At 70.6% G+C, this 54721-nt stretch carries 54 protein-coding genes and 1 tRNA gene (2 of these 55 only partly in view); 34 read left to right on the top strand and 21 right to left on the bottom strand.

Going from position 1 to position 54721, the window contains the following annotated elements; all coding sequences use genetic code 11:
• Positions 1 to 582, top strand: partial view of a hypothetical protein gene (locus tag ACFFGE_RS09620; protein ID WP_376836133.1) — the 3' portion only. It extends 549 nt beyond the left edge of the window; the window shows 582 of its 1131 coding nt (coding positions 550–1131); its start codon lies beyond the left edge, outside the window; the stop codon is at positions 580 to 582.
• Between the two features lie 15 nt (positions 583 to 597).
• On the opposite strand, the gene ahcY is transcribed toward ACFFGE_RS09620, so the two are convergent.
• Entirely contained in the window at positions 598 to 1989 is a 1392-nt protein-coding gene (gene ahcY / locus ACFFGE_RS09615; protein ID WP_376836132.1) for an adenosylhomocysteinase, read from the bottom strand.
• 170 nt (positions 1990 to 2159) lie between these two features.
• Between ahcY and ACFFGE_RS09610 the strand changes: the two genes are divergently transcribed.
• The 8 genes from ACFFGE_RS09610 (at position 2160) to hisS (ending at position 10674) form a co-directional block, all read left to right on the top strand.
• Positions 2160 to 3833, top strand: coding sequence for a glycoside hydrolase family 43 protein (locus tag ACFFGE_RS09610; RefSeq protein WP_376836131.1), 1674 nt, complete (start codon positions 2160 to 2162; stop codon positions 3831 to 3833).
• A 55-nt stretch (positions 3834 to 3888) separates the two neighbouring features.
• The gene (locus tag ACFFGE_RS09605; RefSeq protein ID WP_376836130.1) at positions 3889 to 4803 is read left to right on the top strand and encodes a glycerophosphodiester phosphodiesterase family protein; all 915 of its coding nucleotides are present in this window, start codon (positions 3889 to 3891) and stop codon (positions 4801 to 4803) included.
• 42 nt (positions 4804 to 4845) lie between these two features.
• Complete coding sequence (gene bioB / locus ACFFGE_RS09600) at positions 4846 to 5844, top strand: biotin synthase BioB (RefSeq protein ID WP_376836129.1); 999 nt, start codon at positions 4846 to 4848, stop codon at positions 5842 to 5844.
• A 34-nt stretch (positions 5845 to 5878) separates the two neighbouring features.
• The gene (locus tag ACFFGE_RS09595; RefSeq protein WP_376836127.1) at positions 5879 to 6259 is read left to right on the top strand and encodes a Tat pathway signal protein; all 381 of its coding nucleotides are present in this window, start codon (positions 5879 to 5881) and stop codon (positions 6257 to 6259) included.
• Positions 6260 to 6351: 92 nt separating this feature from the next.
• On the top strand, positions 6352 to 7230 hold the full coding sequence (locus tag ACFFGE_RS09590; protein ID WP_376836125.1) for a 3-hydroxybutyryl-CoA dehydrogenase: 879 nt from the start codon (positions 6352 to 6354) through the stop codon (positions 7228 to 7230).
• Positions 7227 to 7790: a phthalate transporter gene (locus ACFFGE_RS09585; RefSeq protein ID WP_376836124.1), complete on the top strand. Its 564-nt coding sequence runs from the start codon at positions 7227 to 7229 to the stop codon at positions 7788 to 7790. Before ACFFGE_RS09590 ends, ACFFGE_RS09585 begins: the two co-directional genes overlap by 4 nt.
• 72 nt (positions 7791 to 7862) lie before the next feature.
• The gene (locus ACFFGE_RS09580; protein WP_376836122.1) at positions 7863 to 9119 is read left to right on the top strand and encodes a DUF418 domain-containing protein; all 1257 of its coding nucleotides are present in this window, start codon (positions 7863 to 7865) and stop codon (positions 9117 to 9119) included.
• An 85-nt stretch (positions 9120 to 9204) separates the two neighbouring features.
• On the top strand, positions 9205 to 10674 hold the full coding sequence (gene hisS / locus ACFFGE_RS09575) for a histidine--tRNA ligase (RefSeq protein WP_376836121.1): 1470 nt from the start codon (positions 9205 to 9207) through the stop codon (positions 10672 to 10674).
• Positions 10675 to 10988: 314 nt separating this feature from the next.
• Here hisS and ACFFGE_RS09570 read toward each other — a convergent pair whose 3' ends face one another.
• Positions 10989 to 13118: a M13 family metallopeptidase gene (locus tag ACFFGE_RS09570; protein WP_376836120.1), complete on the bottom strand. Its 2130-nt coding sequence runs from the start codon at positions 13116 to 13118 to the stop codon at positions 10989 to 10991.
• Between the two features lie 133 nt (positions 13119 to 13251).
• On the opposite strand from ACFFGE_RS09570, the gene ACFFGE_RS09565 reads away from it, so the two are divergent.
• Entirely contained in the window at positions 13252 to 15078 is a 1827-nt protein-coding gene (locus ACFFGE_RS09565) for a cation:proton antiporter domain-containing protein (RefSeq protein WP_376836119.1), read from the top strand.
• Positions 15079 to 15193: 115 nt separating this feature from the next.
• Positions 15194 to 15844, top strand: a complete 651-nt coding sequence (locus ACFFGE_RS09560; RefSeq protein WP_376836118.1) for a TetR family transcriptional regulator — start codon at positions 15194 to 15196, stop codon at positions 15842 to 15844.
• Positions 15845 to 15865: 21 nt separating this feature from the next.
• Here ACFFGE_RS09560 and ACFFGE_RS09555 read toward each other — a convergent pair whose 3' ends face one another.
• Complete coding sequence (locus ACFFGE_RS09555) at positions 15866 to 16987, bottom strand: Rieske 2Fe-2S domain-containing protein (RefSeq protein WP_376836117.1); 1122 nt, start codon at positions 16985 to 16987, stop codon at positions 15866 to 15868.
• A gap of 106 nt (positions 16988 to 17093) precedes the next feature.
• Between ACFFGE_RS09555 and ACFFGE_RS09550 the strand changes: the two genes are divergently transcribed.
• Positions 17094 to 18035 carry an alpha/beta fold hydrolase gene (locus ACFFGE_RS09550; protein ID WP_376836116.1) on the top strand — a complete coding sequence of 314 codons (942 nt, stop codon included), beginning with the start codon at positions 17094 to 17096 and terminating at the stop codon, positions 18033 to 18035.
• Positions 18036 to 18151: 116 nt separating this feature from the next.
• A complete protein-coding gene (locus ACFFGE_RS09545; protein WP_376836115.1) occupies positions 18152 to 20209 on the top strand; it encodes a transglycosylase domain-containing protein in 2058 nt (685 codons plus the stop codon).
• A gap of 8 nt (positions 20210 to 20217) precedes the next feature.
• On the opposite strand, the gene ACFFGE_RS09540 is transcribed toward ACFFGE_RS09545, so the two are convergent.
• The 3 genes from ACFFGE_RS09540 to ACFFGE_RS09530 all read right to left on the bottom strand — a co-directional run bounded on the left by ACFFGE_RS09540 (position 20218) and on the right by ACFFGE_RS09530 (position 22918).
• Positions 20218 to 20955 (bottom strand): M48 family metallopeptidase, encoded by a 738-nt coding sequence (locus ACFFGE_RS09540; RefSeq protein WP_376836114.1) that lies wholly within the window; start codon positions 20953 to 20955, stop codon positions 20218 to 20220.
• The gene (locus ACFFGE_RS09535) at positions 20921 to 22201 is read right to left on the bottom strand and encodes a polyhydroxyalkanoate depolymerase (RefSeq protein WP_376836113.1); all 1281 of its coding nucleotides are present in this window, start codon (positions 22199 to 22201) and stop codon (positions 20921 to 20923) included. Before ACFFGE_RS09535 ends, ACFFGE_RS09540 begins: the two co-directional genes overlap by 35 nt.
• 99 nt (positions 22202 to 22300) lie before the next feature.
• Positions 22301 to 22918, bottom strand: a complete 618-nt coding sequence (locus ACFFGE_RS09530; protein WP_376836111.1) for an SCO family protein — start codon at positions 22916 to 22918, stop codon at positions 22301 to 22303.
• Between the two features lie 56 nt (positions 22919 to 22974).
• On the opposite strand from ACFFGE_RS09530, the gene ACFFGE_RS09525 reads away from it, so the two are divergent.
• Complete coding sequence (locus ACFFGE_RS09525) at positions 22975 to 24459, top strand: ActS/PrrB/RegB family redox-sensitive histidine kinase (RefSeq protein WP_376836110.1); 1485 nt, start codon at positions 22975 to 22977, stop codon at positions 24457 to 24459.
• A 46-nt stretch (positions 24460 to 24505) separates the two neighbouring features.
• The gene (locus ACFFGE_RS09520; RefSeq protein WP_376836109.1) at positions 24506 to 25063 is read left to right on the top strand and encodes an ActR/PrrA/RegA family redox response regulator transcription factor; all 558 of its coding nucleotides are present in this window, start codon (positions 24506 to 24508) and stop codon (positions 25061 to 25063) included.
• Positions 25064 to 25073: 10 nt separating this feature from the next.
• Here ACFFGE_RS09520 and mmcB read toward each other — a convergent pair whose 3' ends face one another.
• From mmcB to thpR, 3 genes are read right to left on the bottom strand one after another with little or no spacing between them, the layout of a single operon-like run.
• A complete protein-coding gene (mmcB, locus tag ACFFGE_RS09515) occupies positions 25074 to 25520 on the bottom strand; it encodes a DNA repair putative endonuclease MmcB (protein ID WP_376836108.1) in 447 nt (148 codons plus the stop codon).
• 31 nt (positions 25521 to 25551) lie between these two features.
• Positions 25552 to 26127, bottom strand: coding sequence for a GNAT family N-acetyltransferase (locus tag ACFFGE_RS09510; RefSeq protein WP_376836107.1), 576 nt, complete (start codon positions 26125 to 26127; stop codon positions 25552 to 25554).
• A complete protein-coding gene (thpR, locus tag ACFFGE_RS09505) occupies positions 26124 to 26657 on the bottom strand; it encodes an RNA 2',3'-cyclic phosphodiesterase (protein ID WP_376836106.1) in 534 nt (177 codons plus the stop codon). Before thpR ends, ACFFGE_RS09510 begins: the two co-directional genes overlap by 4 nt.
• Before the next feature lie 134 nt (positions 26658 to 26791).
• Between thpR and ACFFGE_RS09500 the strand changes: the two genes are divergently transcribed.
• Positions 26792 to 27547, top strand: coding sequence for a Bax inhibitor-1/YccA family protein (locus ACFFGE_RS09500; protein ID WP_376836104.1), 756 nt, complete (start codon positions 26792 to 26794; stop codon positions 27545 to 27547).
• 57 nt (positions 27548 to 27604) lie between these two features.
• Here the strand turns inward: ACFFGE_RS09500 and ACFFGE_RS09495 are convergent, their stop codons facing one another.
• From ACFFGE_RS09495 to ACFFGE_RS09485, 3 genes are all read right to left on the bottom strand, one after another.
• Positions 27605 to 27940, bottom strand: coding sequence for a DUF2794 domain-containing protein (locus tag ACFFGE_RS09495; RefSeq protein ID WP_376836103.1), 336 nt, complete (start codon positions 27938 to 27940; stop codon positions 27605 to 27607).
• Between the two features lie 293 nt (positions 27941 to 28233).
• The gene (locus tag ACFFGE_RS09490) at positions 28234 to 29574 is read right to left on the bottom strand and encodes a trypsin-like peptidase domain-containing protein (RefSeq protein ID WP_376836102.1); all 1341 of its coding nucleotides are present in this window, start codon (positions 29572 to 29574) and stop codon (positions 28234 to 28236) included.
• A gap of 88 nt (positions 29575 to 29662) precedes the next feature.
• Entirely contained in the window at positions 29663 to 30862 is a 1200-nt protein-coding gene (locus tag ACFFGE_RS09485) for an acyl-CoA dehydrogenase (protein WP_376836101.1), read from the bottom strand.
• Between the two features lie 128 nt (positions 30863 to 30990).
• Here ACFFGE_RS09485 and ACFFGE_RS09480 point away from each other — a divergent pair, with 128 nt between their 5' ends.
• Entirely contained in the window at positions 30991 to 31257 is a 267-nt protein-coding gene (locus ACFFGE_RS09480; protein WP_376836100.1) for a DUF6356 family protein, read from the top strand.
• A gap of 7 nt (positions 31258 to 31264) precedes the next feature.
• Here the strand turns inward: ACFFGE_RS09480 and rph are convergent, their stop codons facing one another.
• Entirely contained in the window at positions 31265 to 31981 is a 717-nt protein-coding gene (gene rph, locus ACFFGE_RS09475; RefSeq protein WP_376836158.1) for a ribonuclease PH, read from the bottom strand.
• 52 nt (positions 31982 to 32033) lie between these two features.
• On the opposite strand from rph, the gene ACFFGE_RS09470 reads away from it, so the two are divergent.
• From ACFFGE_RS09470 to grpE, 3 genes are read left to right on the top strand one after another with little or no spacing between them, the layout of a single operon-like run.
• Positions 32034 to 32609 (top strand): GNAT family N-acetyltransferase, encoded by a 576-nt coding sequence (locus tag ACFFGE_RS09470; RefSeq protein WP_376836099.1) that lies wholly within the window; start codon positions 32034 to 32036, stop codon positions 32607 to 32609.
• Positions 32606 to 33682, top strand: coding sequence for a heat-inducible transcriptional repressor HrcA (gene hrcA / locus ACFFGE_RS09465; RefSeq protein WP_376836097.1), 1077 nt, complete (start codon positions 32606 to 32608; stop codon positions 33680 to 33682). Before ACFFGE_RS09470 ends, hrcA begins: the two co-directional genes overlap by 4 nt.
• Entirely contained in the window at positions 33679 to 34317 is a 639-nt protein-coding gene (grpE, locus tag ACFFGE_RS09460; RefSeq protein WP_376836095.1) for a nucleotide exchange factor GrpE, read from the top strand. Before hrcA ends, grpE begins: the two co-directional genes overlap by 4 nt.
• A gap of 7 nt (positions 34318 to 34324) precedes the next feature.
• Here grpE and ACFFGE_RS09455 read toward each other — a convergent pair whose 3' ends face one another.
• The 3 genes from ACFFGE_RS09455 to ACFFGE_RS09445 form a co-directional block, all read right to left on the bottom strand.
• Entirely contained in the window at positions 34325 to 36385 is a 2061-nt protein-coding gene (locus ACFFGE_RS09455; protein ID WP_376836094.1) for a S8 family peptidase, read from the bottom strand.
• Between the two features lie 300 nt (positions 36386 to 36685).
• Positions 36686 to 37591, bottom strand: coding sequence for a dienelactone hydrolase family protein (locus tag ACFFGE_RS09450; RefSeq protein WP_376836093.1), 906 nt, complete (start codon positions 37589 to 37591; stop codon positions 36686 to 36688).
• Between the two features lie 75 nt (positions 37592 to 37666).
• Positions 37667 to 38293 carry an alpha-ketoglutarate-dependent dioxygenase AlkB family protein gene (locus tag ACFFGE_RS09445; RefSeq protein WP_376836092.1) on the bottom strand — a complete coding sequence of 209 codons (627 nt, stop codon included), beginning with the start codon at positions 38291 to 38293 and terminating at the stop codon, positions 37667 to 37669.
• Between the two features lie 239 nt (positions 38294 to 38532).
• Between ACFFGE_RS09445 and dnaK the strand changes: the two genes are divergently transcribed.
• From dnaK to dapB, 3 genes are all read left to right on the top strand, one after another.
• The gene (gene dnaK / locus ACFFGE_RS09440) at positions 38533 to 40446 is read left to right on the top strand and encodes a molecular chaperone DnaK (RefSeq protein WP_376836091.1); all 1914 of its coding nucleotides are present in this window, start codon (positions 38533 to 38535) and stop codon (positions 40444 to 40446) included.
• A gap of 151 nt (positions 40447 to 40597) precedes the next feature.
• Positions 40598 to 41785 (top strand): molecular chaperone DnaJ, encoded by a 1188-nt coding sequence (dnaJ, locus tag ACFFGE_RS09435; protein ID WP_376836090.1) that lies wholly within the window; start codon positions 40598 to 40600, stop codon positions 41783 to 41785.
• Positions 41782 to 42528 (top strand): 4-hydroxy-tetrahydrodipicolinate reductase, encoded by a 747-nt coding sequence (dapB, locus tag ACFFGE_RS09430; RefSeq protein ID WP_376836088.1) that lies wholly within the window; start codon positions 41782 to 41784, stop codon positions 42526 to 42528. The genes dnaJ and dapB overlap by 4 nt, the downstream gene beginning before the upstream one ends.
• Positions 42529 to 42651: 123 nt before the next feature.
• On the opposite strand, the gene ACFFGE_RS09425 is transcribed toward dapB, so the two are convergent.
• A complete protein-coding gene (locus ACFFGE_RS09425) occupies positions 42652 to 43074 on the bottom strand; it encodes a YkvA family protein (RefSeq protein WP_376836087.1) in 423 nt (140 codons plus the stop codon).
• 57 nt (positions 43075 to 43131) lie between these two features.
• On the opposite strand from ACFFGE_RS09425, the gene ACFFGE_RS09420 reads away from it, so the two are divergent.
• The 5 genes from ACFFGE_RS09420 to ACFFGE_RS09400 all read left to right on the top strand — a co-directional run bounded on the left by ACFFGE_RS09420 (position 43132) and on the right by ACFFGE_RS09400 (position 46208).
• Positions 43132 to 43914, top strand: a complete 783-nt coding sequence (locus tag ACFFGE_RS09420; protein WP_376836086.1) for an SDR family oxidoreductase — start codon at positions 43132 to 43134, stop codon at positions 43912 to 43914.
• A 190-nt stretch (positions 43915 to 44104) separates the two neighbouring features.
• Positions 44105 to 44179: transfer RNA gene (locus tag ACFFGE_RS09415), tRNA-Gly, on the top strand.
• A gap of 87 nt (positions 44180 to 44266) precedes the next feature.
• Positions 44267 to 45526: an Nramp family divalent metal transporter gene (locus tag ACFFGE_RS09410; RefSeq protein WP_376836085.1), complete on the top strand. Its 1260-nt coding sequence runs from the start codon at positions 44267 to 44269 to the stop codon at positions 45524 to 45526.
• 56 nt (positions 45527 to 45582) lie between these two features.
• Positions 45583 to 45816 (top strand): hypothetical protein, encoded by a 234-nt coding sequence (locus ACFFGE_RS09405; RefSeq protein ID WP_376836084.1) that lies wholly within the window; start codon positions 45583 to 45585, stop codon positions 45814 to 45816.
• Positions 45813 to 46208 (top strand): HIT domain-containing protein, encoded by a 396-nt coding sequence (locus tag ACFFGE_RS09400; RefSeq protein ID WP_376836082.1) that lies wholly within the window; start codon positions 45813 to 45815, stop codon positions 46206 to 46208. The genes ACFFGE_RS09405 and ACFFGE_RS09400 overlap by 4 nt, the downstream gene beginning before the upstream one ends.
• Here ACFFGE_RS09400 and ACFFGE_RS09395 read toward each other — a convergent pair.
• Positions 46205 to 47074: an alpha/beta fold hydrolase gene (locus tag ACFFGE_RS09395; RefSeq protein WP_376836081.1), complete on the bottom strand. Its 870-nt coding sequence runs from the start codon at positions 47072 to 47074 to the stop codon at positions 46205 to 46207. The genes ACFFGE_RS09400 and ACFFGE_RS09395 overlap by 4 nt on opposite strands.
• Positions 47075 to 47212: 138 nt before the next feature.
• Here ACFFGE_RS09395 and ACFFGE_RS09390 point away from each other — a divergent pair, with 138 nt between their 5' ends.
• Positions 47213 to 48553 (top strand): ammonium transporter, encoded by a 1341-nt coding sequence (locus ACFFGE_RS09390; RefSeq protein ID WP_376836080.1) that lies wholly within the window; start codon positions 47213 to 47215, stop codon positions 48551 to 48553.
• Positions 48554 to 48560: 7 nt separating this feature from the next.
• Here the strand turns inward: ACFFGE_RS09390 and ACFFGE_RS09385 are convergent, their stop codons facing one another.
• On the bottom strand, positions 48561 to 49085 hold the full coding sequence (locus ACFFGE_RS09385) for a D-glycero-alpha-D-manno-heptose-1,7-bisphosphate 7-phosphatase (RefSeq protein WP_376836078.1): 525 nt from the start codon (positions 49083 to 49085) through the stop codon (positions 48561 to 48563).
• Between the two features lie 152 nt (positions 49086 to 49237).
• Between ACFFGE_RS09385 and ACFFGE_RS09380 the strand changes: the two genes are divergently transcribed.
• A complete protein-coding gene (locus ACFFGE_RS09380; RefSeq protein ID WP_376836077.1) occupies positions 49238 to 50410 on the top strand; it encodes a DegT/DnrJ/EryC1/StrS family aminotransferase in 1173 nt (390 codons plus the stop codon).
• A 4-nt stretch (positions 50411 to 50414) separates the two neighbouring features.
• Positions 50415 to 51347: a Gfo/Idh/MocA family protein gene (locus ACFFGE_RS09375; RefSeq protein ID WP_376836076.1), complete on the top strand. Its 933-nt coding sequence runs from the start codon at positions 50415 to 50417 to the stop codon at positions 51345 to 51347.
• A gap of 18 nt (positions 51348 to 51365) precedes the next feature.
• Here ACFFGE_RS09375 and ACFFGE_RS09370 read toward each other — a convergent pair whose 3' ends face one another.
• A complete protein-coding gene (locus ACFFGE_RS09370) occupies positions 51366 to 52148 on the bottom strand; it encodes an SDR family oxidoreductase (protein ID WP_376836075.1) in 783 nt (260 codons plus the stop codon).
• Positions 52145 to 52447 (bottom strand): 4a-hydroxytetrahydrobiopterin dehydratase, encoded by a 303-nt coding sequence (locus ACFFGE_RS09365; protein WP_376836074.1) that lies wholly within the window; start codon positions 52445 to 52447, stop codon positions 52145 to 52147. Before ACFFGE_RS09365 ends, ACFFGE_RS09370 begins: the two co-directional genes overlap by 4 nt.
• 149 nt (positions 52448 to 52596) lie before the next feature.
• Between ACFFGE_RS09365 and ACFFGE_RS09360 the strand changes: the two genes are divergently transcribed.
• The 3 genes from ACFFGE_RS09360 to ubiB form a co-directional block, all read left to right on the top strand.
• Positions 52597 to 53286, top strand: a complete 690-nt coding sequence (locus ACFFGE_RS09360; protein WP_376836073.1) for a Crp/Fnr family transcriptional regulator — start codon at positions 52597 to 52599, stop codon at positions 53284 to 53286.
• A gap of 59 nt (positions 53287 to 53345) precedes the next feature.
• Positions 53346 to 54116 carry a class I SAM-dependent methyltransferase gene (locus ACFFGE_RS09355; protein WP_376836072.1) on the top strand — a complete coding sequence of 257 codons (771 nt, stop codon included), beginning with the start codon at positions 53346 to 53348 and terminating at the stop codon, positions 54114 to 54116.
• A gap of 104 nt (positions 54117 to 54220) precedes the next feature.
• A protein-coding gene (ubiB, locus tag ACFFGE_RS09350) for a 2-polyprenylphenol 6-hydroxylase (RefSeq protein ID WP_376836157.1) crosses the window boundary here: on the top strand, positions 54221 to 54721 show its 5' portion. It continues 963 nt past the right edge of the window; the window shows 501 of its 1464 coding nt (coding positions 1–501); it begins with the start codon at positions 54221 to 54223; its stop codon lies off the right edge, out of view.

The following is a 54721-nucleotide window of genomic DNA, read 5'->3' as shown; positions in this document are numbered from 1 at the left end:
GAGAATCCGGTGGCGCGGCTGACCGCCAAGATCCTGTCGAGCCGGCCGGGCGGCGACCTGCAGACGTTGGGCCAGACATTCCGCCTCAGGCCGAGCGAGTACCAGGAGGGCGTCTTCTGCTGGAAGGGCTTCCTCTACTACAAGTGGTCGCTCGCCAGCCTGATCGGCGAGATCGGCCAGGTGTCGGAGTCGGTCCGGACCGTCAAGCCGCGCGGCCGCCCCGATCCGCTGTCGCGCATCACCCTGGAGCGCAGCCGGGCGCGCATCCGCGAGCTGATCGTCGAGACCTGTGACGACGCCTCGGGCATGCTGCGTGTCTACGACACGGCCTATGCCGAGCTGACGCGGCACGGCCGACCCGCCGGTTTCCGCGATTTCCTCCTGGCGGCGCCGGATCTCTTCGCGCAGCTGGGCGAGCGTCTGGGCGCGATCCAGCACATCGTCAGCTTCTGGCGTTATCGCTTCCAGCGCGGCAAAGCCCAGCCCGACGTCGCCGAGCTGATCGATCTGTTCGCCGACTTCGAAACCAGCCTGACGGGTCGCGACCGCGAGCCGGAAGCCCGGACCGCGATCGCCGCCTGACCCGTCGCGGGCCGATCAGTAGCGATAGTGCTCGGGCTTGAAGGGCCCCTGGACCGGCACGTTGATGTAGCTGGCCTGGTCCGGCTTCAGGGTCGTCAGCTTCGCGCCCAGCTTGCCCAGGTGCAGCGCCGCGACCTTTTCGTCGAGGTGCTTGGGCAGGGTGTAGACTTGGTTCCCGTAGGCCGCCCTGTTCGTCCAAAGCTCGATCTGGGCCAGGGTCTGGTTGGTGAAGGACGCGCTCATGACGAAGGACGGGTGGCCCGTGGCGTTGCCCAGGTTCACCAGCCGGCCCTCGGACAGCAGGATGATCTTCTTGCCGTCCGGGAACTCGACGTGGTGGACCTGCGGCTTGATCTCGTCCCACTTGAAGTTCTTCAGGCCCGCCACCTGAATCTCTGAGTCGAAGTGGCCGATGTTGCAGACGATGGCGTTGTTCTTCATCGCCCGCATGTGATCGACGGTGATGACGTCCTTGTTGCCCGTGGCGGTGACGAAGATGTCGGCCCTGTCGGCGACGTCCTCCAGCGTCTGGACCTCATAGCCTTCCATGGCGGCCTGAAGCGCGCAGATCGGGTCGATCTCGGTCACGACCACGCGGGCGCCGCCCTGGCGCAGGCTGGCGGCCGAGCCCTTGCCCACGTCGCCATAGCCGCAGACCACCGCGACCTTGCCCGACAGCATCACGTCGGTGCCGCGACGGATGGCGTCGACCAGGCTCTCGCGGCAGCCGTAAAGGTTGTCGAACTTGGACTTGGTGACGCTGTCGTTGACGTTGATGGCGGGGAAGGGCAGCTCGCCGCGCTCGGCCATCTGGTACAGGCGGTGCACGCCCGTGGTCGTCTCTTCCGACACGCCGCCGATGGCGTCGCGGATGGCCGAATAGAAGCCCGGCTTTTCGGCCAGATAGCGCTTCATGACCTTGTAGAGGGCTTCCTCTTCCTCGTTGGTCGGATTGTCGAGGATGGAGGCGTCGTTCTCGGCCTTGGGACCGAGCACGCACAGCAGGGTGGCGTCGCCGCCGTCATCGAGGATCAGGTTCGGATAGCCCCCGTCGGCCCATTCGAAGATCTTGTGGGCGTAGTCCCAGTACTCTTCCAGGGTCTCGCCCTTGACGGCGAAGACCGGCGTGCCGTTGCGGGCGACGGCGGCCGCGGCGTGGTCCTGGGTCGAGAAGATGTTGCATGAGGCCCAGCGCACCTCGGCGCCGAGCGCTTCCAGCGTCTGGATCAGCACCGCCGTCTGGATGGTCATGTGCAGGCTGCCGGCGATGCGAGCGCCCTTCAGCGGCTGGTCCTTGCCGAACTCGTCGCGCAGCGCCATCAGGCCCGGCATCTCCGTTTCGGCGATCGCGATCTCCTTGTCGCCCCAGTCGGCCAGGCTGATGTCGCGGACGATGTAGTCGGGCATGGGAGCTCCTCGGAATCGAGCGGCGCGGCGGCGCCGGCGGATCGCGCCGCCTATAGACCGGGGCGGCCCGAGGGGCAACAAACCCATAAGGATATCTTTATATGGGGCCCGAAGGGTGGACAGGCCGCCTCAGCGCAATAGTCTGAGTTATTGCCTGACGGGAGGACGAGATGCGCGCCTGGACCCTATCGACAGCCTTGGCCGTCAGCCTGCTGGGCTGCACGGCCGCGGCGCAGGAGGCGGCGTTCGAGAGGTTCCGCTACGCCGGAAGCGACCCGGAGAACTCGGCGCCGCTGGAGCCCGGCCAGTATCGCAATCCGATCCTGCAGGGCTTCCATCCGGACCCGTCGATCACCCGGGCGGGCGACGACTACTATCTCGTGACCTCCACCTTCGCCTACTTCCCGGGCATTCCGGTCTTCCACAGCCGCGACCTGGTCAACTGGACCCAGGTCGGGAACGCCATCGACCGGCCCGACCAGCTGGACTTCGGGACGCTGGGCCTGTCGCGCGGCGTGTTCGCGCCGGCCATCGAACATCACGACGGGACCTTTTGGATCCTGAACACCTGCGTCGATTGCGGCGACAACTTCCTGGTCACCGCGACCGATCCGGCGGGCCCCTGGTCGGACCCGGTCTGGCTGCCCGATCTCGCAGGCGGCATCGATCCCTCGCTGTTCTTCGACTCCGACGGCTCCGCCTGGATCCTGAACAACGGTCCGCCCGAGGGCGAGCCGCGCTACGACGGTCATCGCGCCATCTGGATCCAGCGCTTCGATCCGGTCGCCAAGCGCACCTTCGGTCCCCGCACCGTGCTGGTCGACGGCGGGGTGGAGCCCGAGACCAACCCGATCTGGATCGAGGGGCCGCATCTGATCCGGCGCGGCGAGTGGGTCTATCTGATCTGCGCCGAGGGCGGCACCGCGGAGGGTCACTCCCAGGTGGTCCTGCGCGCCCGCAGCCCCGAGGGCCCGTTCGAGCCCTGGGAGGGCAATCCGATCCTGACGCAGCGGGATCTGCCGCGCGACCGGACCCATCCGATCACGTCGGCCGGACACGCGGATTTCGTCGAGCTGCCGGACGGTTCGTGGTGGGCCACCTTCCTGGCCGTCCGACCGTACGAGGGCGACTTTTACAACACCGGCCGCGAGACCTTCCTGATGCCGGTGGACTGGTCCGGCGAGTGGCCCGTCATCACGCGCCCGGGCGAGGTGATCCCCTATGCGGCCGCAAGGCCCGGCCTGCCCGATGCCGGGCCCGGCCCCGAGCCGACCAGCGGCGCCTTCGAGATCGAGGAGACGTTCGACGCGCCGCTCGGCCCGCAATGGATGATGATGCGCAATCCGCGCGAGACCTGGAGCCGGGTCCAGGAGGGCCGTCTGGTGCTCGCCGCCCGCCCGGTCGGGCTCGGCGACAACGGCAATCCGAGCTTCCTCGCGCGCCGCCAGCAGCACCAGAACGCGGTCGCCGAGACGACCCTCAGCGCTCCGCCGACGCGGCTTGGCGACCGCTTCGGCTTCGCGGCGCTGCAGAGCGACGACTACTGGCACGCCATTTCGGTCGTGAGGACCGCGAGGGGTCCGCGCGTCGAACTAAGGTCGCGGACGGGGGCGGATCAGCCGGCCGACGGGGTGCTGATCGCCGACGCGCCGCTCGAGGCCGAAGGGCCGGTGCGCTTCCGGTTCACGGCTGTGGGCGACCGCTACACCGCCGCCTGGGCGCCCGGAGACGCCGCGTGGCGGACGCTCGCGGACGACATCGACGGCCGCACGCTCAGCACGCGGACGGCCGGCGGCTTCGTCGGAGCGGTGTTCGGGCCCTTCGCCCAGTCGCAGGCCGACTAGAGCTGTTGCGATCCGGCCCCGCGCGTGCTGTTGCGGTCGCACGGAGGCTTGTCCCATGCGCCCATCCCTGATCGCCCTCGCCCTCGCCGCGGGCCTCGCGACCGCCGCCTGCGCCGCCGCGCCGACCTTCCGCGACGAAGAGAGGGGACTGGACGCGCGTTTCGACTGCCTAAGGGATGGCGGCCTGCTGGTCTCCGCGCACCGGGCGGTGTGGGACGAGACCACGCCGGAGAACTCGCTCGCCGCGATCCGCCGGACCGGGCGTGAGATCCCCGGCGCCATGCTCGAGATCGACGTGGCGATGACCGCCGACGGCGCCCTGATCCTGATGCACGACGACGATCTGGAGCGGACCACGACTGGAACCGGCGAAGTCGCGCGGCTGACCCTGGCCGAGGTGCGCCGGGCGCGGCTGGTCGACGGCGCCGGGCGGATCACCTCAGAGCCGGTCCCGACCTTCGCCGAGGCGCTCGCCGCCATCAAGGAGGTCGGCGGCGTGGCGTCGATCGACTTCAAGATCGAGGGGGATCGCGAGCGCCTTTTCCGCGCGGTCGTCGAGGCGGTGCGCGCGGCGGACATGGCCGAGGCCGCCGTCCTGATCGCCCCGAACCTGGAGGACGCCCGGATCCTGCACCGGTTGGCGCCGGAGCTCAGCCTGTCCGTCCCGATCGACGGGGTCGAGGACCTGGCGGGTCTCGACCCGACGAAGGTCCTGGCCTGGACCGGCACGCGCGAGCCTCGGCCCGAGCTGTGGAGGGCCCTGGCCGGGCGCGGCGTGGAGCCGATGTTCGGCACGCTGGGCCGAGAGAGCGTGCGCCGCGACGACCGGTTCGCGGCCGACGGCGATCCGTCTGAGTACGCCGACCTGGTGCACGAGGGCCTGGCCATCGTGGCGACGGACACGCCGGCGGCCGTCCATTCGGGTGCGCCGGAGGCCGTGGCGCGCGCCGGTCGCTGCCTGCGCGGCTGAGCCGGGTTGGCGCGCCCGCCGACGGCGGTTAAGGACGGCGCCATGACAGCCGCAGACCTCGCCACGCCCCGCCACGACTGGACCCTCGCCGAGGTCGAGGCCCTGTTCGACCTGCCGTTCATGGAGTTGGTGTTCCGGGCGGCGAGCGTGCACCGGACCTGGTTCGATCCGTCCGAGGTTCAGGCCTCGCGGCTGCTGTCGATCAAGACCGGCGGCTGCGCCGAGAACTGCGGCTACTGCAGCCAGTCGGCCCATTTCGACACGGGCCTGAAGGCCGAGAAGCTGATGGACGCCCAGGCCGTCATCGCCGAAGCCATGGCGGCCAAGGCCGGAGGGGCCAGCCGCTTCTGCATGGGCGCGGCCTGGCGCGAGCTGAAGGACCGCGACACGCCGAAGCTGGCGGCCATGATCGCGGGCGTGAAGGCGCTGGGGCTGGAGACCTGCGCGACGCTCGGCATGCTGACGGCGGATCAGGCGAGACAGCTGAAGGACGCCGGCCTCGACTACTACAACCACAACCTGGACACCGGTCCGGATTACTACGCCGAGGTGGTGACGACACGGACCTATCAGGACCGGCTGGACACGCTCCGGCACGTGCGGGACGCCGGCATGGCGACCTGCTGCGGCGGCATCGTCGGCATGGGCGAGGCGCGCCGCGACCGGGCCGGGCTGCTGCACGCGCTGGCGACCCTGCCGGCCCATCCCGACAGCCTGCCGGTTAATGCGCTGGTGCCGATCACCGGCACGCCGCTGGGCGACCGGGTGATGGCCGAGGGCGCGATCGACGGGATCGAGTTCGTGCGCACCATCGCCGTGGCCCGGTTGGTGTGCCCGAAATCCATCGTGCGGCTTTCGGCGGGCCGTGAAGGCATGTCGACGGAGCTTCAGGCCCTGTGCTTCCTCGCCGGGGCCAATTCGATCTTCGTCGGCGGCCGTCTGCTGACCACGCCCAACCCCGGCGAGGACGCGGACTCGGACCTCTTCGCGAAGCTGGACCTCAGGCCCATGGCGGCTGCCGATCGGGCTGACGCCGCGTAACCGGATGTTCAGCCCGCCGGGTTAGCCTCCCGGCATGGATCGACGCGCACTTCTGGGATTTTCCAAGCTCGCCCATGTGAAGACGGGCGGCGGTGGAGGCGGCGGCGCGGCGCAAGCCGCCTATGTCCGCTACCCGGCCATGACCGCCTCGGTGGTGCGCCCGGACGGCCGCCGCGGCGTACTGTCGGTCGAGACGGGCGTCGACGCTCCCGCCGCCCTGGCGCAGCGGGCCCAGCAGTCCCAGCCGCGCATCCGCGCCGCCTTCAACCTCGTGATCCAGAGGGTCGCGGCCGAGGCCCTGCCCGGACGTCCGCCGGACGTCCAGCGCCTGTCGCGCGAGATGCAGGCCGAGCTCGACCGGGTGATCGGGCGTCCCGGCGTCCGTGTGCTGCTCGGCACGGTGATGGCGGTCTGAGGCTTGCGGGTCTCCACGGGGTCTTTCGCCCTCGCGAGACGATGGCGTAAGAAGGCGGTCCTTCTCCACCGGGCGAGGTCCGACGTTTTCGAATGAGCGCGATCAGGCGAGTGGCCGTCATCGGCGCGGGCCAGATGGGCATGGGCATCGCCCAGACCGTCGCCCTGGGCGGCTACGAGGTCGGCGTCTACGATTCCGACGCCAGCCGGCCCGTACAGGCGATCGGCGGCGTGGCCGCCAGCCTGGCCCGCAACGTCGCCCGCGGCGGCCTGGATCAGGATCAGGCCGATGCGGCCCTGAAGCGCATCCGGCCGATCACCGCGCTGGAGGAGGCCGCGGGCGCCGATCTGGTGATCGAGGCGGCGACGGAGGACGAGGCGGTCAAGAAGGCCGTGTTCGCCGCCCTGACGCCGCACCTGGGCCCGGACACGCTGCTGTCGTCCAACACCTCCTCGATCTCGATCACGCGCCTGGCGTCCGCGACCGACCGGCCGGAGCGGTTCATCGGCCTGCACTTCATGAAGCCGGCGCCCGTGATGAAGCTGGTGGAGATCGTGCGCGGCATCGCCACCTCCAAGGCCACCTACGAGACCGCCGTCGCCTTCGCCGAGTCCCTCGGCAAGACCACCACCGAGGCCGAGGATTTTCCCGCCTTCATCGTCAACCGCATCCTGGTGCCGATGATCAACGAGGCGATCTACACGCTTTACGAAGGCGTCGGGAACGTCGCCTCCATCGACAAGGCGCTGAAGCTGGGCGCCAACCATCCGATGGGACCGCTGGAGCTCGCCGACTTCATGGGCCTGGACGTCGTCCTCGCCATCATGAACGTGCTGCACGACGGCTTGGCGGACACCAAGTACCGGCCCTGCCCGCTCCTGGTGAAGTACGTCGAAGCCGGCTGGCTGGGCCGCAAGTCGGGTCGGGGCTTCTATGACTATTCCGGCGACGTGCCGGAGCCGACCCGATGAGGACGCCCGAGCGCCTGAGCGAGCTGCCCGGCCGTGGTCGGGTCCGGTGGCGGGACTCCGCGCCGATGTTCGCGATCCTCGCCTGCCTGAGCGGTGCGGCGTGGCCCCCGCTGGTGTTGACCCTGCCGATCTGGCCGCCCGCCAACTGGAGGCTGGGCCCTGAGATGGACTGGCGGCTGATCGTCCTGGCGGTCGGCCTGGCGGCCACCCCGATCGGGCTCTACCTCGTGGCCCGCGAGCGGGATCGGCGCGGTCGCCCCACGGGCCGGCTGGGCATCGTCTGGCGCTTCCTGCTCTATGGCGGCGCCGGCGCGGCGGCGCTGCAGATCGGCGCGACGGTGATCGTCACGGTCATGGGTTGGTTCGAGGCCGGCGGCGTCGCCCAGGCGGCGGGCGCCAGCGAGACCACCATCCTGATCTACGGCGTCGGCGGCCTGCCGATCGCCATCCTGGTGGGGGTCAGCTACGCGCTATGGGCGGGACTGTGCTGCGCCTTTATCGCCTTCGAGCCGCAACCGGAGGTCCGCGACCGGCTGGGTCTGATGGGCGAACAGGCCTGAGCGCCGCCGCCCTTTGACATTTCGGACGGTTCCTCTAGGGTCAAGCTTACTTGACAGGCGAGGGGGGAAGCCATGTCCGCAGCCGAAGATGTGACGCTCGCGCCCGCAGCGGCCGCACGGCCCGCGCCGATCCGGCGCGAGGATCGGATCATCCATCTGGACATCCTGCGCGGTTTCGCCGTGCTGGGCATCCTGGCGGTCAACGCCGCGACCTTCGCCTGGCCTCCGGCGCTGGACTTCGACCCGACCCTGGCGCGTCCCTGGGTCGAGAACGCCGCCAACGTCACCGGCGAATGGGTGGTCGACGTCTTCTTCCAGGACAAGTTCAGGAGCCTGTTCTCCATGCTGTTCGGCGTCTCGATCTTCCTGATCGGGGGCGAGCGGCACGACGAGGCGAAGGCCCCGGTCCTGCACCGCCGGCTGATGTGGCTGGGCCTGTTCGGGCTGATCCACGGGGCCGCGATCTGGATGGGCGACATCCTGCTGCACTACGCCTACTGCGGGCTGATCGCGATGCTGGGCCGGTCCTGGTCGGCCAGGCGGTTGATCCTCATCGGCGGCGGCCTGAATCTCGTTTTCGCGCTGATCTCGGCGCTGGGGCTTTGGGCGCAGGCCGCCTTCGCCGGGCAGGGCGACTCCGGCCAGAACCCGTTCGCGGCGACGCCCGAGGACATCCAGGCACTGATCGCGGCCTATCAGTCCGGCTTCCCGGCCGCCCAGATCGAGAACTTCAAGAGCTGGCTCCTGCTGGAGACGCTCAGCCTGTTCCTGGCGCCGATCACCATCGCCCTGATGTGGCTGGGGCTCGGGTTGTTCAAGGCCGGGTTCCTGGTCGGCCGCGCGCCGGCGTGGGTCTATCTGATCCTCGTGGCCCTGGCCGCCGGCAACCTGGCCTTCTTCGCCCCCAACGCCTGGCTGGACGCCAACGCGGAGGCCGGGACCTATCCGTCCGGCGGCATGGCCGGGATCGGGGCCAGCTTCGCCTGGGTGATCACCCTCGGCTACGCCAGCGCGCTGATCCTCATGACCAAGTTCGGGCTCGGGATCGTCTCACGCCGGTTCGCGCCGGTCGGTCAGATGGCTTTCACCAACTACCTGAGCCAGAGCCTGATCATGGCCAGCCTCTTCTATCTGCCGTGGGGGCCGATGTGGTTCGGCGACGAGCGGTTCGCGCCGGGCGGCATGTGGTGGGTCGTCGGCGCGGTCTGGCTGCTCCAGCTGGTCTGGTCGCCGCTCTGGCTGAGCCGCTTCGAGATGGGCCCGCTGGAATGGCTGTGGCGCGGCCTGACGTACGGCCGGCTGCCGCCCCTGCGCCGCCGCCGCGCCTGAGCGGGGGCTGAGCGGCGTCTGAGTCGGATCGGGGCGGCCGAAAGCCCTATTCCCTAAGCCCGACCCCCTCTCTAGAAGGCGCGGCATGTCCGACTCGCCGCCCGCGCCCCGTCCCGAAGCCCGCAGCCCGCGCGGCTTCTCCGATCGTCGCGGCCCTGACGCGCTGGCCGAGCGCCGCATCGTCCAGGCGCTCGCCCCCGTTTACGAGCGCTGGGGCTTCGAGCCGCTGGAGACCGGGGCCTTCGAATACGCCGACGCGCTGGGGAAGTTCCTGCCCGACGCCGACCGGCCGAACGAGGGCGTGTTCGCCCTGCAGGACGACGACGATCAGTGGATGGCGCTGCGCTATGACCTGACGGCGCCGCTGGCCCGTTACGCGGCGCAGAACTGGGAGACCCTGCCCAAGCCGTTCCGGCGCTACGCCTATGGGCCGGTCTGGCGAAACGAGAAGCCCGGCCCCGGCCGCTTCCGGGAGTTCTGGCAGTGCGACGCGGACACGGTCGGGTCGGACCGTCCCGAGGCCGACGCCGAAATCATCGCCATGGCTCTGGAGGGGCTGGACGCGCTGGGGCTCGGCGGCGGCCAGGCGGTGATCAAGATCGCCAGCCGAAAGCTGGTCAACGGCGTTCTGCAGGCGGCCGGGGTCGACGGCCAGGCGCAGACGCTCACCGTACTGCGCGCCATCGACAAGCTGGATCGGCTCGGGACCGAGGGCGTCGCCCTGCTGTTGGGCGAGGGGCGGCTGGACGAGTCCGGCGACTTCACCCGGGGCGCTGGGCTCGGCCGTCCGGGCATCGACGCGGTTCTGTCCTTCCTGTCCGTTCCGGCCGACGGCGAGCGCGGGGCCGTGCTGAGCGCGCTCGACCCGATCGTCGGCGCCACGCCTGCGGGCGCGGAGGGCTTGAGGGACCTGCAGCGGATCGACCAGGCGCTGAAGGCGTTCGGCGTCGGCGCGTCGGCCCGGTTCGACCCGGCCGTCGTGCGGGGCCTGGAGTACTACACCGGCGCGGTCTTCGAATCCGAACTGCTGGCGGACACCCGCGACGACAAGGGCCGGCCGGTGCGGTTCGGCTCCATCGTCGGCGGCGGCCGGTATGACGGACTGGTGGCGCGGTTCACCGGTCAGGAGGTTCCGGCGACCGGCGCCTCCTTCGGCGTGTCGCGGCTGGCGGCGACGCTCAGGGCGGCGGGGCTGGACGGCGCGGCGGCCGCGCGCGGGCCGGTGGTCGTCATCGTCTTCACCGACGAGGACATGGGCGCCTATCTGGCGGCCGCCGCGGAGTTGAGGGCCGCCGGCGTCCGGGCGGAGGTCTACATGGGCCGGGCCGGCATGAAGGCGCAGATGAAGTACGCCGACCGGCGCGGCGCGCCCGCAGCCGTCATTCTGGGCGGCGACGAGATCGCGGCCGGCCAGGTGACGATAAAGGATCTGGACGCGGGCCGGGCCGCCGCGGCCGCCGTGGCGGACCACGAGGCCTGGAAAAGCCAGCGCCCGGGGCAGTTCACCGTCTCGCGCGACCACCTCACGGCCGCGGTCCTCAAGATTCTCGAATAAGCTTCGAGAAAAATGCGGCGTGCTTGTTTCATTATCAACGATCAGTCAGGAAAAGGCCGGATTTCCCTTGGCGGTTGATTGACTTGGGCCGACCGAGCGGCTCAATTGCGACCACTCGGTGACGCGGCTGGAAAGGCCGCCGCGCCGGAGACGTTTCGGGGAGGAAACGTCCGCTCTGACAAGAGCGAGAAGACCCGCCGCGATGTATCCCCCGCGGCGGGTTTTTTCGTGCCCGGATGTCGGCTGTGGCGCCTGGCGGAACGAAAAAGGCCGGGCGCGACGGTCCGGCCTCATCCGTTCCCAGAAGGAACTCGCTACCAGAGGCGGACGCGATCCTCCGGCGCCAGATAGTTGGCGTCATCCGGCTGAACGTCGAAGGCGTCGTACCAGGCGTCGATGTTGCGCAGCGGGCCGATCACCCGGAACTGCGGCGGCGAGTGCGGGTCGGTCGCCACCATGTTCTTCATGGCGTCCTCGCGATAGGCGCCGCGCCAGACCTGGGCCCAGCCGTAAAAGACGCGCTGATCGCCGGTGACGCCGTCCAGCACCGGCGCCGGCTGGCCGTCCAGCGACAGGCGGTAGGCCTCGAGCGCCAGCGTAACGCCCGCCAGGTCGCCGATGTTCTCGCCCATCGTGAGTCCGCCCTGCACGCGGTAACCGGGCAGCGGCTCATACTGGTCGTACTGGGCGCCGAGCCGGGCGGTCCGCGCCTCGAACGCCTGGGCGTCGGCCGGGGTCCACCAGTCGCGCAGCACGCCGTCGCCGTCCGACTTGCGGCCCTGGTCGTCGAAGCCGTGGCCGATCTCATGGCCGATCACCCCGCCGATGCCGCCGTAGTTGACCGCCGGGTCGGCGTTCGGGTCGAAGAACGGCGCCTGCAGGATGGCGGCGGGGAAGACGATCTCGTTCTTCACCGAGCTGTAGTAGGCGTTCACGGTCTGGGGCGTCATGCCCCACTCCTGATCGTCGACCGGCCCGTTCAGGCGGTTGAGGTCGTACTCCCAGCGGAAACGGCCGGCGCGCGCCTGATTGCCGAACAGGTCGTCGGGCCGCACCTCAAGCGCCGAGTAGTCGCGCCACTCGGAGGGATAGCCGATCTTCACCCCGAACTTCTCGAGCTTGTCGAGCGCCTGGAGCTTGGTCTCCTCGCTCATCCACTCCAGGCCGCGGATGCGATTGGCCATCGCCAGGCGCAGGTTGGCGACGAGCTCTTCCATCTGGGCCTTGGATTCGGCCGGGAAGTATTCGGCGACGTAGAGGCGGCCCAAGGCTTCGCCCATGGCGCCTTCCGCGAAGCTGACGCCGCGCTTCTGGCGGCTGCGCTGCTCGGGCTGACCGGCCAGCTCCCGCGAGCGGAAGTCGAAATGGGCGTCGACGAACCGCTTGGACAGGAAGGGCGCGGCGTCGTCGGCGGTGTGGAACGCCTGCCAGGCCTGGAGGGTGGCGACCGGCGTCTCGCCGAAGATCGCCGCGATCTTCGGCATGGCGGTGTCCTGACGGATGACCAGCCGTTCGACCTCGCCCAGGCCCGCCGCGTTCATGTACGAGACGAAGTCGAAGCCGGGGGCGGCCGAGACCAGCTCGGCGGGCGTCATGGGGTTGTAGGTGCGGTCGCGGTTGCGGCTCTCGACCGGCGTCCAGTGCGCCTCCGCGATCCGGGTCTCCAGGTCGACGATCGCCTGGGCCATCGCCTCGGGCTGATCCCAGCCGACCATGGTCAGCAGGGTCTGGACATAGGCCTGGTACGCCGCCTTCTTGTCGGCGTAGCGGTCCGACAGATAGTAGTCGCGGTTCGGCAGGCCCAGCCCGGACTGGCCGACATAGACGGCGTAGCGATCGGGGTTGCGGGCGTCGTCGGAGATGCCGAAGCCGAAGAAGGATCCGCCGAAGCCGCCTTGGCGGGCGCCCATCAGCCGGGCCAGGGCCTCGTGGCTGTCGGCGGCGCGCACCTCGGCGAGCAGGGGCTCGAGCGGCTGGGCGTCCAGCTGTTCGAGCCGCGCCTCGTCCATGTAGCTGCGATAGAGGTTGGCGACCTTGCCCTCGTCGCTGGCGGGATCGGCGGAGGCGGCGGTCAGTTCGGCCATCATGGCCTCGAGCCGGTTGTCCGAGAGCTGGCGAAGCAGGTCGAAGGACCCGAAGCGGGTGCGGTCCGCCGGGATCACCAGCGCGTCCATGTAGCCGCCGTTGGCGTGGCGGAAGAAGTCGTCGCCCGGATCCACCGTGGTGTCACGGCCGGCGAGATCGAAGCCCCAGGCGCCGTAGCGCGGCGCGACCGTGCCGGCGAAGCCCGTCGGCGTCAGGCCCGGAGACACCTGCGGGAACAGGGCCACCATGTCGCAGGCCTCGTCCAGGCAGCCGCCGTCCGCGATGGGGTCGTCATGGGCGAGGGCGGGGCTCGCGCAGAGCAGGGCGGCGGCGGCCGCGCCGACGAGAAGGCGCTTCATCATTGTTTCCTCACGCAAAAACAGTCGTCGGGGACGGACCCTATCGCCCGGTTCCCGGGACGCCGCCTAAAAAATAGTTCATGTTGGCGCGAGGGGGTCGCCAATCGCGGCGAGTCAGGCTGGAAATCGGACCATGCCCGAGCACGGCGGCGACACCTACAAGGACCTGCTGCTCTTTCTCGCCGCGGCCGGCGTCGTCGTGCCGCTGTTCACCCGCCTCAAGGTCAGCCCGGTGCTCGGCTTCCTGGCGGCCGGCGTGCTGCTCGGTCCGTATGGCCTGGGCCGGCTGGCCGAACAGGCGCCCTGGGTGAGCGCCTTCACCATCTCGGACCGCGCCCAGGTTCAGGTGCTGGCGGAACTGGGCGTCGCCTTCCTTCTGTTCACGATCGGGCTGGAGCTGTCGTGGGACCGGCTGAAGGCCATGCGGCGTTTGGTGTTCGGCTTCGGCCTGTCGCAGCTGCTGCTGTGCAGCCTGGTCCTCGCGCTGGGATTTCTCGCCGTGGGCCAGACGCTGGGCGCCGCCGTGGTGGCGGGACTGGCGCTCGGCCTGTCGTCGACGGCGGTGGTCATGCCGGCCCTGGCGGAGCGCAAACGGCTGAAGGGCGCGGTCGGCCGCTCGGCCTTCGCGGTGCTGCTGGCCCAGGACCTCGCGGTCGCTCCCATCCTCATCACCGTCACCCTGATCGCGGCCTTGGTCGGGGCGGGCGAGGCCCCTGGCCCGGCGGCGGTCGGCCGCGCCTTGCTGGCGCTCGCGCCGGCGGCGGTCGGCCTCGCCCTGATCGTGATCCTTGGGCGGCTGGTGATCCGGCCGCTTTTCCGCGGGGTGGCGAAGGCGGAAGGGTCGGAGCTGTTCGTCGCCGCCGCGCTGCTGGTCGTGGTGGGGGCCGGGGCCGCCGCCGAAGCGGCCGGCCTGTCGATGAGCCTGGGGGCCCTCGTGGCCGGCCTGCTGCTGGCCGAAACCGAGTATCGACGCGCGGTGGAGGTGCACATAGAGCCCTTCAAGGGCCTGTTGCTGGGGGTCTTCTTCGTCAGCGTGGGCATCGGACTGGACCTTGACGCGGTCGCCGCCGACCCATGGGGCGTGATCGGTCTGGCGGCCCTGCTGATCGCGGTGAAGGCGGGCCTGATCGCGGGTCTGGCGCGGGCTTGGGGCGTTCCCTGGCGAGCGGCGCTGGAGACAGGGCTCGTTCTGGGGCCGGCGGGTGAATTCGCCTTCGTCATATTGAACACGGGGCTTGTGGAGGGTCTGGCCAGCCCGGGCTTCACCCAGTCGGTGCTGGTCTCGGCGACGCTGAGCCTGTTCTGCATCCCCGTGCTCGCGGCTCTGGGCGAACGCGTCGCCCGGCGGGTGATCCGCAAGGCCCCCGACGAGGAGACGGCGCCGGGACCCGAGGTCGAGGCGGAGGCCTTGCTGGAACGCCGTGTCCTCATCGTCGGCTATGGGCGGGTCGGCCGGATCGTCTCGGAACTGCTCAGCGAGCACGATCAGGGCTGGCTGGCGGTGGACGCTGACCCCGTCACCGTCAGCGCCGCGCGTCGCGAGGGCCTGCCGGTCGTGTTCGGCGACGCCGCGCGTCCTGAAATGCTCAAGCGCCTGGGCGTGGACACCGCCCGGGCCCTCGTCGTCACCATGGACAGTCCGACCAAGACGGACGAGGTCGTCGAGGCGGCGCGGGCGGCGCGGGACGACCTCATCCTGATCGCCCGGGCGCGGGACGACCGTCATGCGGCGCGGCTTTACGCCCTGGGGGTCACGGACGCCGTGCCCGAGACCACGGAGGCCAGCCTGCAGCTGGCGGAGAACACCCTCGTCGACCTGGGCGTGCCGATGGGGCTGGTGCTGGCCACCATCCACGAGCGGCGCGACCGCTTCCGCCAGGCGTTCCAGGCGGCGACCCCGGAGAACCGGCGCGACCGGCCCAGCCGCGCGCTGCGCTCCACGCTGCGTCAGAAGGTCTGACCCTCGTCCACCGAAGATTCGGCCGCAGACCCCATTTTCGTCACCGTTGCGTGATGAAGGCGGCCCTCAACCTAGGTCAGCGCCCCGCCCGGCGCGTTCCGTAGAGTCCCAGTTAATGTCCTCAAGCGTTCTCGAGTCCCGCGAGTCGTCTTCGTCCGAACCCCGTCTCAATCGCCGTCAGGCGGCCAAGGTCCGCACCCGCGGCAAGGTCATGGAGGCCGCCCGCGGCCTGTTCGCCGAGCGCGGCTATGAAGCCGCCACCATCCGCGACATCGCCAGGGGCGCGGGCATGTCCACCGGCGCGGTGTTCGCCAACTTCCAGGACAAGGCCGAGCTGTTCGAGGCCGTGCTGGCCGAGGACATCGCCCGCATCGCCGACGCCGCCTCGGGGGCCCTGACCTCGGGCCGAGATACGGCCCAGCGCCTGCTTAACGGTCTTTCGGCGGCCTACCACGAGACCTACGACCAGTTGCCCCTAGTCCAGGCGATCGCCGCGCGCTCGTGGTTCCAGCCGGCCTCGGCCGAGCAGCGCACCCGCGAGGCGCTGAAGCCGCTGACCGACGCGGTCGAGGGCGTGATCCGGGAGGGCGTCGCCTCGGGCGAGCTGCAGCAGGACGTGGATGTGAAGCTCCTGGCCTCGCTGATCTGGGAGGCCTTCGTCGGCAACTACCGGCGCGCCGCCTACGATCAGTGGTCCGAAGCCCAGCTGAGCGAGCACCTGGGCCTGCAGATCAAGGCGATCCTGGCGGGCGCCCTGGCGCGCTGAGCCCCGGACCGCCGCCGGCCGTCAGCTGCGCCAGCGCAGCGTCGTCGGCTTGACCGGGTTCTCGAAGGGTCGCGCCTCGGCGCGGCTCTTTGACCATTCGCGCTTCAGCTGCTGGTACCATTTGGCCTGGGTGTCGGCGTCGTCGATCCAGATCAGGGCGGGATCGTAGCGCAGGCCCTCGTTCTGAAGGTTCACCATGCCGCCGTCCTGCTTCAGGAAGGCGCGTACGCCCTGGCGCAGGAAAGGCCGGGCCAGGCCGAAGACCCAGTGGTCGGACCAGAAGATCTGGGTGATCCGCGTCCTGGTCTGGTGAATCGGCGTCAGGGAGGTGAGGGCCAGCACCTGGCGCTCGCCCACCTGGATGTGCTCCCAGCGATAGCCCGGCAGGCGGAAGGTGATCTCGGTCGCCGGAGCGCCGCCCAGGATCTTGTAGGCCCGGCTGTTCGACGACGGCGCATGCCGCGCCATCGCGAAGCCGTGCTCGCGCGGCTCGAAGGCCTTGGCCTTCTCGTGCATCGAATGCTCGGAGCGCCACCACCACTGCTGATGCACATAGGGGCCGTGCGCGGGATCCATCAGGCCGACGACCGCATGATCCACGTGGCTGTCGAAGTCCATCGCCTCGACCAGCTTCGGCCCGCCGCCCACGACGCCGGGGAAAAGGGGCGGCTCATGGTCGGGCTCGGACCCGCGCGGGTCGGCCGACATCCAGACGAAGACCAGCCCCTGGCGCTCGCGCACCGGATAGGAGCGCACGCGGATGCGGTCGGCCTCGAACGGCTGGCTGTCGACCAGCGATGGGATGGCGGCGCAGACGCCGTCGGGCCGGAAGCGCCAGCCGTGATAGGGGCACTCCACCGTCTCGCCCTCGCCCGGGCGCTCGACCAGCCGCCCTGCCGACAGAGGCGCGGCGCGGTGGGGGCAGATGTCGCGCATGGCGTAGACCTGGCCCGCGCGCGTGCGGCCGATCAGGACGGGCTCCCCGAGCAGCTCGTAGCGCTTCAACGACGCCTCGCCGACGTCCGACGCCAGCGCGGCGAAGTACCAGGCGTCGCGCACGAAGCCCTGGCCGAAGCGGGCGGTCGGGGCGGCCGCGTCGGGCTTGGGGGTCGGCTTTACGGCGGCGTCGGCGGAGGCTTTCATGAAGCCTGTCTACACCGGCTCGCCCGCCCTCGCGAGCGGGACATACAAAGTGCTTTACAATGCAAAGTAGATGCGCCACAAGGCGGCCGACAAGGGAGATGACCGAATGATCCGCACCGCTTCTCTGATCGCCGCCTCCGCGCTCGCGCTCGCCGCGGCGCCCGTTCTGGCCCAGGAGCACGAGGCCCACGCCCACGACCCGGCCGCGCACGGCCACCGCCACGCCGCCTTCGAGTCGGGCCGTTTCCATGTGCGGCTCGAGGGCGAGACGTCGGGCCCCGGCCGCGACCTGATCCTGATCCCGGGCCTGTCCTCACACCCGGACGTGTTCAACGGGCTGGTCGAGCGGCTGGAGCCCGGCTGGCGGGTCCATGCGCTGCACATCCAGGGGTTCGCCGGCGCACCGGTGGAGGACAACGCCGAGGGACCGGTCGCGGCCCCGGTGGCCGAGGAGCTGGCCCGCTACATCGCCGAGCAGGGACTGCAGAAGCCGGTGGTCATCGGCCACTCGATGGGCGGCACGATCGGCATGATGCTCGCCGCCCGCCATCCCGACAGCGTCGGCAAGCTGATGGTGGTCGACATGATCCCCTTCATGGGGCCGATGTTCGGCGGCCCCACCGCCACGGCCGAGAGCGTCGCGCCCGTCGCCGACCAGGTGCGCGCCGGCATGCTGGCCGCTCCGGCCGAGGCCTATGACGCGCAGCTGAGCGCCACCCTGGCCGGCATGATCGCCACCGAGGCCGAGCGGGCGGGGCCGCTGGAGCACGCCCGCCGAAGCGACCGCACGACCAGCGCCAACGCCTACCGGGAGCTGATCGTCACCGACCTTCGGCCGGAGCTGCCGAACATCACCGCCCCGGTGGAGGTGATCTATGTGGCCTTCAACGCGCCGGGCATGACGCCGGAGATGACCGACGGTATCTATCGCGCCTCGTTCGCGACGCTTCCGTCGGCCGAGCTGAAGCGCATCGACGACAGCGCGCACTTCATCATGCTGGACCAGCCCGAGGTCTTCGCCTCGGAGGTGAACGCGTTTTTAGACTGACGCCCTTCAGCGTCATCGTTTCGGCGGAATGCCCCCTCACGCTCGTGTGACGGGGGCGTTTCCGCGTGCGGGCGGACGCGCTAGAGACGGCGCGAGAACCAGGTTCAGGGGTCGACATGGCGGGTCCGGCGTCAGGACGAGCATCGGGCGGTCGCACGCCGTTGCAGCGCGCGCTCTACTGGAGCGCGGTGATCGGCGTCTGGGGCCTGATCTTCCTCGTGGTCTTCTTCGCGGTGTTCGCACGCGGCCTGCCGGACACCTCGGCGCTGTACGACGTCGATCGCCAGCCCTCGATCACCTATCTGGACCGTAACGGCGCCCTGATCGCCACGCGTGGCTCGCAGCAGGCGCCGCCGGCGGATCTCAGTCAGCTGCCCGACTATGTGCCGGCCGCCTTCATCGCCATCGAGGACCGTCGCTTCTACTGGCACCCCGGCTTCGATCCGATCGGCATGAGCCGGGCGGTGGTGCGCAACATGCGCGCCGGCCGGGTCGTGGAGGGCGGCTCGACCATCACCCAGCAGCTGGCCAAGAATCTGTTCCTGACGCCGGACCAGAACCTGCGGCGCAAGACCCAGGAGCTGATGCTGGCGGTGTGGCTGGAGATGAAGTTCTCCAAGGAGGAGATCCTCGCCCTCTATTTGAACCGGGTCTATTTCGGCGCCGGGGCCTATGGCATCGAGGCGGCGTCCCAGCGCTATTTCGACAAGTCGGCCAAGGATCTGACGGTCGGGGAGGCGGCGCTTCTGGCCGGCCTCCTGAAGGCGCCGTCCCGCTATTCCCCCGTGTCCGAGAGCGAACGCGCCGCCGCGCGCGCCACCGTGGTTCTGGACGAGATGGAGGACGCGGGCGTGATCACGCCCGAACAGCGCCGCGCCGCCGCGCTGGAGCCGGTGCGGGTGTCGCGCACCCTGGCGACCCAGCACGCCCAGTACTTCATCGACTGGCTGGATCGAGAGATCCGGGGACTGGTCGGCGAACCGACCGAGGACCTGATCGTCGAGACCACCCTGGACCTCACGCTGCAGACCGCCGCAGAGCGCAACGTGCGTCGCATCCTGGAGCGCGACGGCGGCCGGGGCGTGGAGCAGGCGGCGCTGGTCGCCCTGGACGGCGAGGGCCGGGTGCGCGCCCTGATCGGCGGCGCCTCCTACGCCGAGAGCCAGTTCAACCGCGCCGTCGACGCGCGTCGCCAGGCGGGCTCGGCGTTCAAGCCGTTCGTCTATCTCGCCGCGCTCGAGGCCGGCTACACGCCTCAGACCCCAGTGGTGGACGAGCCGATCCGGATCGGGGCGTGGGAGCCGCGCAACTACTCAGGGACCTTCTCAGGCCCGATGACCCTGGCTGACGCCGTGGCCCAGTCGACCAACACCGTGGCCGCGCGCGTGGCCGACGAGGTGGGCCGGGACTCCGTCGCCCGCGCGGGTCGCCGGCTGGGGATCACCAGCCGGATCGGGCTGGAGCCGGCCATGGCGCTGGGCGCCGTCGAGGTCAGCCCGCTGGAGATGGCCCAGGCCTATGACGCCTTCGCCAACGGCGGCCGCCGGGTCGAGGCCCACGGCATCACCCGGATCCGCACGCCCCAGGGTCGCGTCATCTATCAGCGCTCGAACCGAGGCGAGGCGGGCGTGCAGGCGATCAACAACCCGCACCTCTATTACTTGAACGAGATGCTGCGCGGCGTGGTCCAGCGCGGCACCGCGCGCGCCGTCGCCATCCCCGGCCGGGACGTCGCGGGCAAGACGGGCACGACCTCGGACTACAAGGACGCCTGGTTCGTCGGCTACACCGGCGGCTTCACCGTCGCCGTCTGGGTCGGCAAGGACGACAATACGCCGATGCGCGGCGTCACCGGGGGCCAGTCGCCCGCCGCCATCTGGAAAGGATTCATGGACGCGGCCCTGCCGCGACTGAACGTCCAGCCGATCCCGTCCGGTCCCGCCATGCCCGAGGGCTGGGCGCCGCCCGATCCCGTCGGCGACCTGCTGGGCCAGCTCGCGGGCGAGGACGAGGTCGGCGAGCCCCATGTCGAGACGGCGCCCGAGCCTCAGACCGCGCCCGCGCCCGATCGGCCCGTCGTGCGCCCCACCGCGCCCCAGCCGGCGCCGCCGCCGGATCAGCGCCCCGAGCCCGCGCCGCCGCCGGAGAAGAAGGCCGAGCCCCTGTTCTTCTAGAGCCTGATTCAGGCGGCGCCGATGGCGTGAAGCGTCGCGCCATGGTCCTTCAGCCAGCGGCGATGAGGCCTGTGGTCGCCGATCAGGCCTTCGACGACCTTCCAGTAAGCCGGACTGTGATCCGCCCGGACCAGGTGCGCGACCTCGTGCGCCGCGAGATAGTCGAGCACGGCCGGCGGGGCCAAGACGATGCGCCAGGAGTAGCGGATCGAGCGGTTGTGAGGGCTGCAGGATCCCCACCGGCTCTTCGGGTCGGCGATCGAGAGGCGGACGGGACCCTGGCCGAGGGTCTTGAGATGGTGATCGGTGCGGTCGGTCAGACGCCGCCGCGCCTCGGCCTTCAGCAGATTGACCACGCGGCGGCTGTAGGCCTCGCCGTCGCCGCCCGCCCGGATCACCAGCGCCTCGGCTTCCCGGACGAAGCGGGCCGCGCCGGCCCCGCCCGTGCTCTCGAGCCGCGCGGTTTCGCCGAGCACCGGGATCCGCGCGCCGGGTGCGATGGCGACGCCGGCCGCGCGGGTCGACAGGCGTTCGGCGATCCACAGGCCGCGGCTTTGGGCGAAGGCGACCGCCTGGGGCAGGGTCCGTTCGGACGGCGCGATCACCACCGCTTCGCCCGCGCGGCTGTCGATCCGTACGGAGATGCGGCGGGCGCGGCGGTTCACCGACAGACGAAGCGTCAGAGGCGCGCGGTCACCGCGCGCCGGATGTTCAAGCCGCAGTCGCTGTCCGTCCTGGAACCGCACTCAGACGCTCGTTCTCGGCGATGAAGGCCGTGATCTTCGGATAGATCTGATCCTTGAACCGGCGGCCGTTGAAGACGCCGTAGTGGCCCACTTCGGGCTGAACGTGAAGCACCCGCCGTGCATCCGGGATGTTCGGGCACAGCTTGTGGGCGGCCTGGGTCTGGCCGACGCCGGAGATGTCGTCCTCCTCGCCCTCCACCGTCATCAGCCCGATGTCGGTGACGGCCGACAGGTCCACGTGGCGGCCGCGATGGCTGAGCAGGCCCCGCGCCAGCAGGTGCTGCTGGAAGACGATGTCGATCGTCTGGAGATAGAATTCCTCGGTGAGGTCCAGCACCGACAGGTATTCGTCATAGAAGCTCTCGTGCTTCTCCACCCCGTCGCCGTCGCCCTTCACCAGGCTGTCGAAATAGCGGCGGTGGGCGTCGACGTGGCGCTCCTCGTTCATCGACATGAAGCTGTAGAGCTGCACGAAGCCGGGATAGACCCGCCGCCCGAAGCCCGGATAGGGCAGGGGCACGGTGTGGATCATGTTCGACCGGAACCAGGTGAAGGGTTTCTCCTCCGCCAGCTGGTTGGTCACCGTGGGCGACAGGCGCGCATCGATGGGCGAGCCCATGAAGGTCATGGAGGCCGGTCGGTTCGGATCCTGGTCCATCGCCATGAGCGCGGAGGCGGCCAGCACCGGCGGCCCCGGCTGGCAGACCCCGACGACGTGGGCGCGCGGGCCGATCTCGCTCAGCATCATGCGGACGTGGTCGATGTAGTCGAAGAAGTCGAAGCGGCCCTCCAGCATCGGTACCTGGCGGGCGTTCACCCAGTCGGTGACATAGACGTCGTGGTCCTGAAGGAAGGTCTCGACCGTCCCGCGCAGCAGCGTGGCGTAGTGGCCCGACAGGGGCGCGACGATCAGCACGGCGGGGGCGTGGGCGGGTTTCCCGGCGCGCTTCAGGTCGCCGATGTGGCGGGCGAACCGGATCAGGCGGCACCAGGGCGAGGCCCAGATCAGCTGCTCGGTGGTGCGCACCGGCTTGCCGCCCACGTCGATCGTCTCCAGCCGCCACGCCGGCTTGCCGTAGCGCCGCGTCAGGCTCTCGAACAGCTCCGCCGACGCATAGGCCGTGCGCCCGATGGCGGTCTCGGCCGCCGGATTGAACGGATGGCTCCAGAAATCACGGGCCCACTGGGCCCCGATCCGGAACGGGCTCGCCGAGTGATAGGCGAGCTCATGAAGCGCATACAGCATGGAATCTCGGAAACGGCCCCCGCCGAACAGGGAGCGAGGGCAGCATAGAACGCCTCAGGCTGCAAAAGGATTATCGACGTTCACCGAAACGTCAGGGCCTCAGCCCCGCGACATCGCACGCTGGATCACCTCGGCCATGCGTTCGGGGCCCAGGTCGTGGGACAGCGCCTGCCGGAACCGGCCGTCCGGCCCCATCAGATACACCGTCAGCGTGTGGTTCATGGTGTAGTACTCGTCCTCGCCCACCTTCTCGTAGAGGGCCCGATAGGCGCGAGCCGCTTCGGCGACCTGGGCTTCCGTGCCCGTCAAACCTACGGTCCCGGCCGGGAAGGCCTCGTTGGACAGATAGTCCTTCAGCGCCTGGGGCGTGTCGCGCGCTGGATCGACCGACACCAGGACGACCTGGATGTCCTCGCCCCGCGGACCGAGCCGGTCCAGCGTCGCCTTCAACGCCGTGAGCGTGGTGGGACAGTAGTCCGGGCAGTAGGTGAAGCCGAAGAACACCAGGTTCCAGCGCCCCTCCAGCAACGATTGATCGACCGCCTGTCCGTCCTGGTTCACCAGCTGGAAGGGGCCGCCGACGTCCGGCTGGCCGGTGGAGACGACGGCGTTGCTCTCGCTGGAGCGACCGCCGACCACGATGATCGTCACCATCGCCAGGGCCAGCGCCACCCCGATGCAGGCGGCGGCGAACAGAAGGATGCGACCACGCGGCATACGAACCGGTCCATAATCCCGCCGACAGTCCGGCGTGCGGTGTCTATACGGAAGCCGTGAGCCCGACAGAAGCTTCAACACCGTCGCAGTCCGCGCCCGAGGCGCTGACGCACACGCGCGACCTGGCCGGGGGGCGGCGGGGGCGGGGCCTGACCCTGCGCACGCTCGTGCTCCTGCGCTGGGCGGCGCTCGCGGGCCAGACGGCCACCGTCGCGCTGGCCGTGGCCTGGCTGCACTTCGATCTCCCGCTCATGGCCTGTCTGGCGGTGATCGGCGCCGGCGCCCTGGTCAACCTGGCCGCGACGGCGCGCCTATACGGCCACGAGGGGGCCATGGCGGACGGGCGGCAGACGGCGCTGCACCTCGGCTTCGACATCCTGCAACTCACGCTCCTGCTCGCCCTGACCGGGGGGCTGCAGAACCCGTTCGCCCTGCTGCTCGTGGCCCCGGTGACCGTGGCGGCGGCCTCCCTGCCGGGGCGCCAGGCGCTCCTGCTGGGGCTCGTGGTGCTGGGCGCGACCAGCGCGCTGTTCTTCTGGTCGATGCCCCTGCCGTGGCTCCGGGGCGAACAGATCGAGATGCCGGGCCTCTATCTGTTCGGCGTCTGGTTGGCCCTCGTCACCGGGGTGGTGTTCACCGCCGGCTACACTTGGCGGGTCTCGGCGGACGCCGAGAAGCTGGAGCTGGCGCTCGCCACCACCCAGGACGTGCTCCAGCGCGAGCAGCGTCTGGCGGCGCTGGGCGGACTGGCGGCCGCGGCGGCGCACGAGCTCGGCACGCCGCTCGCGACGATCCAGGTGGTGGCCAAGGAGCTGCTGCGCGACAGCCGGTCGGAGGGTCCGATCGCCGAGGACGCGCGGCTGCTGCTGCAGCAGGCGGAGCGCTGCCGGGACATCCTCAAGCAGCTGTCCCAGGCGCCGGAGACGGGCGACCGCCTCTACGCCGACGTGTCGCTGAAGGCGCTGCTGAACGAGGTGGTCGAGCCGCATCGCGGCTTCGATCTGGACTTCGAGGTCGTGGTCCGTACGCCGCCCGGCCATGAGGCGCCGCGCGTGCGCCGCCTGCCTGAGGTGATTCACGGACTGTCCGCCTTCGTCGAGAACGCGGCCGACTTCGCCGCGTCGAAGGTGCGGGTCGCCGCCATCGTCGACGCGGGCTGGATCGTCGTCGAGGTCGTCGATGACGGGCCGGGCGTCGCGCCCGACATCCTGCCCCGTCTGGGCGAGCCCTACGTCACCAGCCGGCCCCAGGCCAAGGCGCGCCGGGCGCTGGCGCAGCAGCTTCGCGCCGCGACCCGCACCCGTCGCGGTCAGACCCCGCCCAAGGCCGACGTCGCGCCCAGCCAGGGCGGCATGGGGCTCGGCTTCTTCATCGCCCGCACCCTGATCGAACGGACCGGGGGCCAGGTCACCGTGGGGGCCGGCGACGGCGGCCCCGGCGACAACCGGGGCGCCCGCGTCGCCGCCCGCTGGCCCCGCGGGCGGCTGGAGCCTGAGCTGGATCAACCCGTTGATCTGGCGGCGGATCGCCGCATCACTTGAAGCGCGGCCGTCGCGGCGTGACATTGCAGGGATCAAGGAGGCCCGGATGACCAACCTCGACGACCGCGTGGCGGCGCTGCCGGACAAGTCGCTGCTGCTGCTCGACGACGACAACGCGCTGCGCAACCGCTTGGGACGCGCGCTGGAGTCGCGCGGCTTCGCGGTGACGACGGCGGCCTCGATCGCCGAGGCCCAGGCCGCGCTGCGGCAGGCCGCGCCCGCCTTCGCCGTGCTGGACATGCGCCTGGAGGACGGCAACGGCCTGAAGATCGTGGAGTCGTTGCGTGAACGCCGCGAGGACTCGCGCATCGTCATGCTGACCGGTTACGGCGCCATCGCCACGGCGGTGGCGGCGGTCAAGGCCGGCGCGGTCGACTATCTGTCGAAACCCGCCGACGCCGACGACGTGGTCAAGGCGCTGCTGACGGAGGAAGGCGAGGCGCCGGAGCCGCCGGACAATCCCATGAGCGCCGACCGGGTGCGCTGGGAGCATATCCAGCGGGTCTATGAGCTGTGCGATCACAACGTTTCGGAAACCGCCCGGCGCCTGGGCATGCACCGCCGGACCCTGCAGCGAATCCTGGCCAAGCGGGCGCCCAGGTAGGCGGCCCGCCTCAGCCCCTGACCTCCCGCATGGCCCCCAGCCGGGCGAAGGCCAGCGTCAGCGCCTTGCGCCGGGCAGGGGCCAGCGGCCTCACCGAGGACTCGCGAACCACGGCGCCGCCAAAGGCGTCGGCGACGATCAGGCCGCACGCGTCGTCGATCAGCGCCTGCGGAAAGTCCGGCCCGACGGCGAAGTAGAAGGCGTCGCAGTACGGGCCGTACTCGCGCCACTTCTGGTCGCACCGAAAGTCCTCGACGCCGGACTTCACCTCGCAGATGACGATCTCGCCGCGCGAGCCCAGCGCCATGACGTCCGCGCGCCGGCCGTTGGGCAGCCCGACCTCCAACAGCGGCGCATAGCCCAGGTCCACCATCAGCCGCGCCGCCCCGCGCGTCACCGAAAGCGTCGTCTCAGGACGGCTGAACACGAGCTCCAGATGAACGGCGGCGGCGGGCATCCCCGCATATGTTCCGGGTGTGTTCCAGCCGTCAAGCGGCGCGGTGGACGGCCGGCTTCATGCGATTGACCGCCCAATCCGCGCGGCTCTGGCCCCAGCGATCGACCGCGACCTGGTCGAAGGGCGGCGGGATGCGGGTCGGGCCGTGGTTCTTCGAGCCCAGCTTCATCGCCAGCCGCTGGGAGGCGATGTTCTCAGGGTCGATGCAGTGGATCACGTCCTCCCAGCCCAGAACGTCGAAGGCGTAGTCCATCGCCGCCTCGGCCGCCTCCAGCGCGAAGCCGCGCCCGGCCGCCTCGGGATGGACGCCCCAGCCGATCTCGTTGCCGGGCCAGCCCAGCGGCCGCCAGGGACCGATCCGCCCCATCCACAGACCGGTGTCCTTCTCGATCAGCGAGAACATGCCGATGCCGGTCAGGGCCCAGGCGCCGGCCATGGTCATGAAAGGGCGCCAGGCGGCCTCCGGGGTCTGAGGCCCGCCGATGAAGCGCGCGCTGGGATGCGCCATCGATTCCGCCCAGCGGGGAAAGTCGTCCAGCGTCGGCGGACGCAGGATCAGGCGTGCGGTCTCGATCGTGGGCCCGCCGGCCATCAGGGGGCCGCTCATAGACGATACTCCCGCTCGAGCGCGTACTGGCTGCCGTCATGAGCCAGGACGCTGGAATACAGGCCGAAGCGATCGACCCGGAAGGGCGGCGATTTCAGCAGGTTGTGGTTGATCATCCAGGCGCCGACCCGGTCCCTGTCCGCGCCGCGCAGATAGGCCAGGGTGACGTGGGGCCGATAGGCGCGCCGCTCGATGTCGACCCCGGCCCGCTCGGCCGCCGCGCGGCAGCGGCCCGCCAGCACGGTCAGGGGCTCCGACGCCTCGACCCCGGCCCACAGCGTCTGGGTCTGGTGGTCGTCCCCGAAGGCGCCCACGCCGGACAGGGTCAGGTCGAAGGGCCGGACCGCCGCGCGGGTCAGTTCAGACGCCAGGTCGTCGGCGGTCCGCTCGCCCACCTCGCCGTAGAAGGCCAGCGTCACGTGCAGCTGGTCGAGCGACCGCCAGCGCGCGCCGGGAAGGCCGGTCTGGCGGCGCGCCAGGGCTTCGCCGATGATCTCGGGCACGGCGACGGCGGCGAACAGACGAACCATGCGGCCTTTGGTAGCTGCCCCGGCGGAACCCGACCAGTCCGGTTTCACTTGATGAGAGGCCGCCTTCACACGATATTTCCGACCATGACCGTCGGGCATTCCGTCCGGCGAAGACTTTGGGAGACCCTGTCGCGATGAGCGATTTCCGCAACGGCTACACAAGGACCGCGCCGGCCTCCGCCGACATGGCCGTGGACGCCGGCCTGAGGGCCTTCATGCTGGGCGTCTACAACAAGCTGGCGCTCGGCCTGCTCGTGGCGGGCGTGCTGGCCTATGTCACCGGCAATGTGCCGGCGGTACAGCAGCTGCTGTTCGGCCTGACCGCCGACGGCCGCCTGGCGCTGACGCCCCTGGGCATGGTGGTTCAGTTCCTGCCTCTGGTGCTGCTGTTCGGCTCGATGTTCTTCATGAGGAACCCGACCGCGGGCGGGGTGAACCTGCTCTACTGGGCGGTGGTGGCCTCGATCGGCGCCGGCCTCGGCATCGTGTTTCTGCGCTACACCGACGCCTCGATCGCCTCGACCTTCTTCGTGACGGCCGCGGCCTTCGGCGGCCTGAGCCTGTTCGGCTACACCACCAAGCGGGACCTGGGGCCGCTGGGCACGTTCCTGATCATGGGGGTGATCGGCCTGATCATCGCCAGCCTGGTGTTCATGTTCCTGCCGGCGGCGCAGAACCCGGTGTTCTACTACGCCATCAACGCGGTCGGGGTGCTGATCTTCTCGGGGCTGATCGCCTATGACACCCAGCGTCTCAAGCTGGCCTACTACCAGCTGGGCGGCGACCGGAACGCCATGGGCGTGATGACGGGCTTCGGCGCGCTGAGCCTGTTCATCAACTTCATCAACCTGTTCCAGTTCCTGCTGGCCTTCATGGGCAACCGGGAATAGGCAGGCCGGACCGGCCGAAGCGTTCAGGGCCTCGCGGGCGACCGCGGGGCCCTTTTCTTATTCGACGAGGCGGAAACGGCGGCTGTCGAACACGCGCAGCGTCTGGGCCAGTTCACGCCCGCGCCTGAGCACCTGCCCGCCCTCCCCGATCACGGCCCACTGGCCCTGGCGCGCCTGCAGGGCCGGGCGCTTCTCTACGCGATAGGCCGGGGCGTCGCCCGAGCGGCGGAAGACGGCGAACTCGGCGAAATCCCGGTGGCCCGCGATGGCGTAGTCTCGCCACTCCCCCTGGGCCACCATCCGTCCGTAGACCCGGAGGATCTGGTCCAGCTCCCGCCGGTCGAAGAAGACGGGGCCGGACCGGCCGTCGGGCGTCAGGGGGTCGAAGCTCATGCGGCCCTCAACCTGGGACGTCGCGTTCGGTTCGCCAAGGGCGCTCGGGGGCTGCGACATTCCGTACGCCCGCGACACGAAAAGGCCCCGTTTCGGTCCTGACGCGGCCTTGCGGCCCGACGAAACAGACGGTGTCGGCTCGACAGCGCCCGGAGAGGTTCCGGATCCTGAACAGCCCCCCCAGCCCCCCGGGTTTCTCCGATCAAGGGCGTGGTCGGGCCGACGCTTCCTCCAAGCGAGACGCCCGCCCGACCGACCCTCCTCCCCCTCCAGGTCGGGCGGGCGTTTTGCATTCAGCCCTCGATCCGGAATTCGAGCGTCTCGCCGCCGCGGGTGACCGTCAGGCGAACCGGGCTGCGCGCGTCGCGTATCGCCTGGGCGAGGGCGGCCAGGCCGGCCACGGGGCGACCGCCCACCTCGGCGACCCGGTCGCCGGCGGTCAGGCCCTGCGCCGCCGCGTTCGTGCCGCTGCCCACCGCCGTCACCAGCACGCCCTCGCCGTCGGGCGCCACGGCGAAGACGGCGCCGAGCGCCGCGACCTCGTCCGAGCCCGCCTGGACGCGATCCGCGACCGTCTCGCGCGGCGCGACCTCGGCGGTGAGGGATCGTCCGTCCCGCAGATAGGTCAAGGTCAGGCCGGCCCCGATCTCGGCCACGCCGACGACCGCCTGGACCGAGCCCGCGTTGGCCACGGCCCGGTTCTCGATGCGGGTGATGATGTCGCCCCGGCGGATGCCGGCGCGCTCGGCCGGCGAACCGGGCTCGACGTCCTCGACGACCGCGCCGCGCACGAAGCCCAGCTCCAGCTCGCGGGCGCGATTGGCGTTGAGGGAGCCGAGCGTGGCCCCGATGCGGCCGCGCCGCACCTCGCCCGACGCGCGCAGCTGGTCGACCACGAACATCATGATGCGGGTCGGCACGGCGAAGGCGATGCCGTCGTTGCCGCCGCCCAGGCCCAGAAAGTCGCCGCCCCCCGAAAGGATCGAGGTGTTGATCCCGATCAGGCGGCCCCGGCTGTCCAGCAGCGGCCCGCCGGAGTTGCCGGAGTTCACCGCCGCGTCGGTCTGGATGTAGTCCTCGACGGCGTCTCCCAGCCCCGAGCGCCCGAGGCCGGAGATGACGCCCATCGTCAGCGTCTGGTCCAGGCCCAGCGGATAGCCCACCGCGAAGGCGAGGTCGCCGGTCCTGAGGGTGTCGGAATCGACCACCTCGACCTGCGACAGCCCCTGGGCCTCCACCTTCAGGACGGCCAGATCGGTGGCCTTGTCCGCGCCGATCAGCACGGCGTCCAGAAGGCGGCCGTCGCTCATGTCGACGGTGAACTTCTGTCCGTTCTCGATGACGTGATTGTTGGTGACGATGATGCCCTCGGCCGCGTCGATGATCACGCCGGAGCCGCCGGAGATGGGCGCGGGCTCGGCCTCGCCGCGGGTGGGGCCGGACGAGGTGCTGAGGGTCGTGACCTGGACCACCGCGGGCAGGCTGCGCTCCAGGCCCGCGGCGAAGCTGAAGACGCCGCGCTCGGCGTCGTAGGGCAGCGGCGGTCCCGGGTCCTGGGCCCAGACCGGACTTGCCGTCACGGCGACGAGCGCCAGCACGGACACGGAGCGGCGGGCGGCGCGGATCAGGCTCATCGAAATCCCCTCACGGCCGCCGGTGGACGACCGTCGCGATCAGACGACGACGCGCGGCGATTGTCGAGAGGGGCTCGGCGCGCCCGAGCTAGAAGGCGCTCTCGCCCGTGATGGCGCGGCCCAGGATCAGGGCGTGGACGTCGTGAGCGCCCTCGTAGGTGTTGACCGTCTCGAGATTCATGGCGTGGCGCATCACGTGAAGCTCGCCGGTGATGCCCGCCCCGCCGTGCATGTCGCGCGCCTCCCGCGCCACGGCCAGCGCCTTGCCGCAGTTGTTGCGCTTCATCATGGAGATGGCTTCCGGGACCCAGGCGCCCGTGTCCAGCAGCCGGCCGAGCGCATAGGCGCCCTCCAGCCCCAGGAAGATCTCGGTCTGCATGTCGGCCAGCTTCTTCTGCACCAGCTGACGCGACGACAAGGGCCGGCCGAACAGCATTCGCTCGCCCACGTAGCTCCGGGCGGCGTGGAAACAGAACTCCGCCGCCCCCATGGCCCCCCAGGCGATGCCGTAGCGGGCCTTGTTCAGACAGGAGAACGGACCGCGCAGCCCCTTCACGCCCGGCAGCAGGTTCTCCTCCGGCACGAAGACGTCGTTCAGCCCGATGTCGCCGGTGATCGAGGCGCGCAGGCTCAGCTTGTCGCCGATCTTGTCGGTGGTGAAGCCGTCCATGCCGCGCTCGACGATGAAGCCCCGGATCGTGTCGTCCAGCTTGGCCCAGACGATGGCGAGATCCGCGATCGGCGAGTTGGTGATCCAGTACTTGGCGCCGTTCAGGCGATAACCGCCGTCGACCTTGACCGCCCTGGTCTTCATCGAGGCGGGATCGGAGCCGCCGTCGGCCTCGGTCAGGCCGAAACAGCCGACCAGCTCGCCCGCCGCCATGCGCGGCAGGAACCGCATGCGCTGCGCCTCCGATCCGAAGGCGTAGATCGGGTACATGGCCAGCGACGACTGCACCGACATGGCCGAGCGATAACCGCTGTCGACCGCCTCGATCTCGCGCGCGATCAGGCCGTAGGCGACGTGGCTGGCGCCTGACCCGCCGTACTCTTCCGGCAGCATCGCGCCCAGGAAACCCATCTCGCCCATCTCGGTCATGATGGCGCGATCGAACGTCTCGTCCCGGAAGGCGGCCACCACCCGGGGCAGAAGCCGGTCGCGCGCATAGGCCCGCGCCGCGTCGCGGATCATGCCCTCGTCGTCCGTCAGGCGGCCGTCCAGGTCCAGCGGGTCCTCCCAGCGGAAGGTCTTCTGCGCGCCGGCGACGCCGGCGATGCCATCGGCCATGGGTCAGCTCTCCCGATTCGTGTGCGCCTCGCGGCCGGGCGGCGCGGGCGTCATGTTCATGGCTGCGCGGTTTAGGCGGTTTTGCGCCGGGGCGGTAGGCCGCGCCGCGCCGCATGGTATGGTGGCGCATGCGCAAGACGATCGACGACCTGTTCCTGCGGCACCCGCGCGAGGTCGGAGAAGGCTATTTCGAGCATCTCGGCACGGCCTCGACCTATGGCTTTCGGCTGATGGTCGCGGCCGGCGCGGCGTTCGCGCATGCGCTGGTGCCCGGCGTGATGAAGACCGCGGCGTCGGACCGGGTGTGCGCCATGGCCGACGAGCTGCGCGGCCGCAAGCAGTCGGCGCTCGAGACGCGCTGCGCGGAGCAGGGCGCCTACGACCCCGGGCTCTGATCCCGGCCTATCGGGCGAGCGCCGCGCGCTGAAGGGCGAACAGCTGGGCGCAGCCCGTCTCAGCGAGCTGGAACAGGCGGTCGAACTCGCTCCGGGTGAAGCCGCGCTTCTCGCCGGTGGCCTGAATCTCCACGATCTGGCCCGAACCGGTCAGGACGAAGTTGGAGTCCGCCTCGGCCGAGGAATCCTCCTCGTAGTCGAGGTCCAGCACCGGCGTGTCGGCGAACACGCCGCAGGACACGGCCGCGACCTGGTCCATGATAGGATCGGCCTTAATCACGCCCTCGGCCCTCAGGTAGGCGAAGGCGGAGGCCATGGCGACCCAGGCGCCGGTGATCGCGGCGGTGCGGGTGCCGCCGTCGGCCTGGATCACGTCGCAGTCCAGAACCACCTGGCGCTCCCCCAGGGCCTTCAGGTCCACCACGGCGCGCATCGACCGGCCGATCAGGCGCTGGATCTCCTGGGTGCGGCCCGACTGCTTACCGGACGCCGCCTCGCGTCGGCCGCGGGTGTGGGTGGCGCGGGGCAGCATGCCGTATTCGGCGGTGACCCACCCCTGACCCTTGCCGCGCAGCCAGCCGGGCAGGCTCTCCTCCACCGAAGCCGTGACCAGGACCTTGGTGTGGCCGAAGCCGACCAGACACGAGCCCTCCGCATAGCGGTTGACGCCGGTCTCCAGCGTCACGGCGCGGAGCTGGTCGGGGGCGCGGTCGGAGGGACGGATCATCGGGGTCTCTGGGCGTTGCGGAACGGGCCGCACCGCTTATCCTGAAATCATGAGCCTGTATGCCCCCGAAGGTCAGGCGAGCCCGCCGGTGGTGCGCTTGAGACCCGCGACCGCCGCGGACGCCGCGACGCTGGCCGCCTGGGACCTGGAGCCGCATGTGATCGCCTGTTCCAGCGACGACGCCTTGGCTGAAGTCGCCTTTGGCGGCATCGACTGGACCGACGAGCTGACCAATTCCGCCTATGAGCTGACCTATGTGATCGCCGAGGTGGAGGGTCGGCCTGTGGGCGTCATGGCCGTGTGCGATCCCCACACCGAGCCCAGCCATTACTGGGGCGAGATCGAGCCGGATTTGCGGGCCATCGACATCTGGATCGGACCGCCCGAGTGGCTGGGGCGCGGCGTCGGCACATCCATGATGACCCAGATGATCGACCGTTGCTTCGCCGAGCCGGGCGTGGAGGCCATCGTCATCGATCCGCTCGCCTCCAACACCGCCGCCATCCGGTTCTACCAGCGCCTGGGCTTCGTCCCCGAAGGACGGCGCATGTTCGCCGAGGACGATTGCCTGGTGCACCGGCTGGACCGTGCGGATTGGGCGGCGCGAAAGGCGGTGGCTGCGTGAACGTGCTTCTTCCCGGCGGCTCCGCCTCCCTCACCGACCTGGACGCCCGCGCGCGCGACATCTTCCGGCGGGTGGTGGAGACCTATCTGGAGACCGGCGAACCGGTCGGCTCGCGCACCGTGTCGCGCGGCGGCATGGCGCTGTCCCCGGCGTCGATCCGCAACACCATGCAGGACCTGACGATGGCGGGCCTGCTGGCCTCGCCGCACACCTCCGCCGGGCGGGTGCCGACGCACGCGGGCCTCAGGCTGTTCGTCGACGGCCTGCTGGAGATCGGCGACCTGACCGAGGAGGAACGCCGCGAGATCGACGGGCGGCTCGCCGGACGCGGCCGGTCCTTCGAGGAGGCGCTGGACGAGGCTTCGGGGCTGCTATCCGGTCTGGCCGGCGGGGCCGGGATCGTCGCCGCGCCCGTACGTTCGGCGGGGGTCAAGCATGTGGAGTTCGTGCCGCTGGGAACCGAGGAAGCGCTGGCGGTGCTGGTGGCCGAGGACGGGGCGGTCGAGAATCGGCTGATGCGGCTTTCCGCCGGGGTGACGCCGGCCACGCTGCGCGAGGCCTCGAACTTCCTGAACGCGCGGCTGAAAGGACGGCCGCTGGCCGAAGCCCAGGCCGAGATGAGGGCGGAACTGGACCGGGCGCGCACCGAACTGGACGCCGCCGCCGCCCGCCTGGTGGAGGACGGCCTCGCCGCCTGGGCCGGCGGCGCCGAGCGCGAGCGGGCCCTGATCGTGCGAGGCCGGGCCAACCTGCTTCAGGACCGCGAGGCGCTGGAGGACCTGGAGCGGGTGCGCGGCCTGATGGAGGACCTGGAGCAGAAGGCCCAGCTGATCGGCCTGCTCGACGGGGTCGCGGACGCCCAGGGGGTGCGCATCTTCATCGGCGCCGAGACGCGGCTCTTTTCGCTTTCGGGTTCCGCCGTGGTGGCGGCGCCCTATATGAGCGGCCGGCAGCGGGTGCTGGGCGCCATCGGCGTGATCGGGCCCGCGCGACTGAACTACGCCCGCATCATCCCGTTGGTGGACTACACCGCCAGGGTGCTGGGCCGGATACTGGACGGAAACGACACGTGAGCGACACGCCTCCTCCCCACAACGACGCCGAGCTGGATCAGTCCGAACTGGACGCCGAGGCCGGACCGAACGCGGACCCGGATGGCGATCTCGGACCGCTGGATCAGGTCATCGCCGAGCGCGACGCCTGGCGCGACCGTGCGCTGCGCGCCGCCGCCGAGGCCGAGAACGTCAAGCGTCGCACCGAAACCCAGATGAACGACGCCCGCGCCTACGCCATCCAGCGCTTCGCCAAGGACCTGCTGGGCGTGGCCGACAATCTGGAGCGCGCCCTGCAGGCGGCGCCGAAAGACGCCGAGGGCGCCGCCGCGGGTCTGGTGACCGGGCTGGAGATGACCCACAAGGCGCTGCTGACCGCTTTCGAGGCCAACGGCCTGGGCCGCGTGGCGCCCGACGCGGGCGCCGCCTTCGACCCGCACCAGCACCAGGCCATGATGGAGCAGCCGTCGGATCAGGTCGCCGCCGGCCAGATCATCCAGACGCTGCAGCCCGGCTATGTCCTGTTCGGCCGCACGGTGCGTCCGGCCATGGTGGTCGTCGCGGCCAGGGGCTCGGGGCCGGCGGCCGACGCCGGAACCCAGGTCCAGGCCAACGCCGCCTACGCCGCGTCCGAAGCCCGCAACCAGAACGGCTGAGCCGGAGTCAGAAGCCCCGGCGCCAGCTGCCCAGCAGCGCGAAGGCCGGCTCCGCGTTTCGGCGATGGCCCTCGTCGCGGATCACCATGGCCTGAAGCTGCAGCGCCGAGTCCGCGCCGGTGCGGTGGGTGGTGATCAGCGACAGGTTGAGTTCACGCCCGTCCGGCGCGGCCGACAGGCGTCGCACCGAGAAGGTGGTCGGGTCGAAATACTCCAGCGGCACGTCCGCCAGCTCGACCTCGAACGTGCCGCGCTCGATCCGCAGGGGCTGCATCAGCTCCAGCCGCAGGCCGGAGCACCCGAACAGCCGGCCCCAGCAGGGACCGTTCAGGCCGACGCGCCACGTCGATCCGATCGCCGGGTCGCTCAGCCGCAGAAGGCCCTCGCGAATCTCGGTGCGTGACGTGCCGAACTCGCCATCGAGGCTGACGCCCTCGCCCAACTCCAGGCGACCGCCCGCGGCGGCGAAGTCGGTCGTCGAGGGCAGCGCGAGATCCGACCGTGCGGCGAAGAAGCTGCCCAGCGGGCCCAGCCGTTCATCCAGCCGGCCGGCGGAGAGGTTCAGGCTCAGGGTCTCGTCGACCCGCCAGAGGGCGCTGGCCCGGCTATAGGTCGAGGCGTCCTCCTCGGGGCGCCGGAAGGGCGCCGCCCGGTCGCCGCTCCCGGTTTCGGCCGACAGCTGCACACGGCCGAGGTCCACGCCGCCCCGCATGGCGTGATCGGCCTGGGCCAGCGCGGCGAAGCCGTCGCCGGCGCCGCTGCGGAAGGGCGCGCGCGCCCCGCCCTGCCCCTGCCAGGCGGCGAACGACAGGCGTCCGGTCTCGACCAGCGCCAGCGCCTCGCGCCGGGGCTCGGCCCCGAGCCAAGGGGCCGAAAAGGGCGTGTCGCGTCGGAACACCGGCTCCTCGACCGGCACGGGAACCGACGCGGTCAGGGACAGTCGTGTCCCCAGGGGGGCGAGCCCCGACACCGTGGCCGTGCGGCTCGGCTCAGGGGTCTCCGGCTGGAAGCTGCGGCGTGGCGCGGCGCGGTACACCGCGCCGAGATCGACCGTGAACATCCGCTCGTATTCGTCGTAGGCGATGGTCGTCAGGGCGTCCGACGCCCCCAGCGCGCCGCCGAACGCGCCGCCCAGATAGGCCCCGGGCTCCTCCAGCACCGACACGGCCGAGCCGTCCGACTGGGGCGTCGCCGTGGCTCCGACCGGCTGGAAGGCCCGGCCGATGTCCAGCAGCCCCCTGCCGTAGGTGGTGTCCGTGCCGACGTCGCCGGCGTCCCGGGCGGTGCGCAGCAGGATGTCGATGGCCTCACGGCCCGTCAGGTTGGGAAAGGCCTGCAGCAACAGGGCGAGCGCGCCCGCCACGTGAGGCGCCGCGAAGGAGGTGCCGCTGATGCGCCAGCAGCTGGTCCCGTCGCAGTCCGTGATCACCTGGTCGCCGGGCGCCGAGATGAAGTTGGCGGCGGAGACCCCGGCCAGGCTTGAGAAGTCGGAGATCACGTCGTTCGCGTCGTGCGAGCCGACGACGATGATGCCGCCCAGGAACCGGGGGTCCGACGCGTACCGCCCGGGCCAGGACGGATTGGGGTCGCTCTCGTTGCCGGAGGCGGCGGCGATGACCACGCCCGCCTGGACCGCCCGCAGCAGGGCCGCCTCGAAGGCGGAGCCCAGCGGGCCGTCGCCGCCCAGCGACAGGTTGATGACCTTGGCGCCGTTGGCCACGGCGTAGTCGATGGCGCGCGTCAGGTCGCTGGACCGGAAGCAGGCGGTGTCGTCCGGATCGTTGCAGTCGCTGATGTCGGCGCGGATCGACAGGATCGTGGAGTCGTAGGCGATTCCGATGGTCCCGAAGCCGTTGAACTCCGCGCCGATCACCCCGGCGACTCGGGTGCCGTGCCGGTCGTCGCCTTCGGGCAGGTTGCGGCCGATCACGACGTCGGTCGACAGCGGCGAGATGTTGCCGGCGAGGTCGGGCTGGTCGAAGTCGATCCCCGTGTCCACGACCGCGACCGTGACGCCGGCGCCCGTGGCCCCCTGGTTCCAGGCCGACAGCGCGCGCGAGTTCGCCACGCCGTAGCTGCGCAGATATTCGCTCGAACTCGGCGAGGGCGGCGGGGGCGGCGGAGGCGGCGGCGGAGGCGGCGGCGGAGGAGGAGGAGGAGGAGGAGGCGGCGGCGGCGGCGCGGGGGGTGGCGGCGGCGGGGTGACGACCCCGCCTCCCGTCCCGCCCCCTCCGCCACCGCCGCCGCAGGCGACCAGGGGCGCGATCAGCGCGGCGATCATCAGGGCTCGCGCCGCGAGAACTCGGAAATGCGTCATCTACTGGCCTCCCGCCAACGCCTGCCCGTCACAGTGCGCCGACGTCCTTGATCAACTCTTGAGATGGGTGTGGAAGTGCGCGAGCAGCCGCCGCCAGCCGTCCTCGGCGGCCGCGGCGTCGTAGCCGGCCCGGTAGTCGGCGTGGAAGCCGTGCTGGGCGTCGGGATAGACCACCATCTCGCTGCCCGCTGACCCGGCGCGGGTCAGGGCGGCGCGCATCTGTTCGACGGTGTCCAGCGGAATGCCGCGGTCCTGGCCGCCATAGAGGCCGATGACCGGCCCCCGGAGTTCGCCCGCCAGATCCACCGGCCACGGCGCGCCCGCCGCGCGCTGCTCGGCGGTCGCGTTCGCGGGGGGCGCCAGACGGCCGTACCAGGCCACGCCCGCGTCGATGGCCGCGAAGCGCGCCGCCGCCTGCCAGACCACCTTGCCGCCCCAGCAATAGCCCGTGATCCCGACCCGGTCGGAGTCCGCCCACAGCTGCTGATCCGCCCAGGCCAGGGTCGCGGAGATGTCGCCCATCACCTGTTCGTAGCCCGCCTGGGCCACGATCCGCTGGATCTCGGCCATGTCCGTCAGCGGCGCCGGGTCGGCGGCGCGCACGAAGAAGGCTGGGGCGACGGCGGCGTAGCCGGCCTTGGCCAGCCGCCGGCAGATGTCCTGGATCCAGGCGTGCAGGCCGAAGATCTCGGACACGACGATGATGACCGGGAAGGGACCCTCGCCCTCCGGGCGGGCCACATAGGCCGGAAGGTCGAAGCCGTCCGGCGCCGGATAGGTCGTCTCCTGGATCGTCAGTCCCTCGGCGTCGGTGACGATCGGCCGCGCCGCCTGGGCGAGGGCGGCGGGCGCGTATCCGGCGAAGGCGGCCGCCCCGAGCGCCGCTCCGGCCAGACCCCGGCGGCTCAGCACCGCGTCCTCAGGCGACGGCCCCTCCGGCCGGATCAGCGTCGTCATGCATCTGTCCCCACACGCGTCGCGGGATTTGTGGCAAGACGGAAACAGAAGGTCGAACAACTTCCTCGTGATGGCTCAGCCCGCGCGACGGAGCGTCAGGTTCAGCCGGCCGCCGTCGGCCAGCAGACGCGACGAGCCCGCCAGCACGCGGTCGATCCCGTGACGGCAGAGCCGCGCCGGTCCCGCCATCACCAGCACGTCGCCGGAGCTGAGCCGGATCGAGCCGGACCGACCGCCCTTCTCGGGCGCGAAGCGGAACACGCCCGTGTCGCCCAGCGACACCGACAGGACCGGCGCCGTCAGGTCGGTCTCGTCCCGATCCTGATGCAGGCCCATGCGGGCGTCGCCCCGATAGAGATTGACGAGGCAGGCGTCGGGCGGGCGCCCGGGGTCGGCGTGCTCGCGCCACAACTCCAGCAGGATCCGGGGAATATCCGGCCAGGGCGCGCCCGTCGCCGGGTGCGTCGGCTGGTAGCGATAGCCGTCGGCCTGGTCCGTCACCCAGCCCAGCGGGCCGAAGTTGGTCATGCGCACCGACATCTCCCGCCCGCCCGGGGTCACCGGCCGATAGAAGGGCGCCTGTTCGATCCGTCGGCGGACGTCCGCCAGCAGCCGGGCCTGCGCCTCGCCGTCCAGCCGCCCGGGCCAGACCGTCAGGCCGGGCAGGGGCTGAAGCGACAGCCGGCCGCCGGGATCGGTCATCGTGCGCCTCCAACCGCGAAAACCCTTGCGGGCCTTGTGGCCTTCCCCATATGCGGAGCCAAGCGAACCGGCGTCGCATCCCGCGATGTCGGCGCGCCTCGGATGAACCCAGTCGCGTCCGCCAGGTTCTGGCGATCCCCTTGGCGCGGCGATGTTTTTACACCAAGGGGGCGATCAAGCGCGGCGCTCGCCCAAGAGGCCGCCGCATCGCCCGCCGCAAGGAGACTTGAAAGCACGCCATGAGCAAGATCATCGGCATCGACCTCGGCACCACGAACTCGTGCGTGGCCGTGATGGACGGCAAGAACCCCAAGGTCATCGAGAACGCCGAGGGCGCCCGCACGACCCCGTCGGTCGTCGCCATCCAGGACGGCGGCGAGACCCTGGTCGGCCAGCCCGCCAAGCGCCAGGCCGTGACCAATCCGGCCAACACCTTCTTCGCCATCAAGCGCCTGATCGGCCGCAACTACGACGACCCCGTCGTGGCGAAGGACAAGGGCATGGTGCCCTATGAGATCGTCAAGGGCCCTAACGGCGACGCCTGGGTCCGGGCCCACGGCAAGGATTACTCGCCGCAGCAGATCTCGGCCTTCACCCTGATGAAGATGAAGGAGGCCGCCGAGGCCTATCTGGGCGACAAGGTCACCCAGGCCGTGATCACCGTGCCCGCCTACTTCAACGACGCCCAGCGTCAGGCCACCAAGGACGCCGGCAAGATCGCCGGCCTCGAGGTGCTGCGCATCATCAACGAGCCGACGGCGGCCGCGCTGGCCTATGGCCTGGAGAAGAACGACGGCCAGAAGATCGCGGTCTACGATCTGGGCGGCGGCACCTTCGACGTCTCGATCCTGGAGATCGGCGACGGCGTGTTCGAGGTGAAGTCGACCAACGGCGACACCTTCCTGGGCGGCGAGGACTTCGACCTGCGTCTGGTCGACTACCTGGCCGACGAGTTCAAGAAGGAGCAGGGCGTCGACCTGCGTCAGGACAAGCTGGCCCTGCAGCGCCTGAAGGAAGAGGCCGAGAAGGCCAAGAAGGAGCTGAGCTCCACGGCCCAGTACGAGGTCAACCTGCCGTTCATCTCGATGAACGCGTCGGGCCCGCTGCACCTGAACATCAAGTTGTCGCGCGCCAAGCTCGAGGCCCTCGTCGAGGATCTGATCCAGCGCACCATCGAGCCCTGCCAGAAGGCCCTGAAGGACGCGGGCCTGAAGGCCTCGGACATCGACGAGGTCGTGCTGGTCGGCGGCATGACCCGCATGCCCAAGGTGCAGGAGGCGGTGAAGGCGTTCTTCGGCAAGGAGCCGCACAAGGGCGTGAACCCGGACGAGGTCGTGGCGCTGGGCGCCGCGGTCCAGGCCGGCGTCCTGCAGGGCGACGTCAAGGACGTGCTGCTCCTGGACGTGACGCCGCTGACGCTGGGCATCGAGACCCTGGGCGGCGTCTTCACCCCGCTGATCGAGCGCAACACCACCATCCCCACCAAGAAGAGCCAGGTCTTCTCGACCGCAGACGACAATCAGTCGGCGGTGACGATCCGGGTCTTCCAGGGCGAGCGTCCGATGGCCTCGGACAACAAGCTGCTCGGCCAGTTCGACCTGATGGGCATTCCGCCCGCGCCGCGCGGCGTGCCGCAGATCGAGGTGGCCTTCGACATCGACGCCAACGGCATCGTCAACGTCTCGGCCAAGGACAAGGCGACCAACAAGGAACAGTCGATCCGCATCCAGGCCAACGGCGGCCTGTCGGACGCCGACATCGAGAAGATGGTCAAGGAAGCCGAGGCCAATGCGGCCGCCGACAAGGCCAAGAAGGACCTGGTCGAGGCCCAGAACGCGGCCGACAGCCTGATCCACTCGACCGAGAAGGCGCTGGCCGAACACGGCGACAAGGTCTCGGGCGATGAGAAGACCGCCATCGAGACGGCGCTGACCGATCTCAAGTCGGCGCGTGAGGGCTCCGACCACGAGGACATCCGCGCCAAGACCGCCACCCTGGTGCAGGCCTCGATGAAGCTCGGCGAGGCCATGTACAAGGCCCAGACGGACCAGGACGGCTCCGCCGCCCCGGCCTCGGACGACGGCGTGGTCGACGCCGAGTTCGAGGAAGTCTCGCCGGAGAACGACTCCGGGGACCAGAAGAAGAGCGCCTGACGCTCGGGGCCCCTTCGCCGGTCGGCGGAGGGGCCTTCATTTTCACCATTCTTGCATCAAGATCGCCTCACACCATGTGAGCATCGACGCCGTTCGTCACAGACCGGGACACCGGCGGACGCGGCAGGGGGTCATGAGGTCGTAACGCCCGATGGCGCAGCGTGATTACTATGAGGTCCTGGGGGTCGACCGGTCGGTCGACGCGACCGGCCTGAAATCCGCCTATCGCAAGCTGGCGATGCAGCACCACCCGGACCGCAACGGCGGCTCCGAGGAGGCGATGGAGAAGTTCAAGGAGATCTCCGAGGCCTATTCGGTGCTCTCCGACGACCAGAAACGCGCCGCCTACGACCGCTTCGGCCACGCCGGCGTGGGCGGCGGCGGGGGCTTCGGTCAGGGCGCGGCCTTCAACGACATCAACGACATCTTCTCCCAGGTGTTCGGCGACGCCTTCGGCGACGTCTTCGGAGCCCAGGGTCGGCGCGGCGGCGGGGGCGGCCCCCGGCGCGGATCGGACCTGCGCTACGATCTGGAGATCACGCTGGAGCAGGCCTATCGCGGGGACGAGGTGGAGGTGGCCTTTCCCGTCACCGCCGCCTGCGACACCTGCGACGGCTCCGGCGCCAGGCCGGGCACCAAGCCCACGACCTGCACCACCTGCGGCGGCGCGGGCCGCGTCCGCACCGCCAACGGCTTCTTCCAGGTGGAGCGGACCTGCCCCCGCTGCGGCGGCCAGGGCCAGATGATCGCCGATCCCTGCGAGACCTGTCACGGCCACGGCCAGGTCCGGAAGCAGAGGAAGCTGGCCCTGAAGGTGCCCGCCGGCGTCGACGACGGCTCGCGCATCCGCCTGTCCGGCGAGGGCGACGCGGGCGTGCGCGGCGGTCCACGCGGCGACCTCTACGTCTTCATCTCGGTCAAGCCGCACGAGCTGTTCGAGCGGGACAACCTGGACCTGCTGGTGACCGTGCCCGTGCCCATGACCACGGCGGCGCTGGGCGGCGTGATCGAGGCGCCCTGTCTTGTGTCCAGCGCCTGCGACGGCCAGTGCAAGGCCGAGGTCCAGGTGCCCGAGGGCGCCCAGACCGGCCGGACGGTGCGGATCAAGGGCAAGGGCATGCCCCACCTGAACGGCCGCCAGCGCGGCGATCTGGTGGTCGAGCTGTTCGTCGAGACGCCGACGAACCTGAGCGCGAGACAGAAGGAACTCATGCGCGAGCTTGCCGAGACGTGCGGCGAGGCCCAAAGTCCGCGCAACTCCAGCTTCGCCGGAAAGGCCAAGCGTTTCTGGGCCGAGATCATGGGCGGGGACGACGCCTCGAGAGAAACCGCCGCGTGACAGGCCTTTTCCACGTCGGCATCTCCGGCGCCCGCGGGCGGATGGGACGCGCCCTGAGCCAGGTGCTGGACGCGCGCGCCGACGTGATGGTGGCGGCCCGCTTCGACCGGGGCGATCAGCCGGATCTCAGCCTGTGCGACGTGGTCATCGACTTCTCCACGCCCGAGGCCTCGGCCGAGCTCGCCGCCGCCTGCGCCGACCGGGGCGGGCCCGCGCTGGTGATCGGCTCCACCGGTTTCGACGCGGACCAGGAGGCGGTGGTCCAGGCGGCCGCCGCGAAGATCGCCATCGTGCGGTCGGGCAATTTCTCGCTCGGCGTCAACATCCTGATCGGCCTGGTGGAGCACGCCGCGCTGCGCCTGCCGGCCGAGGACTGGGACATCGAGGTGCTGGAGGCCCATCACCGGCACAAGGTGGACGCGCCATCGGGCACCGCGCTGATGCTGGGCGAGGCCGCGGCCGCCGGGCGCGGCGCGGACCTGAAGGACCTGCGCGCCCCGGCGCGGGAAGGCCTTGCCGAGCGGTCGCCCGGCTCGATCGGATTCGCCGCGCTTAGGGCCGGCGGGATCATCGGCGAGCACACGGTGCTGTTCGCCTCGGCTGACGAGAGCCTGACCCTGTCGCACAGCGCCATCGACCGCTCCCTGTTCGCCAAGGGTGCGGTGGTGGCCGCCGCCTGGGTGCGGAACCGCCGCCCGGGCCTCTATGACATGCAGGACGTGCTGGGCTTCCGCCAGGCCTAGAGCCTGATCGGCTCAAGTGGAATCGCTTCGCGATTCCGCTCAAGTCTTGAACCAGGCTCTCACTGAAAACTGCACCGAAATCTGAGCCCAGTTGGACGTGCGTCCAACTGAACCGATTTTGGTCTAGCGGTTCGTCAGCCGCTCCAGCGTCTCTCGCGCCAGGGTCCGATGCCGGTCGCGCACATGGGCGCCCAGCGTCGCCAGCACCGCCGTGATCACCGCCGCGTCGTCGGAGAAGCCGACTACGGCGAAGACGTCCGGGATCAGATCGGTCGGCAGCACGAAATAGGCCAGCGCGCCCATCAGAATGCCCTTCGCGGCCATCGGCGTCTGCGGATCGCGCGCGGCGTAGTAGGCGCCCAGCACCTGGTCGGCGAAGGGAATCTTCGCGGCCACACGCGTGATCTTGGGCCAGAAGCCGCGCCTGACGCGGCGCTCGTTGACCCTCTGGACGGCCGGCAGCAGGGCGCGGCCGGGATCGATGGCCTCTTCGGGCGTTCGGGCCGTCGCCGCGTCGTCCGGTCTCGCATTGGCGTTCGTCGTCATGGCGGCTAAATCCGCGTCCTCGACACTGGGTTCATCACAAACATAGGGGTTCGGCGCATGAAACTCGACGGTTCGATCGCGGCGGTGGTCACGGGCGGAGCCTCCGGGCTCGGCGAAGGCACGGCGCGGGCGCTGGCCGCTAGGGGCGTGAAGGTCGCCCTGTTCGACCTCAACGAGGAACGCGGCGAAGAGGTCGCGCGCGAGATCGGCGGCGTCTTCTGCAAGGTCGACGTGTCCGACGACGACAGCGTCGCGGCGGGCTTCGCGAAGGCCCGGGCCGCCCACGGCCAGGAACGCCTGACCGTCAACTGCGCCGGCATCGCCACGGGCCAGAAGACCGTCAGCCGCTCCAAGACCGACGGTTCGGTGCGCGCCCACGACATGGCCAGCTTCGAGCGCACCGTGCGCATCAACCTGTTCGGCACCTACCGGGTGCTCAGCCAGTCGGCGCTGGGCATGGTGCAGCTGGAGCCGATGGAGGACGGCGAGCGTGGCCTGATCGTCAACACCGCGTCCGTCGCGGCCCAGGACGGCCAGATCGGTCAGGCGGCCTATTCGGCGTCTAAGGGCGGCGTCTACGCCATGACGCTGCCGGTCGCGCGCGACCTGATGAACGACGGGGTCAGGGTCAACACCATCCTGCCCGGCATCATGTGGACGCCGATGATGGCCGGCATGGATCAGAAGGTGCAGGACGCGCTCGCGGCCCAGATCCCCTTCCCCAAGCGGCTGGGGACGCCCGCCGACTACGCCGCCCTGGTGCTGCACCTGGCCGAGAACGTCTACATCAACGGCGAGTGCATCCGCCTGGACGGCGCGATCCGGATGGCGCCGAGGTAGCGGGACACGCGCATCGCGCCGCGCCGCGCCGCGCCGCCGCTCGCGACGCGGTCGCTCGCTGCTTGAGCGCCTTCTTCAGCGCGCTACCGCTCGCGACGCGGTCGCTCGCTGCCTGAGCGCGAGAATCACAAAAACACCCCTTGCGGGGGCCGCCGCCCCTCCGCTATACGCCCCGCTCTCGACTGAGAGCGCGGGCGTAGCTCAGGGGTAGAGCATCACCTTGCCAAGGTGAGGGTCGGGCGTTCGAATCGCCTCGCCCGCTCCAGTCGATCATCGAAGGGCTCCGCCTCGGCGGGGCCTTTTCGCGTTTCAGGCCGTCGACGCCGGTGACGAAACGGGCGAACGTCATCGCATGGAAACCACTCCCGCCAGCCCTCGCCGCCGCTGGTCCCTGATCGGGCCCGGCCTCGTCGCGGCCGCGACCGGGGTCGGCGCCGGCGATCTGGTGGCGACGCTCGTCGCGGGGTCGCGGTTCGGCTATGCGCTGTTGTGGGCCGCGATCGTGGGAGCGATCGTCAAGGTGGCGCTGGCGGAGGGCGTGGGCCGCTGGACGCTCTCGACCGGCCGCACGATGTTCGACGGCTGGTCCAGCCTGCCGGGCGGGGCCGGGCGCCTGAACTGGGCGACGCTGTATTTCGCGATCTATGTCGTAATCTGGGGCTTCGTGTACGGGGCGACGGCCATGACGGCGAGCGCGCTGCCGCTGGCGGCGCTCATCCCCGGCGCGGACATCAAGCTGATCGGCATGGCCAGCGGCCTGATCGGGCTGGGGCTCGTCTGGTTCGGCGGCTACGGCCTGTTCGAGAAGGTGATGGCGGGCCTGGTCGGGGTGATGTTCGTCACTGTCGTCGGGCTGGCGCTCATCGTCGCGCCGGACGTGCCGCGCCTGTTCACCGGCCTGTGGCCGACGCTGCCCGAAGGCTCGGGCTTCTACACGCTCGGCCTGATCGGCGGCGTGGGCGGCACCATCACCATGGCGGCCTACGGCTACTGGCTGAACGCCAAGGGCTGGCGGGGCCCCGAATGGATGGGCACGATGCGGATCGACAACCGCGTTGCCTATGCGGTCACGGCCCTGTTCGTGATCGCCATGCTGGTGGTCGGGGCCGAACTGCTGTTCGCGGCGGGCGTGGCGCTCCAGAGCGGGGACCGGGGCCTTCTGGACTTGGGCGAGGTTCTGGCCGACCGCTTCGGGCGCGGGGTCGCCACCCTGTTCCTGATCGGCTTCTGGGCCGCCGGCTTCACCAGCCTGATCGGGGTGTGGCAGGGGGTCGGCCTGCTGTTCGCCGACTTCTGGGCGCATATGACAGGCCGCGCGGGCGAAGAGGCGGTGCGAGGCCAGAAAAGCCCGGCGGCGCGCGCCTACATGCTGTGGCTGACCTTTCCGCCGATGGCGCTGCTGTTCCTGGAGCGGCCGTTCGCCCTGATCGTGGCCTATGGGGTCTTGGGCAGCCTGTTCATGCCCTTCCTGGCCGGAACGCTGATCTGGCTCCTGAACAGCCCACGCACGCCGCCCGAGTGGCGCAACGGCTGGGTGTCGAACCTGCTCCTGGGGGCCGCCGCCCTGCTGTTCGCCGTGCTGGCGGAGCGTGAGATCCTCGGGCTGCTGTAGGCGCGGCGGCTTGCCCTGCGGCGCGAGCGGCGCATAGTCGCCGGCGGAGGGCCGCAATGACGATTTCCGATCCGCCGCCGCCGCCGCGCGAGACGCAGCGGCTGGACGCCTTCGTGGACGCGGCCTTCGCCGCCGGCTTCGCCCTGATCGCGGTGTTCTGGCTGGGGCATCGCCGGTTCGGCCAGATCGCGCCGTATCTGCCGGGCTTCGCTTACTGGCTGATCACGGTCGGCCTCGGCGTCGCGGCTTGGCTGGACGGTCGAAGGACGCGCGCGGCGGCGGTCCAATGAGCTTCGTCGTCGATCCGGCCTTCGAGGCGGGCTCCGTCGCGGCGGCCGAGTGGCCGCTCTGCCACGTCCGGCTTCAGGACGACGCCCGCTTCCCCTGGCTGATCCTGATCCCCCGCCGCGCGGGACCGGTGGAGCTGGACGAGCTGTCGCGCGAGGACCGCGTCGCGCTCATGGACGAGATCGTCCGGGCAGGGGAGGTGGTCCGTAAACTCGCCGATCCGCCGGTCGAGAAACTGAACGTCGCCGCCATCGGCAACGTCACCGCGCAGCTGCACGTGCATGTGGTCGGCCGCCGCCGCGACGACGGCCTGTGGCCCGACCCGGTCTGGGGGCGGGGACCCGCCGTGCCCTACGCCCCCGCCGAACGCGCGCGCCTGCTGGGGTTGATCTAGGGAACGTCGGCGAGGAAGGCGAAAATGGCCGAGCGCGCCTCCGCCTCGTCGAGCATCGGCGCGTGGCCGACGCCGGGGACCTCGACATAGGCCATCTTGGGCGCCGCCTTCCTCATCCGCGCGGCGATGTCGGCGCTCAGAAGATCCGACGTCTCGCCGCGCACCAGCAAGGTGGGGCGGCCCCGGGCCAGCCGCCGGAAGAAGGGCCACAGGTTCGGGACCAGGGCCGCCTTCCCGGCGCTCCTGATCGGCACGGCGATGTCGGGGTCGTAGTCAAGCGCCGGCGTCCCGTCCGGCCCTTCGCGGAACACCCGGCGTGCGAAGGCGGCCCACTGGGCGTCGTCATAATGCGGGAAGGCCACGCCGTTGGTCGATTTGACGTAGGCGGCGGCCGCGGCCCAGTCCGGGGTTTCGACGGGGAGACCCGTATAGGCGGCGATGCGCGCCAGGCCCTCCTTCGCCACCTCGGGCCCGATGTCGTTGAGGATGGCGGCGGCCACGGCGCGAGAGCGCAGCGCGGTCACCGCCATGGTGATCAGCCCGCCCATGGAGGTGCCCAGGAACACCGCGCGCGCCAGCCCCAGATGGTCCATCAGGGCGAGCATGTCCCTGGCGTAGACCTTCGGCTGATAGGTCATCGGATCCGGCGCCCGGTCCGAGCGCCCGCGCCCGCGCACGTCCACCGCGATGACGCGGCGACCGCTCTGGGCGATGCGCGGCGCGACATCTTCGAAGTCAGCGCTGTTGCGCGTCAGGCCGTGGATGGCGATGACCGGCAGGCGGGCGGGGCCCGGCCCGGGGGCGTGGTCGCGGGCGAAGAGCGACAGTCCGTCGGGCGAGGTCCAGCGGCGTTCGGCGTAGGTCATGTCGCGACGATAATTCAGCGGCCGGAGAAATTCATCCGCCGTGTCGCCGCTCACAGGGTCTTGCCAAAACCTTCGCAACCGCGTCACAGTTCGCACCCGCAACATCATGTCGGCTTGTGCGGCCGAGGGGGATTGGGAATGCGGGCGATCGGCAGGCGGCTTCAGGCGGGCGCAACAGGCGTGCTTCTGGCCACGTTGGCGGGGGCCGCCCATGCTGCGGCGCCGGAGGGCCCGGCGCTCCTGGCCCATCAGGCGGCGCTGGAGCTGGACGGGGCGGCGTCCGCCTGGATCCTGACCTCGACGGCGCTGGTTCTGCTGATGACCGTGCCGGGGCTGGCGCTGTTCTACGGCGGCATGGTGCGCAAGAAGAACGTGCTGGCGACGGTCGGCCAAGCGTTCGCCGCGGCGCTTCTGGTCACGATCCTCTGGTTCGTCGCCGGCTATTCCCTGGCCTTCGGGACCAATGCCAACGAGGGGCTGAACGCCTTCATCGGTTCGCTGGATTCGGTCTTCCTGAACGGGGTCGGGGCCGACACCGCCTGGGCCGGCGCGCCCGGCCTGCCGGAGACCCTGTGGGTCGCCTACCAGCTCACCTTCGCCATCATCACGCCCGCCCTGATCGCGGGCGCCTTCGCCGAGCGCATCAAGTTCTCGGGCTTTCTGCTGTTCATCGGCCTGTGGCACCTGATCGTCTATGCGCCGGTCTGCCACTGGGTCTGGTCGGGCGGATTCCTGGGCGGGATGGGGGTGCTGGACTTCGCCGGCGGCGCGGTGGTGCACGTCAACTCCGGCGTGGCCGGGCTGGTCGCGGCGCTGTTCCTGGGCAAGCGGGTGGGGTTCGGCCGGGACAACATGGCCCCGCACAACCTGACCCTGACGGTGATCGGCGCGTCCCTGCTGTGGGTCGGCTGGATCGGTTTCAACGCCGGTTCGGCCTGGGCTCCCGACGCGATCGCGGCGCAGGCGCTGCTGGGCACCATCGTCGCCACCGCGGCGGCCGGCGCGGCCTGGGCGGTCGCCGAGTGGATCGAGCGCAGGAAGCCGACGGTGCTGGGCATGGCCTCGGGCGCCATCGCCGGGCTGGTGGCGATCACGCCCGGCGCGGGATTCGTCAATAGCCAGGGCGCCTTCTTCATCGGCGTCGCCGGCGGCCTGGTCTGCTGGTTCGCCGTGGTCTGGATCAAGAAGTGGTTGCGCTACGACGATTCCCTCGACGCCTTCGGCGTGCACGGGGTCGGCGGTCTGGTGGGCGCGCTCCTGACCGGGGTCTTCGCCGACGCGGCGGTCAATTCGCTCGGCGAGGGGGCGAACGTCTGGACCCAGTTCGTCGGTCTTCTGGCCGTGATCGGCTGGTCGGCCGTGGCGACCTTCGCGATCCTGTGGGTCTGCAAGCTGACGACGGGCCTGCGGGTGAGCGAGGAGGAGGAGCGTCAGGGCCTCGATCTCACCCAGCACGGCGAGGCGGTGCACGACACCTGACGGAGGTTCAGCCGCCCAGCAGATCGCGCACGAAGACGTCGAGGTTCGGACCTTCGAAGAGGAAGCCGGGGATGCCCGCCCGTCGCGCGGCCTCCATGTCGCTGTCCCGGTCGCCGATGAGGAACGACCGCTTCAGGTCGATGTCGTGCTCGGCGGCGGCTCTCAGGATCATGCCGGGATTGGGCTTCCGGTCCGGATGGTCCGGGTGCTGATAGGCCGGATCCTGCGCCGATGCGTGGAACGGACAGGCGTAGACCGCCGAGATGCGTCCGCCCCTGGCCGCCAGGGTGCGCACCATCAGCGCGTTGAAGGCGTGCATCCGCGCCTCGGTGAACATGCCGCGCGCCACGCCGGACTGGTTGGTGACCACCACGGCCATGAAGCCCGCCCGGTTCAGCCGCTGCACCGCCTCGGCCGCGCCGGGCGTGAACACCAGATGCTCGTCCAGATGCGGATAGCCGCTGTCTTCGATCAGCACCCCGTCCCGGTCCAGGAACACCGCCGGATGCCGGCCCGTCTCAGTCTCGTTCACGCCACGCTCCCCTGACGGAGCGGGGTTAAGCGGACGGGGGCCCGGTTGCAACTCGCAACGCGATGTGACGCGTACGGTTTGGCCAGGGCGGCGGCGATTTGCTAGAGCCGCGCAACTTCAGGGCCGTTCAGGCCCGCTTCGCGGATCGCCCCATGTCGACGCCCATGCTGCCCTTCATCGACCTGCAGGCCCAGCGCCGCCGTCTGGGCGGCGCGATCGAGGCCGCCGTCATGGCCGCGGTCGAGGGCGGCGCCTGGGTCATGGGCCCGCAGGTGCGACAGTTCGAGGAGGCGCTGGCGGCGTTCGGACGGGCGAAGCACGCGCTGGGCTGCGCCAACGGCACCGACGCCCTGATCCTGCCGCTGATCGCCTGGGGCGTCCGCACCGGCGATGCGGTCTTCTGCCCCAGCTTCACCTTCACCGCGACGGCCGAGATCGTGCCCTGGCTGGGCGCCACGCCCGTGTTCGTGGACGTGGACGCCCGGACCTACAACATGGACCCTGCCCGGCTCGAGGCCGCCATCGAGGCGGTGAAGGCCGAAGGCCGGCTGACGCCCAAGGTCGTCATCGCGGTGGACCTGTTCGGCCAGCCCGCCGACTATCCGGCGATCCGCGCCGTGTGCGACCGGCATGGACTGAAGCTGATCGCGGATTCGGCGCAAGGGTTCGGCTGCACCCTGAACGGCGAGCACCCGATCAAGTGGGCGGACGTCACGACGACCAGCTTCTTTCCGGCCAAGCCGCTGGGCTGCTACGGCGACGGCGGCGCGGTCCTGACCGACGACGAGGACCTGGCCCAGGAGATGGATTCCCTGCGCGTCCACGGGAAGGTCGTGCCGAAGGACCTCAAGGAGGGCCAGAGCTTCGATCACGACCCCAAGTACCTCGCCATGCGCATCGGGATGAACAGCCGGCTGGACACGATCCAGGCCGCCGTCCTCATCGAGAAGCTGAAGGTCTTCGGCCAGGAGATCGAATGGCGCAACCGGATCGCGGATCGCTACAACGCGCGCCTCGAACCTCACGTCGCGGCCGTGCCCCATGTGATCGACGGCGGTGTTTCGAACTGGGCCCAGTACACCATCGAGCACGACAACCGCGACGGTCTGGCGGCCCACCTGCGCGGCCTGGGCGTGCCGAGCGCGGTCTATTACCCGGTGCCGATGCACATGCAGCCCGCCTATCGGCGCTTCCCGCAGGGCGCGGGCGGCCTGCCGGTGACCGAGCGCATCAGGGACCGCGTCATCAGCCTGCCGATGCACGCGGACCTGGACGAGGCGACCCAGGACCGCATCGTCGACGCCGTGGCGAGCTTCGAGGGCTGATCCGATGACGTTGTCGCAACCGCTGCTCAAGGTCGGGGTCGCCGGCGTCGGCGTCATGGGGCGCAACCACGCCCGGGTCGTGGCCGAACTCCGCGACGTGGACCTGACCACCATCCTGGACGCCGATCCGGTGGTGGCCGAGGGCGTGGCGGGGCTCTATGGCGCGCTCGGCGTCTCGGCCGTCGAGGACTTCGTCGGCGCCGGCCTGGACGCCGCGATCGTGGCCACGCCGAACCGGACCCATGCGGACCTCGCCGTCGCGCTCCTGGAGCGCGGAACCCACGTCCTGGTCGAAAAGCCGATCGCCGCGACCCTCGAGGACGCCCGCCGCATCATCGACGCCGCCAAGGCCAACGACCGGGTGCTGATGGTCGGTCAGGTCGAGCGGTTCAACCCGGCGATCGAGACGGTCAAGCGCGCCATCGCCGACGAAAAGGTGATCTCGATCCAGGTGACCCGCGTCGGCCCCTTCCCCCCGCGCATGGGCGAAGTGGGCGTGGTCATCGACCTGGCGGTGCACGACATCGACATCATCCGCCACCTGACCGGCTCCGAGATCGTCGAGGTCCAGCCGCAGCTGGCCCGGACCCGCGCCGAGCGCGAGGACACGGCGCTGTTGCAGTTCAGGACCGAGAGCGGGGTGATCGCCCACATCACCACCAACTGGGTCACCCCCTACAAGACCCGCACGCTTCAGGTCGCGACCGAGGGCAAGTTCGTGGTCGCCGACCTGATCACGCGCCAGGTGACTGAGTACTTCGGCCAGCAGGCGGACGGCAGCTATCAGACCCGCGCGCTGAACAGCTGGCCCGCCGAGCCGCTGAGGAAGGAGCTGGAGGCCTTCGTTCACGCCATCCGCACCGGCGAGACGCCGGCCGTGACCGGCGAGGACGGGCTGAAGAACCTCGAGGTCGCGCTGCGCTGCCTGGGCGAGTGAGCGTTGGGGGAGTGACCGCTACTGCGCGGTCATCCCGCCGTCGATCTTGAACTCCGACCCGGTGACGAACTTGGACTCGTCCGACGCCAGGTAGAGCACGCAGTAGGCGACGTCGTCGGGCTCCCCGATCCGCTTCAGGGGGATGCCGCGCGCCAGCTTCTGGTGCGCGCTCGCCTCGTCGCCCCCGGCCATGGCGACGAAGGGGTCCAGGATCGGCGTCTTGATGAACACCGGGTGGACCGAGTTCGCCCGCACGTTCCAGCCCGCCTTGGCGCACTCCAGCGCGATGGTCTTGGTGTACATCCAGACCGCCGCCTTGGTGGCGTTGTAGGCCCCCATGCCCGGACCCGCCGCCAGCCCGGCGATCGAGGAGATGTTGACGATCGAGCCCGCGCCCGAGGCCCGCAGGTGCGGCATCGCGTGCTTGCAGCCCAGCATCACCGATTCCTGGTTCACCGCCTGGACCTTGCGCCAGTTGGCGACAGTGTCCTCCTCGACGAACACCAGACGTCCGCCGATGCCGGCGTTGTTCACGAGCACCGACAGGCCGCCCATGTCCTTCACGGCTGCGGCGATCACCTCGACCCACTGGTCCTCGTCGGTGACGTCGTGACGATAGGCGAAGGCGCGGCCGGGATGTTCGGCGTTGATGGCGTCGGCCAGCGCCCTGGCCCCGTCGAGATCCACATCGGTGATCGCGACCCTGGCCCCCTCGCGCGCCATCATCCACGCCATCGCCTGGCCCAGGCCGCCCGCGGCGCCGGTGATCAGGGCCCGCTTGCCCGCGACGCGTCCACTCATGCTTCGGCTCCCATCTGCTCGGCCGCCCGGTCGATGAACCGCGCCAGCTCGACGTCCTTCCCGGTCACGCCCCCGGCGTCGTGGGTCGTCAGCAGGACCTCGACTCGATTGTAGACATTGGACCACTCGGGGTGGTGGTCCATCTTCTCGGCGACCAGCGCCACCCGCGCCATGAAGCCGAAGGCCGCGTTGAAGTCGGCGAACCGCAGCGTCCGCGCGATCGCCGGGCGCGGGTCGTCGGCCACGCGCCAGCCGGTCAGACTTTGCAGGGCGGCGTTGGGATCGAGCGTGTCGGCCATGGGCTGTCCTCCGGCGGGGTCGCGTTCAGGGCCGTATCGCGCGACACCCCGGTCCGCAAGTTCGCGACGCGGCCTGGGAACGCCAAGCTCGGCCGTGACGTTTACAAGCGTCGCCGTTCAGCGGCGGCGAACCGAACACGGAGGTCGCGATGCAGAATCTGTGGCTGGCCCAGTTGCCCTCGGCCGATCGGGCGCGCGTGGAGCGCGTGACCGAGGTGCGGCCCTTCTCCAAGGGCGACATCCTTTACGAAACCGGCGAGACGCCGGAGGCGGTCTGGTTTCCGACCCAGGGCGTCATCGGTCTGGCGACCGTGATCGACGCCGACCGGTCGGTCGACAGCGCCCTGATCGGCCCCGAGGGTCTGGTCGGCGTCACCTGCGGCCCCATGAACGCCCGCGCCGTCAGCCGCGCCGTGGCCCGCTCCGAGGGCGCCGCGCTGTGTGTGGCCGCCGATCGTTTCGCCGAAATGCTGGAGGCCAGCGCCCCGCTGCGGGAGGCGCTCTCGCGCTTCACCGAGGCGCTGTTCGCCCAGGTGCAGCAGACCGCCGCCTGCAACGCGCAGCATCCGCTCGAGGCCCGCTTCTCGCGCCGTCTTCTGGATCTTCAGGACCGGCTGGACGCCGACCGGCTGGAGCTCACCCAGTTCGACGTCGCGGCCATGCTGGGCGTGCGACGCGCGACGGTCAGCGAGGTGGGGGCGCTGGTGGAGGATCGGGGCCTCATCCGGCGGGGTAGGGGCTGGATGCGGATCGTGGACCGCAAGGGTCTCGAGGGTCTCGCCTGCGGCTGCTACGGGGCCCTGCGCCGGGTCGGCGAGGACCTGGGCGTCGCCGCCTGAGCCGGTCTTGCGGCGGATCGCCCGGTGACGCGGGCCGCGCGAGCCGCTAGACCGCGCGGATGACCGAGGCCGACGCCCAGAAAACCTCCTCCTTCGGCTTCCGCGACGTGGAGGCGGGCGAGAAGGTGCGGCTGGTGCGCGGCGTCTTCGACCGGGTCGCGTCGCGCTACGACCTGATGAACGATCTCATGAGCGGAGGCGTCCACCGCCTGTGGAAGGACGCCGCCGCCGCCCGGCTGAACCCCCGGCCCGGCGAGACGATCCTGGATGTCGCCGGCGGCACGGGCGACATGGCCCGGCGCTACGCCCGCATGGCCCGCCGCGCGCAGGAACGGACCGGCGGCGCCGACGCCCGGGTCGTCGTGCTGGACTATAACGCCGAGATGATCGCCGCGGGGGTCGAGAAGGGCGGGGAGCCGGAAATGGTCTGGACCGTGGGCGACGCCATGGCCATGCCGCTGCCGGACGCCGCGGTCGACGCCTATTCGATCAGCTTCGGGATTCGCAACGTCGCCGACGTGCAGGCGGCCTTGCACGAGGCGCGCCGCGTGCTGAAGCCGGGCGGGCGGTTCCTTTGCCTGGAGTTCTCGCGTCCCGTCGCCGCTCCGATCCGCGCCGCCTACGACGCCTGGTCCTTCAACGCCATCCCGCGCATCGGCGAATGGGTGGCGAAGGATCGCGACAGCTATCAGTACCTCGTGGAGTCCATCCGCCGGTTCCCGGACCAGGCGACGTTCAAGGCCATGATCGAGGCCGCCGGCTTCCGCAACGTGACGGTGACGAACCTCACCGGCGGGGTCGCGGCCCTGCATCACGGGTGGGCGATCTGATCCCGCCCCGCTTCCGCGTCGGCCCGCCGGAGACGCCGCGGCCCAGGCCGGTGCGCGACCCGATCGGCGCGTCGCTGAGGCTGATCGGCTGGGCTTTCGTCCTGATGCGGCACGACGCATTCCTGCCGCGCGAGCTGGAGCCGTGGCTGCCGGGCTGGGTGCGGCTGATCGCGCGCCTCCTGCGCCTGCCGTCCGGCCGACGGGGCCGGGAGGGACGGCCCGGCGAGCGGGTCGGCCGGGCCTTCGAACAGCTGGGCCCCGTCGCGGTGAAGCTGGGCCAGGTGCTGGCCACCCGCGCGGACATCTTCGGGCTGCAGTTCGCCCGCGACCTGGGCCGCCTCAAGGACAAGCTGCCGCCCTTCCCGACGGATCAGGCCAGAGCCGAGTTCGAGCGTTCGGTCGGCCGCCCCGTCGAGAGCCTGTTCACCGACTTCGGCGACGCGATCGGCGCCGCCTCGATCGCCCAGGCCCACCCGGCCCATCTCGCGGACGGCCGCAAGGTGGCGGTCAAGGTGCTCAGGCCCGGCGTCGAGCGGCGCGTCGCGCGGGGGCTCGACGCCATGCGGCTCGCGGCGCGGGTCGTGCACCGGCTCGTTCCGCCCGCG

This window comes from Brevundimonas balnearis (genome assembly GCF_042434805.1).
Lineage (GTDB): Bacteria > Pseudomonadota > Alphaproteobacteria > Caulobacterales > Caulobacteraceae > Brevundimonas > Brevundimonas balnearis.
Note: the sequence above shows the minus strand (reverse complement) of the source record. Positions and strands in the feature narration are given on the sequence as shown.

Coding starts and splice junctions, on each gene's coding strand:
- ACFFGE_RS09420 (WP_376836086.1), top strand. CDS start 43,132: ATGAAACTCGACGGTTCGATCGCGGCGGTGGTCACGGGCGGAGCCTCC.
- hisS (WP_376836121.1), top strand. CDS start 9,205: ATGTCCGACTCGCCGCCCGCGCCCCGTCCCGAAGCCCGCAGCCCGCGC.
- ACFFGE_RS09480 (WP_376836100.1), top strand. CDS start 30,991: ATGCGCAAGACGATCGACGACCTGTTCCTGCGGCACCCGCGCGAGGTC.
- mmcB (WP_376836108.1), bottom strand. CDS start 25,520: ATGCCCGCCGCCGCCGTTCATCTGGAGCTCGTGTTCAGCCGTCCTGAG.
- ACFFGE_RS09545 (WP_376836115.1), top strand. CDS start 18,152: ATGGCGGGTCCGGCGTCAGGACGAGCATCGGGCGGTCGCACGCCGTTG.
- dnaK (WP_376836091.1), top strand. CDS start 38,533: ATGAGCAAGATCATCGGCATCGACCTCGGCACCACGAACTCGTGCGTG.
- ACFFGE_RS09410 (WP_376836085.1), top strand. CDS start 44,267: ATGGAAACCACTCCCGCCAGCCCTCGCCGCCGCTGGTCCCTGATCGGG.
- ACFFGE_RS09360 (WP_376836073.1), top strand. CDS start 52,597: ATGCAGAATCTGTGGCTGGCCCAGTTGCCCTCGGCCGATCGGGCGCGC.
- ACFFGE_RS09595 (WP_376836127.1), top strand. CDS start 5,879: ATGGATCGACGCGCACTTCTGGGATTTTCCAAGCTCGCCCATGTGAAG.
- ACFFGE_RS09450 (WP_376836093.1), bottom strand. CDS start 37,591: ATGACGACGCTGATCCGGCCGGAGGGGCCGTCGCCTGAGGACGCGGTG.
- dnaJ (WP_376836090.1), top strand. CDS start 40,598: ATGGCGCAGCGTGATTACTATGAGGTCCTGGGGGTCGACCGGTCGGTC.
- ACFFGE_RS09395 (WP_376836081.1), bottom strand. CDS start 47,074: ATGACCTACGCCGAACGCCGCTGGACCTCGCCCGACGGACTGTCGCTC.
- ACFFGE_RS09500 (WP_376836104.1), top strand. CDS start 26,792: ATGAGCGATTTCCGCAACGGCTACACAAGGACCGCGCCGGCCTCCGCC.
- ACFFGE_RS09390 (WP_376836080.1), top strand. CDS start 47,213: ATGCGGGCGATCGGCAGGCGGCTTCAGGCGGGCGCAACAGGCGTGCTT.
- ACFFGE_RS09445 (WP_376836092.1), bottom strand. CDS start 38,293: ATGACCGATCCCGGCGGCCGGCTGTCGCTTCAGCCCCTGCCCGGCCTG.
- ACFFGE_RS09400 (WP_376836082.1), top strand. CDS start 45,813: ATGAGCTTCGTCGTCGATCCGGCCTTCGAGGCGGGCTCCGTCGCGGCG.
- ACFFGE_RS09485 (WP_376836101.1), bottom strand. CDS start 30,862: ATGGCCGATGGCATCGCCGGCGTCGCCGGCGCGCAGAAGACCTTCCGC.
- ACFFGE_RS09555 (WP_376836117.1), bottom strand. CDS start 16,987: ATGAAAGCCTCCGCCGACGCCGCCGTAAAGCCGACCCCCAAGCCCGAC.
- ACFFGE_RS09490 (WP_376836102.1), bottom strand. CDS start 29,574: ATGAGCCTGATCCGCGCCGCCCGCCGCTCCGTGTCCGTGCTGGCGCTC.
- ACFFGE_RS09425 (WP_376836087.1), bottom strand. CDS start 43,074: ATGACGACGAACGCCAATGCGAGACCGGACGACGCGGCGACGGCCCGA.
- ACFFGE_RS09610 (WP_376836131.1), top strand. CDS start 2,160: ATGCGCGCCTGGACCCTATCGACAGCCTTGGCCGTCAGCCTGCTGGGC.
- ACFFGE_RS09405 (WP_376836084.1), top strand. CDS start 45,583: ATGACGATTTCCGATCCGCCGCCGCCGCCGCGCGAGACGCAGCGGCTG.
- ACFFGE_RS09380 (WP_376836077.1), top strand. CDS start 49,238: ATGTCGACGCCCATGCTGCCCTTCATCGACCTGCAGGCCCAGCGCCGC.
- ACFFGE_RS09605 (WP_376836130.1), top strand. CDS start 3,889: ATGCGCCCATCCCTGATCGCCCTCGCCCTCGCCGCGGGCCTCGCGACC.
- ACFFGE_RS09365 (WP_376836074.1), bottom strand. CDS start 52,447: ATGGCCGACACGCTCGATCCCAACGCCGCCCTGCAAAGTCTGACCGGC.
- bioB (WP_376836129.1), top strand. CDS start 4,846: ATGACAGCCGCAGACCTCGCCACGCCCCGCCACGACTGGACCCTCGCC.
- ACFFGE_RS09370 (WP_376836075.1), bottom strand. CDS start 52,148: ATGAGTGGACGCGTCGCGGGCAAGCGGGCCCTGATCACCGGCGCCGCG.
- ACFFGE_RS09550 (WP_376836116.1), top strand. CDS start 17,094: ATGATCCGCACCGCTTCTCTGATCGCCGCCTCCGCGCTCGCGCTCGCC.
- ACFFGE_RS09590 (WP_376836125.1), top strand. CDS start 6,352: ATGAGCGCGATCAGGCGAGTGGCCGTCATCGGCGCGGGCCAGATGGGC.
- ACFFGE_RS09535 (WP_376836113.1), bottom strand. CDS start 22,201: ATGCTGTATGCGCTTCATGAGCTCGCCTATCACTCGGCGAGCCCGTTC.
- ACFFGE_RS09580 (WP_376836122.1), top strand. CDS start 7,863: ATGTCCGCAGCCGAAGATGTGACGCTCGCGCCCGCAGCGGCCGCACGG.
- ACFFGE_RS09565 (WP_376836119.1), top strand. CDS start 13,252: ATGCCCGAGCACGGCGGCGACACCTACAAGGACCTGCTGCTCTTTCTC.
- ACFFGE_RS09585 (WP_376836124.1), top strand. CDS start 7,227: ATGAGGACGCCCGAGCGCCTGAGCGAGCTGCCCGGCCGTGGTCGGGTC.
- ACFFGE_RS09530 (WP_376836111.1), bottom strand. CDS start 22,918: ATGCCGCGTGGTCGCATCCTTCTGTTCGCCGCCGCCTGCATCGGGGTG.
- ACFFGE_RS09570 (WP_376836120.1), bottom strand. CDS start 13,118: ATGAAGCGCCTTCTCGTCGGCGCGGCCGCCGCCGCCCTGCTCTGCGCG.
- ACFFGE_RS09355 (WP_376836072.1), top strand. CDS start 53,346: ATGACCGAGGCCGACGCCCAGAAAACCTCCTCCTTCGGCTTCCGCGAC.
- ACFFGE_RS09495 (WP_376836103.1), bottom strand. CDS start 27,940: ATGAGCTTCGACCCCCTGACGCCCGACGGCCGGTCCGGCCCCGTCTTC.
- ACFFGE_RS09520 (WP_376836109.1), top strand. CDS start 24,506: ATGACCAACCTCGACGACCGCGTGGCGGCGCTGCCGGACAAGTCGCTG.
- ACFFGE_RS09375 (WP_376836076.1), top strand. CDS start 50,415: ATGACGTTGTCGCAACCGCTGCTCAAGGTCGGGGTCGCCGGCGTCGGC.
- ACFFGE_RS09560 (WP_376836118.1), top strand. CDS start 15,194: ATGTCCTCAAGCGTTCTCGAGTCCCGCGAGTCGTCTTCGTCCGAACCC.
- thpR (WP_376836106.1), bottom strand. CDS start 26,657: ATGGTTCGTCTGTTCGCCGCCGTCGCCGTGCCCGAGATCATCGGCGAA.
- ACFFGE_RS09470 (WP_376836099.1), top strand. CDS start 32,034: ATGAGCCTGTATGCCCCCGAAGGTCAGGCGAGCCCGCCGGTGGTGCGC.
- ahcY (WP_376836132.1), bottom strand. CDS start 1,989: ATGCCCGACTACATCGTCCGCGACATCAGCCTGGCCGACTGGGGCGAC.
- ACFFGE_RS09510 (WP_376836107.1), bottom strand. CDS start 26,127: ATGAGCGGCCCCCTGATGGCCGGCGGGCCCACGATCGAGACCGCACGC.